Here is a 57,671-nt window from a genome sequence, read left to right on the forward strand (position 1 = left end):
ACCACACCACCTTGGCGAACCGCCCGGCGAGCGTGCGCAGCGCCCACTCGATGTCGGCCATGCGCTCGGCGACGTCCCCGGCGACGATCAGCCAGTCGCCGTCGGTCTCCGGCCGGATGGTCTCGACGTACTTCCTGTTCTCCGCGTACGCGACGTGCAGGTCGCTGATCGCCCACAGCTTCGGAGTCTTCTCGGATGCCATCACCGTGTGAGGCTAACCGAGTTGATCCGTCGGTGTCCGTCAGTGGTGTTCGCCCTCCCCGCGCTGGATGGCCAGGTACTCCTCCGCGGTCGCCTTCGGCACCTGCGCCTTCGGGCCGTACATGGCGCGGGAGAGGCGGGAGCGCAGACGGTCGGAGCGGGAGACCTTGCGGGCCACGCCGTTGGCGTCGACCAGGGGACCGATCTCGTAGGGCCGGTGCTGTTCATGGGCGGTCAGGCGGTACAGCTCCGCCTGCGGCAGGGGCTCGTGGATCTCGACGTACTCGCCGTGCGGCAGGCGTTTGACGGTGCCGGTCTCGCGCCCGTGCAGCACCTTCTCGTGGTCTCTGTGCTGGAGGCCGAGGCAGATGCGGTGGGTGATGACGTACGCGAGGACGGGCGCCACGAAGAAGGAGATGCGTACGAACCACGTGATGGCGTTGATCGAGAGGTGGAAGTGGGTGGCGACGATGTCGTTGCCGCCGCCGATGAGCAGTACGAAGTAGAGCGTGAGCCAGGCGACGCCGAAGCCGGTGCGCACGGGTGTGTTGCGGGGCCGGTCCGCGATGTGGTGTTCCCGCCTGTCGCCCGTGACCCAGGCCTCGACGAAGGGGTAGACCGCGATCGCCATCATGATCAGCGGGAAGAGCGAGAAGGGGATGAAGACGCCGAGGGCGAGCGTGTGCCCCCAGATGTTGATCTCCCAGGCGGGCATCACCCGGATCAGCCCCTCGGAGAAGCCGAGGTACCAGTCGGGTTGGGCCCCGGTGGAGACCATGTCGGGGCGGTACGGGCCGATCGCCCAGACGGGGTTGATGGAGGCGACCGCGCCCATGATCGCGAGCACGCCGAAGACGAGGAAGAAGAAACCGCCCGCCTTGGCGATGTAGATCGGCAGGAACGGCGCCCCCACCACGTTCTTCTCGGTCTTTCCCGGCCCCGCGAACTGGGTGTGCTTGTGGTAGAAGACCAGGATCAGGTGGGCGACGACCAGCCCGAGCATGATGCCCGGCAGCAGCAGGATGTGGATCGGATAGAACCGCGCCACGATGTCCTCGCCCGGGAACTCCCCGCCGAACAGGAACATGGCGAGATACGTCCCGACCACGGGGATCGAGAGGATCGCGCCGTGTGCGAAGCGCACGCCGGTGCCGGAGAGCATGTCGTCGGGGAGCGAGTAACCGGTCAGGCCCGTGATGATGGCGAGCATCAACAGGGTCCAGCCGAAGAGCCAGTTGACCTCACGCGGTTTGCGGAACGCGCCGGTGAAGAACACCCGCATCATGTGGACGAACATGCCGGCGATGAAGACGACCGCCGCCCAGTGGTGTATCTGCCGGATCAGCAGACCGCCGCGCACCTCCAGGCTGATCTCCAGCGTGGACTCGAACGCCCTGGACACCTGGAGGCCCTTGAGCGGCACGTAGGGGCCGTCGTAGGTGACCTCGGCCATGCTCGGCTCGAAGAAGAGGGTCAGATAGGTGCCGGTGAGGATCAGGATCAGGAAGCTGTAGAGGCAGATCTCGCCGAACATGAACGACCAGTGGTCGGGAAAGATCTTGCGCATCTGGCTCTTGGCGAGGGTGTTGATGCCGAGGCGTCCGTCCGCCCAGTCCGCGACCCGCTCGCCTCTGCCGGGCCGCGCGGGCCGCCCGCTTGCCCCGGTGCGCTCGATGCTTCCGCTCATGCGACTCCCCTTCAGGCGGCTACCAGAGTAGGTCGCACCTATGACGGATCCAACAGGTCCGGATGTGACAACCGGCCGCCGACAGGCCCTCGTTCACCTCAGGACATAACGCTCGCACCGCTCGCCGCGGAGCGTCCCCCGCGGGACCTTGCGGCCGTACGCGACGAGCAGCAGGTCCTGCGCGGCGCCGCGCACGGGGGTGCCGCTGCCGTACGACCAGTCGACGTCGTCGGCGTGCAGTGCGACGCCCGCGAGGTCGGCCCCGAAGAACTTGACGCTCTTGGCGTCGACGGCGCCCAGCAGGATGCGTACGCGCTCCAGCGGGACCCGGCGGTCAAGACCGAGGGCAACGGTGACGTCGAGGCCGTGCACCACGTCGTGGCCCAGCGCGGAGGTGTAGCCGCCGACCGGGGGCGTCCAGGGGTGGTGCGCGTTCTCCCTGAGCAGGGCGGCCAGTTCGGATGTCGACGACGCGGCGGCGTCCGCGCGGGCGCAGCGGTCCGTCATGCGGTGCAGGCTGCCGCGCGCCTTGACGAGTTCGAGGAGCGTCCTGGGCAGCGAGTGGCGGAAACCGAGGGACATATGGGCGACGACCTCGCGTACGCGCCAGCCCGCGCAGAGCGAGGAGGTGTCCCACTGGTCGGGGCTCAACGTGTCGAAGAGGTCGGCCAGTTCACATCGCTCGGCGGCGATCTCGGCGCGGACGCGGCTCTGGTTCTCTGTCGCCCTGTCTGCCGTCCTACCTGTCGTCTTCCTCATGACTCCAGGGTGATCAAGGCCCGGCCATAAGTCCAAGAGCTTCCTCTTCTCGCCACTAGCATCGCCGGTTATGGAACTCCGGCAGCTGAAGTACTTCGTCGCCGTGGTCGAGGAGGCCAACTTCACCCGCGCCGCGGCCCGGCTGCACCTGGCGCAGCCCGGCGTGAGCGCGCAGATCCGGCAGCTCGAACGCGAGCTGGGCCACCGGCTCCTCGACCGCTCCGGCCGTACGGTGACGCCGACCGAGGTGGGCCGGGCCGTGCTGCCCTACGCGCGGGCCGCGCTCGCCGCCGTCGAGGGGGCGCGGCGGACCGCGGACGAGTTCACGGGGCTGCTGCGCGGGCAGGTCATGATCGGACTCGTGTCGGGGGCGGCCACCCACGAGTTCGACGTCGTCTCCGTGCTCGCCGACTTCCATGACGCGCACCCCCAGGTCGAGATCGCCCTCACCGAGGACGCCTCCGACCGGATGCTCGCCGCGCTGCGCCGGGGCGAGCTGGACATCGCGCTGCTCGGCCTCACGACGCAGGAGCCGCCCCCGGACGTGGCCCTGGACATCGTGGTCGACGAGCCGCTGGTCGCCGCCGTGGCCCCGGATGATCCGCTCCTGCGCCCCGAGGGCCGTGCCGGCGTCCCGCTGGCCGAGCTCGCCGGGCGCCCGCTGATCACCCTGCCGCGCGGTACCGGTCTGCGCGGGGTCCTCGACGGGGCCTGCGCCGAGGCCGGCTTCCGGCCGCGTATCGCCTTCGAGGCGGCCTCCCCCGACGTCCTGACGCGCCTCGCCGCGCGCGGCCTGGGCGTGGCGGTGCTGCCGGCGCTGCCCGCGGGGACGGCCGCCGAACTGGGCCTGCGGACCCTGCTTCTCACCGACCCGCGGCCGCGCGGCCGCATAGCACTGACCTGGCGAAAGGACGGCCCGGCGAGCCCGGCGGCCCGCGCGCTCCTGACTCGCCTACGGGCGGAGCTGAGCGCCCCGTGAGCCCGCGCTCACCGCGGCGGTGTCAACCGGTGAAGGCGGAGCGCGAGTTGGGTCTCCAGGGTGCGCGCGGGACTGTTCCAGTCGTCGCCGAGGAGCCGAGCGACCCGCTCCAGCCGCTGCACGACCGTGTTGACGTGGACGTGCAGCACGGCCTTCGCCTTGGTGAGGCTGCGGTCCGCACCGAAGTACGCCTCCAGCGTCCGCACCAGCTCCGTGCCGCGCTCGGCGTCGTAGTCGAGGAGGGGGCCGAGCGTGGCCCTGACGTAGCCTCCCAGGTCGGCCTGTTCGCCGATGAGCAGCCCGACGAAGCCGAGGTCGGCGAGAGCGGCGCCGTGACCGATGTGGCCGAGCGCCCGCAGGGCGGAGAGGCAGCGGAGCGCCTCTGCGTGCGCGGCGGGCAGCCCGGCCGGTTCCCGAGCGGGACCGGCGGCGCCGACGGTGACCGGGGCGCCCATGCCTTGGCCCAGCTCGGTGGCGAACGTACGGGCGTCGCCGCCGGGTGTGTCGGTCGGGATCACGAGCACCACGTCGTCGTGGTGGAGCCCGGCCAGGCCGCTGTGGGCGCGGGCGACGCGGTGGGCGGCGGCGAGCAGCCGCGGCCGGGGCGCGCTCTCGCTGTGGGCGACGAACACCGCGTGCGGTCGCCCGAGTTGGACGCCGAGGCGGCGGGCGCGGCTCGCCAGGCTGACCGGGTCGCCGGTGGTGGCGAGCAGGTCGTTCAGGAGCTCGCCGCGCACCCGGTCCTCGGTCTCGGCGACGGACCGGCGCAGCAGGAGGAGCAGCGCGGTGACGACGCCCGCGCGCTCGAACAGCCGCCGGTCGGCGTCGGCGAGTTCGGCGCGTCCGGTCAGGGCGATGCTGCCGAGCAGTTCGGGCCCGGCAAGGACCGCGCAGACCCAGGTGCCGTCCTGCGGTACCGCGCGTCCGCTGGCGCGTGAGGCGGCGACGGCCGGGGCGGGCGGGGGCAGCGGTCCGGCTGCGGTGCGGGCCAGTTCGACGCCGTCCGCGTCGTGGATGAGGACGCCGCCGTCGAGGAGGGCGGCGATGCCGTCGGCCACGTCGCCCGCGTCGCCGCCGCGCAGCACGAGGTCGGTGAGCTGGTCGTGGGCCTGTTCGGCGCGGCGCATGGCCTGGCTGTGCGCGCGGATGGTCTCGGTGGCGGCGTTGAGGTCGACGAGCGCGGCCCGTGTCTCTTCGAGGAGGCGTGCTCCGTCGATGGCGATGGCCGCGTGGTCGGCGAGGGAGGAGAGCAGCACGATCTCCTCCGTCGCGAAGACGCGGGCGGAGCGGTCGGCGGCGTACAGCACCCCGATGACCCGGGGGCCGAGCCGCAGCGGCACACCGAGGATGGCGCGCAGCCCTTCCTGGAGGACGGCGCTGTCGATGGCGTCGGTGTGGTGGAAGCGGGGGTCCTGCTGGTAGTCGCCGGTGACGTAGGGGCGGGCGGTCTGGGCGACGAGGCCGCCGAGGCCCTCGCCCATGCCGAGCCGCAGCTGCTGGAAGGCGGCGGCCACGCTGCCGTCGGTCACCCGCATATAGGTGTCGCCGGCCGCCTCGTCGTTGAGGGAGAGGTACGTGACGTCCGTGCCCAGGAGCAGTTTGGCGCGGCGCACGATGGCGCGCAGCACGGCGTCCGGGTCGCGGAGCGCGGCCAGGTCGCTCGCGGTGTCGAAGAGGGCGGTGAGTTCGGCCTCGCGGCGGCGGTGCGCGCCCAGGGTGCGGTGGACGCGCAGCGCCACGTCGGTGGCCTCGTCGAGCGCCGCGAGGTCGCCGGGCGCGGCACCGGCCTCGCGGGCCCGGGCCGCGGGACGAGCGAAGTCCTCGGCGGGCGCGCCCCGCTCCAGCAGATCGAGCAGGCCGCGCAGACCCGCCTGAGGTTCGGCGCGGCCCGCGCCCTTGATGGTGGGGAGCATGGGGCGATGGTCTCCCGACGGGGTGGGTGCGGTCGATGGCCTGCCCTGGATGGGCGGGGCGGGCGCGATTGCTGGCCCGCCCTGAATCGACGGGGCGGACGCGATTGCTGGCCCGCCCCCGCGCCGACGGAGGCAGGCCGCGGCAAGGCCCTCAGCCGCCGAGCCGTACCGCGCCCTGCTGTTCCGTCGCCGGGGCCGGGGCCGGGGCCGGGGCTTCGGGGTCCGCCGCCTCGTCCTCGGAGAGGTCCCGTCCCCGCGTCTCCCTGGCGAACCATACGGTCACGGCGGTGATGAGGGCCGCGCAGGACATGTAGAGGGCGACGGGGAGCGCCGAGTCGTAGTCCCTGAGGAGTTCCACGGCGATGATCGGCGCGAGCGCCCCGCCGATGATCGAGGCGAGCTGGGAGCCCATCGAGGCGCCCGAGTAGCGGACCTTGGTGTCGAACATCTCGGAGATGAACGCGGCCTGCGGACCGTACATCGCGCCATGGAAGAGCAGCCCGACGGTGACCGCGAGCGCGATGACGGGGAAGGACCGCGAGTCGAGCAGCGCGAAGAACGCGAAGGCCCAGCCGGCCATCCCGAGCGCGCCGATCAGGGTGACCGGACGGCGCCCGACGCGGTCGGAGAGCGCGCCCCACAGAGGGATGGTGACGAAGTGGACGGCGGACCCGATGAGCACCGCGTTGAGCGCGTCGCTCTTGGGAAGTTCCAGGTGCACGGTGACATAGACGAGGACGAAGGCCGTGATGACGTAGTACGAGATGTTCTCGCCGAACCGGGTGCCGATGGCGGTGAGCACCTCCCGCCAGCTCCTGCGGAACACCTCGACCACGGGCGGCTTCTCCTGGACGCCCGCCGCGGCGGCGGCCCGCGCCTTCTTCTGCGCCTCCAGGAAGACGGGCGACTCGGTGACCGAGATGCGGATCCACAGGCCGATCATCACGAGGACCCCGGAGAGCAGGAAGGGCACGCGCCAGCCCCAGGCGAGGAAGGCCTCCTCGGACTGGACGGCGGCCAGCAGAGCGAGCACCCCGGTGGCGAGGAGGTTTCCGCCGGGGGCGCCGGCCTGGGGCCAGGACGCCCAGAAGCCGCGGCTCTTGTCGCCGCCGTGCTCGGAGACCAGGAGCACCGCGCCGCCCCACTCGCCGCCGAGCGCGAAGCCCTGCACGAGCCGCAGCACGGTCAGCAGGATCGGCGCGCCGACGCCGATGCTCGCGTGGGTGGGGAGCAGTCCCATCGCGAACGTGGCGCCGCCCATCAGCAGCAGGCTGATGACGAGCAGCTTCTTGCGGCCCATCCGGTCGCCGTAGTGCCCGAAGACGACGCCGCCGAGGGGCCGGGCGGCGAAGCCCACCGCGTAGGTGAGGAAGGAGAGCAGCGTGCCGACCAGGGGGTCGCTGGACGGGAAGAAGAGGGTGTTGAAGACCAGCGCGGCGGCGGAGCCGTAGAGGAAGAAGTCGTACCACTCGATGGTGGTGCCGACGAGGCTGGCCGCCACGATGCGGCTGATGCCGGCGCGGGTCGGCGGAGCGGTTCCTTGCGAGGCCATGTGCACCACTTCCAGTCATTCCGTCAGGGACGCCGCGGGGACGCTTCCGTACCGGCACAAGGTAGGAAACCGCAGTTCAGTGGCGTATATGGCGGACCACCATGGTTCTGCGGCCCGTGGTGTGACCGGACACCATGAGAGGTGCGGGACCGGACAGAAGTTACTTTTAGGTATGGCGTGACTTCCCATGTGGACGGCAGTAGAACTCGTTTCCATTCCATCGAGAGTGAGGAAAGTCACATGGAGCGCGCACCCTTACCTGGCAACGGGACTGGCGGTCTGTCACGTCGAAAATTCATCACTGGAACAGGTTCCGTTCTCGGGGCCGTCGCGCTCGCGGGCCAGGCAGGCCCGGCCAGGGCGAGAGCCACCGCGGCCGCCCCGCTCGCGGACGGCGCACGCGTCCCCGCCCTCGTGATCGGCACCGGCTACGGCGGCTCCGTCGCCGCCCTGCGGCTCGCCGAGGCGGGCGTCGACGTGCACATGGCCGAGATGGGCATGGCCTGGGACACCCCGGGCTCCGACGGCAAGATCTTCGCCAACACCACGAGTCCGGACATCCGTTCCTACTGGCTGCGCACCAGGACCAAGCAGCCCCTGAGCGACTTCCTCGGCTTCCCGCTCGACAAGGACGTGCCGCGCCACACGGGCATCCTGGACGCCGAGGAGTTCGGCGGCATCACCGTCTACCAGGGCCGGGGCGTCGGCGGCGGCTCGCTGGTCAACGGCGGCATGGCGGTCACGCCGAGGCGCGAGTTCTTCGGCGCCGTGCTGCCCACGGTGGACGCCGGGGAGATGTACGGCACTTACTACCCGCGCGCCAACGCGGGGCTCGGCGTGAGCACCATCGACCCGGCCTGGTTCGAGACGGCCGACTGCTACCAGTACGCCCGCGTCGGCCGCAAGCACGCCCAGCGCTCCGGCTTCCCGTTCGTCTTCGTGCCCGACGTGTACGACTGGGACTACATGAAGCGGGAGCAGGCGGGCACCGCCACCAGATCGGCGCTGGCCGGGGAGATCCTATACGGCAACAACCACGGCAAGAAGTCGCTCCAGCAGACCTATCTCGCCCGCGCCGAAGCGACCGGGCGTGTCACCATCTCGCCGCTGCACAAGGTCACTTCGGTCACCCCGGCGGCCGGCGGCGGCTACACGGTCACGATCGACCAGATCGACACCGGCGGGGGCACCGTCGCCACCAAGGAGGTGACGGCCGACAAGGTGTTCTTCGCCGCGGGCAGCGTCGGCACCAGCAAGCTCCTGGTCGAGCTGAGGGCGACGGGCGCGCTGCCCCGCCTCAACGCCGAGGTCGGCAAGGGCTGGGGCGACAACGGCAACGTCATGTGCGGGCGCGCCAACCACATGTGGGACGCGACCGGCAGGCTCCAGTCGTCCATCCCCACGGCAGGCATCGACAACTGGGCGGCGGGCGGCGCGTTCGCCGAGGTGGCGCCGCTGCCGACCGGGATCGAGACGTACGCCTCGTTCTATCTGTCGATCACCAAGAACCCGCACCGCGCCGAGTTCTCCTGGAACGCGGCGGCGGGCCGGGCGGAGCTGAACTGGCAGACCGCCTGGAAGAAGGCCTCCATCGACGCCGCCAGGACGATCTTCGACAAGATCAACGCCAAGGAGGGCACGATCTACCGCACCGATCTCTTCGGCACGTACAAGATCTGGGGCGACCACCTCACGTACCACCCGCTGGGCGGAGCGGTCCTCGGCAAGGCCACCGACAACTACGGCCGTCTGCATGGCCATCCCGGGCTCTATGTCATCGACGGCGCGCTGATTCCCGGCAACACCGGCGTCAATCCGTTCGTGACCATCACGGCGCTCGCCGAGCGGAACATCGAGCGGATCGCCGCCGCCGACCTGTGAGCGTCATGGCTTGGGCAGTACGCAGACCGTGTCGAGGCCGAGCACATGATTGAGCCGGCCGAACGCCAGCCACGACCCGATGCTCATGCTCAGCTCCACGATCTGGGCCTGGCTGTAGTGCGCGGTCATCCGCGTCCAGAACTCGTCGTCGAGGTGGTGGTGGTCCAGGGCGTACCGCTCGGCGTACTCCGCGGCCAGCCTCGTGCGGTCGTCGAAGGCGTCGGTGGTGCGCCACCGGGTCACCGCGTCGGCGAACCCCTCCTCGACCTTGTCCCCGTCGCGCTCGGTGCGCCAGTCCAGACAGAAGGCGCAGCCGTTGATCTGCGCGACGCGCAGCCGCGCCGCCTCGAACTCGCGCAGGCCCAAGGTCGTATGGGCGTAGACCGCGAGCGAGAAGTTCGACGCGGCCGTGCCGATCTCGGGGACCATCTCGCCCCATACGTACGGGATCGCGTCCTGCCCCTCGGGGATGTCGATGCGCGGGGGTCCACCCATGGGTCACTTCCTTCCGAGGCGGCCCGCCGCCGGGCGCAGCGGGACGTCGAGCGCGTCGTAGAGGCCGGGTCCGGCGTCCACGAGCCAGTCGATGGCGTTGACCAGACGGCCGACGGCGGTGGCGTTGCCGCCCGCCGAGCGGTTCTCGTCCTCGTCCGTGGCCTCGACCGTGACCTCGATACGGGGACGGCCCTCGACGATCACGCGGTGGGCGCCGTCGCCGCCGCCGGGCGGGAGCGGCCAGTCCGGCGCGCAGGACGGGTGGATGCGGGTGACGTGCTCGATGACGATACGGGGTTCGCCCTCGACGATGCCCCGCACCTCGAAGCGGACGGCGCCCTGGGTGCCCCGGGCGAACTCCCCCATCGTCCGGGTGCGCACCGTCGCGTCGAGCGCGCGCCGGTCCGACGTCTCGCGGATCTCGTCCAGTCGCACGCCGAGCGCCCTCGCCATCAGGCGGATCTGGCCGCCCCACACCATCGTCGGGACCGACGGCGCCAGCATCGGCGGCTCGTACTCCAACGGTTGGCCCATGCCGATCAGTTGGCGGACCGAGTTTTCTTGGTCGTACGTGGTGTAGTCGAAGATCTCCTGGCAGCGGATCGCGTCGATGGTGGTGCCGAGTCCGCTGATCAGCAGGGGCAGTACGTCGTTGCCCCAGCCCGGGTCCACGCCCGAGGCGAAGAGTGAGCCGCCGCCCTCCGCGACGGCGGCGAGGACCGGGTCCCTGAACTCCGGCGGCGCGCCGCGCCGGTCGTAGAGCGGGTACAGGGCGGGCGTGACGACCACGGCGCCCGCCCGGACGGCCTTGACGACGTCGTGGAGGGCGTCGTCGGGGCGCAGGTCGCCGGAGGCGGCGTAGACGACGGCCCGTGGCCCGGCGGCGAGGACCGCGTCGACGTCGTCCGTCGCCGCGAGGCCCAACGCCCTCCCGAAGCCCGCGAGTTCCCCCGCGTCACGGCCGACCTTCTCCGGACTGTGCACGAGCACGGCCGTGAGCGTCAGCGCCGGATGGGCCTCGACGGCACGGACGGCCGCGCGGCCGACATTGCCGGTGCCCCAGACCACCGTGGGAATCATGCGCGGAGGGTAGCGGCAGGACCTGACGGAAGACAGAGCCAAGTCCGCGCGGCCTTTGGTGAGTTGGGTCCCGCCTTGAGAGAGATACGTCCCGTTCGGCGCCTCCGCGAAGTCATGTACCGCCGGTACGCTGAACGCATGCTCCTGGGGCGTTCCTTGGAATGCGCACGTCTTCTCGCTCTCATCGACAAGGCACGCGGGGGCGAGAGCGGCGCCCTGCTCATCCGCGGGGAGGCCGGGATCGGCAAGACCAGCCTCCTCACCTACGTGGTCGAGCAGGCCGACGACCTGCTGCGGCTCGGCACGCGCGGCGTCGAGGTCGAGTCGGACCTGCCCTATGTGGGCCTCGCCGATCTGCTGCGGCCCGTGCTGCACTTCCTCGACCGCATCCCGGAGCGCCAGGCCGCCGCCCTCACCGGGGCCCTGGCGCTCGGGCCCGCCGTCGCCCAGGACCGCTTCGCGGTGGCCGCGGGCACGCTCAGCCTGCTCGGCGCGCTCGCCGAGGAGGGCCCGGTCCTGGTCACCGTCGACGACACGCAGTGGCTCGACCCGTACTCCCTGGACGCCCTCGCCTTCGCCACCCGCAGGCTCGGCCGCGAGGGCGTCGTCGTGCTGTTCACCTCGCGCGACGAACTGGAGGAAGCGGCGTCCCGGCTCGCCTCCGTCGAGACCATGACCCTCGGCGGGCTCGACGCCGAGTCCGCGCACCGCCTGATCGCCGAGGAGGGCACCGCCGAACTGACCGAGCGGGAGGCGGCCCGGCTGCTCGCGGAGGCGCGCGGCAACCCCCTCGCGCTCATCGAACTGCCCGCCCTGCTCGCCGGGAGCGGCGCGGGCGGCGACGACGCCGACGCCGGAGCGCCCCTGCCCATCGGGGAGCTGCTCGCGCACACCTTCGGCAGCGCCGTGGCCCGGCTGCCCCAGGAGGCACAGGACGCGATGCTGCTCCTCGCGGTCCTCGGCACCCGGCCGCTGGCGGGCACCGAGGCGGCGCTGCGGGCCCACGGACTCAGCTACGAATCGCTCGAGGCGGCCGAGGCGGCGGGCCTGGTCGTCGAGGAGCAGGACGGGTACGCCTTCCGGCACCCGCTGGTCCGCTCGGCGGTCTACCACGGCGCGACGCCCGTGCGCAGACGGCGGGCCCACCACGCCATCGCCCGCTCCCTCCAAGGCGCCACCGCGCCCGCCCTCGAGCAGTACGCGTGGCATCTGGCCGCCTCCGGCGCGGAGCCGGACGAGCACGTGGCCTCGCTCCTGGAGAACGCCGCGTCCGGCGCGCCCGACACCCTCGCGTACCCCCTGGCCTCCCGGCTGTACGAGCGTGCCGCGCGGTTCACGCCGGCCGGGCAGCGCAAGGCGGAGCGGCTGCTGTGCGCGGCCCGCGCCTCACAGGCCGCGGGGTCCCTCGACGAGGCCGCCGCGATCCTGGACCGTGCCCTGGAGCACGCCGAACAGCTCGGCACGCGGCTCGACATCCGCCAGCTGCGCTGCTACCTCGATGTGCAGCGCGGGCAGCCGACCCGGTCGCGGGAGCTGCTGCGGGCGGCGGTCGACGAGGCGGAGAAGGTCGACCCGGCGCTCGCCGCGGTGATGCATGGAGGCATCGCGCTCACCGAGCTGGCGGTCGGCGACCTCACCGCGGCCCGGGGCAGCTCGGCGGCGGCGATGGAGCTGGCCGACTCCGCCCACCAGACGCTGCTGCCGGTGCGGCTCCTGCGCACCCTGGTGCTGCTGCTCGGCGGCGACGCGGACGCGGGCCGCTCGCTCCTGCGCGAGCTGGCGGGGCCCTTGGCCTCACCCGATCCGGCCTTCCCCTACCCGCTCTCGGGCGTCGGCGGTCTCTGCCATCTCGCGGCGGAGGAACTCGACGAGGCGCATGGGCTGCTCGACCGCGCCGCGTACACCGCGCGCGGCTCCAGCGCGGTGGGGCTCCTCTCCCATCTGCTGTGCACGCTGTCCGTGGTGGAGTTCTGGCGGGGCCGCTGGAGCCCCTCGCTGGCGCACGCCGACGAGGCCGTGCGGCTCGCCGAGGCCACCGGGCGGCTGATCGAGGTGCCGCGCGGCCTGGCCTCCCTGGCAAGGACCGAGGCCGCGCTCAACCGCGAGGCGGACTGCCGGCGGCACGCGGCACAGGCCATGGAGTGGGCCGCCTCCACCGAGCTGCCGATGGACGCGGCGCGGGCGCGCGGCGCGCTCGGCCTCCTGGAGCTGGGCCTCGGCCGCTTCGAGGAGGCGGTGCACCGCCTGGAGGAGGTACGGGCCTTCTCCCGGACGCACGGCAGGGGCGACGGCCTTTATCTGACGTGGGCCGCGGACCTGGCGGACGCGTACGTCCATCTGCACATGACCCCCGAGGCGCGTGAGGTGCTCGACGTTCTGGAGTACGAGGCGGGGCGCGGGCACCGTCCGGTCACCGCGGGGGCCGCGGCGCGCTGCCGGGGCCTGCTCGAACCGGACGACGCCGAGCAGCACATGCGGCGCTCCCTCGCGCTGCTCGCCGAGCGTCCGGTGCCCTTCGAGCGGGGGCGCACCGAGTTCGCGTGGGGCGAGCAGCTGCGCAGACAGGGCAGGCGCAGCGAGGCCCGTCGCCTTCTGGAGCGCGCCCTCGCCACGTTCGAGCGGCTCGGCGCGACGGGGTGGGCGGCGCGGGTGGCCGCCGAGCTGCACGCGGCGGGCGGCACGGAAGTGCGCCCGGAGCGGGCTCCGTTGGAGCGGCTGACGCCGCAGGAGATGCAGGTCGCGCTGGTGGTGGGCCGGGGTCTGACCAACCACGAGGTGGCGGAGCGGCTCTTCCTCAGCGTCAAGACGGTCGAGTTCCATCTGAGCAACATCTACCGCAAGCTCGACGGGGTGCACCGCAGGGCGCAGCTCGTGCGGCTGCTGGCGCAGGCGTCGGAGGCCTCGACGGTCTGACGGTCCGGGCCGGGTCAGGTCGGGTCCTGCCGGGTCGGCCATGCCGCGCGCCCCGAGCGGGGGTGCCTTGCCCGGCACCCCCTCCCCCGCCTCGCGGCGGTCGCCCCCCGTCGCCGGGCGGCCCGTCCAGACGTACACCCCCGTAGTACGTCCGACCACCGGTCCTGCTTCCCCGTAACCGGTGTTCCGGGCCCGCCGCGGCTCCGCGACCGTGGAACCACCATGGCCCCGTACGGGCCAGGGTGCGACCGTGAAAACCCTGGGGTACCGGGGTGGGGTCCGCGGTGGGCGTCGTGGGCCGGCGGGTCGGGCGGGGCGGATGGGGCGTGGATTCACGGACAGGGGCGCGATGAGGCGGTGGTTCCGCCGTTCAACCAACGAGGGCGGGGCCCGGACCCAGGGTTTTCCTCGGGCGGCCCGCGGTGGTCAACTCGCTCCCCAGCCGCCGTCGACGGGAAGCGAGGCGCCGGTGAGGTAGCCGGTGTGCGGCCCGCAGAGCCAGACGGTGACGGCGGCGACCTCGGCGGGTTCGATGAGCCGCTTGATCGCGGAACGGCCGAGCAGGACGTCCGTGACGACGTCCTCGGGCGCGATGCCGTGCAGGGCCGCCTGGTCGGCGATCTGCCCCTCGACCAACGGCGTACGCACATAACCGGGGTTGACGCAGTTGGAGGTCACGCCGTGCGCGGCGCCTTCGAGGGCGGCGACCTTGCTCAGCCCCTCCAGGCCGTGCTTGGCGGCGACGTACGCGGACTTGAAGGGGCTGGCCCGCAGCCCGTGCACGCTGGAGATGTTCACCACGCGGCCCCAGCCCCGCCGGTACATGTGCGGCAGGCAGTGCCTGAGGAGCAGGAAGGGCGCGGTGACCATCAGCCGCTGGATCAGTTCGAAGCGGGCGGGCGGGAAGTCCTCGATGGGCGCGACGTGCTGGGTCCCCGCGCTGTTGACCAGGATGTCGACGGCGGCGGGCAGCGCGCGGAGGGCATCGGCGTCGGTGAGGTCCACGGCGTGCGCCACCCCGCCGATGGCATCCGCGACGGCCTTGGCCGCTTCCGCGTCGACGTCGGCGACATGGACCAGCCCACCCGCGGCGGCGAACGCCTCGGCACAGGCCCGGCCGATACCGCTGCCGCCGCCGGTCACCAGGACGGTGCGTCCGCTGAGGTCCACGGCGCCGGTACGCGAGTGCGGGTGCGGGTGCGCGGCGCGTGCGGCCGGGGAGCCGTCGGGGCCGGGGGGTTCGCTCGTCATGCCTGGAACGCTAGAGAGGCGGGGCGGGGTCCTCCCATGGTCGCGGGCACCACAGTGCGGGGTGTTCGAGTGTGGGCGGCGCCTGTACGGGGGCGCGGGGCGCGCGGGGCAGGGCCGAGGGCCCCGGCGGCGACCTTCGTACCGTTCGACTCGACCACGATGTCAACCAAGGGTTGACGGTCCCCAACTGTCAACCTACGGTTGTCACATGACGAACACAGACGGCAGCACCACACCCCCGCCCACCGTCCGACTCGACGACCTCATCGAAGCCATCAAGAAGGTCCACACGGACGCCCTCGACCAGCTCTCCGACGCGGTCATCGCCGCCGACCACCTCGGCGACGTCGCCGACCACCTCATCGGCCACTTCGTGGACCAGGCACGCCGCTCCGGCGCCTCCTGGACCGACATCGGCAAGAGCATGGGCGTCACCCGGCAGGCCGCCCAGAAGCGGTTCGTGCCCAAGAAGCCGGGCGAGTCGGGCGACCTCGACCCCAGCCAGGGCTTCAGCCGCTTCACGCCGCGCGCCAGGAACGTCGCGATGGCCGCGCACAACGAGGCCAAGGCGGCCCACCACGACGAGATCCGCACCGAGCATCTGATCCTGGGCCTGCTGAGCGAGCCGGACGGCCTCGCCGCCAAGGCGATCACCGCGCAGGGCGTCTCCCTGGAGGACGTCCGCCGGGTGGCCCTGGACGCGCTGCCGGAGACGGCCGCCGCGGTGCCCGAGCTGGTGCCGTACGACGCGGAGGCCCGCAAGGTACTCGAATTGACGTTCCGTGAGGCGCTGCGCCTCGGCCACAACCACGTCGGGACCGAGCACATCCTGTTGGCGCTGATCGAATTCGAGGACGGCCAGGGCCCGCTCACCGGTCTCGGCCTCGACAGGGAAGCCCTTTCGGCCTCCATCGCCGAGTTCCTGACGAATCCGGGCACGGCCTCCGCCTAGCTACCGCGTTGTCCAGACCCGTTGTCTAGACCCATTGACAGCCCCGGTGGCGCTCCCTAATGTCGCAAGGAGTCTCGAACAGCGTAAACGCACACCAAGCATGCGTGGGGGGTTCGTGAACAGCACACCCGGTGCCGGCGACATCAAAATGGCAGCCCCCCAAAACCGCGAAGGACTGCCGATCGTCAGTCTCGATCAGGCGCACTCACCACAGAAGGTCCTCGCCCACGGCGACTTGCTGCGGCGGTTCGTTGCGGACCAGGAGATCAAGCCCGTCCATATGCGGATCGGCATCATGGGCGCCTGCAATATGCGGTGCAATTTCTGCAACTTCCACTCGCCCAACGAAGAGCAGTTCTACGACCTGTTCTCGTTCAAGGACTCGATCGCCACCGACAAGGCGGTCACCCTGCTGCGCGAGTTCGCCGAGAACGACGGCCGTGCCGTGACCTTCTGCGGCAGCGGCGAGTGCACCATCCACCCCGGGTACAGCGACATCTGCCGGGCCGGGCACGCGGCAGGGCTGCGGATCGGGCTGATCACCAACGGTTCGCGGCTCGGCCGCCCGAAGGTCGCCGCCTGCGTCGCCGAGACCCACACCTGGGTCCGCATCGGCCTGAACGCGGGCACGGAGGCGACGTTCGACGACATCACCCGTGACCGCGAGCAGACGTTCTCGCAGTTCATCGGGTCGGTCGGCAGGCTCAGGGAGAACGCCGTCGACCCCGACTTCCGCATCGGCTTCAACTACGTGATCACCCTGCAGAATTACCGGGAGATCATGGAAGCGGCCCATATCGCCCGGGAATCCGGCGCCCATTACGTGCGTTTCGAACCGGAGTTCTACAGCGCACTCGGTCACGAGACCATCGAATCGGTGATGCCGGAGATCTCCGACTCCCTCACCAGGGCCGCCGCACTCTCCACCGACGCCTTCGAAGTGTCGGTGCCCAAGCTGGACCGCGGCCCGATGGACCAGGTCGAGGAGGTCGAGGGCGACTTCGAGCGCTGCCACTACAGCCGTTTCGTCACGGCGGTCGGCGCCGACGGAAATCTCTATCCGTGCCCCCAGGTGCATCTCAACAGCCGCTATCTCATCGGCAATGTCATCGAACAGGGATACGCCGAGGTGCTCGAAGGCGGCCCGCGCGCCGAATGGGAGGCGTCCAACCCGCGCAGGACCGACCTGTGCAAATCATGTTTCTACCGCCCCCAGAACGAACTCCTGGAACTCCTCAAACGCGGCCAGATCAAACTGGACGAGGCCCTGGACGCGTACGCGCTCGAAGTGCCGAGCACTCTGCACGGCGATTTCGTCTGAGCGCGCATGCAGCTCCGTCACGTCCACCGGCTCCTCGCCGCCGAGCCGGCCCAGCGACGCACGACCTTCGACGGCACAGACGCCCACTTGGCCCATTCACAGCACCTGCGCTCCCTCGTCGAGCGGCTGGCCCGTGTCGAGCGAGCGCCTCTCGTCGTCACCGACGCCAGAAAGGCGGTGCGGGACGGGCTGCACCGCGAGCAGCTGGTACTCGACTCGCCCGTACGCGGCTCCTTCCACGGCACCCTGCTCGCACCGCCCGGCGCCGCGCCCGGCCCGGCCGTCCTGGTCCTCGGCGGCAAGAACGCGCGCCTCGGCCAGCTCACCGGCGCCGAACCCCCGGACCACCCCGACCGCAATGTCGCCGAGCAGCTGGCGCGGGCGGGCTTCGTCACGCTCTCCTTCGACCACGGCATCGGCGGCGGCCTCGACGAGGACCGCAGGGCCGGGCGTGACGAAGGGGCTCTGCTGGCCCACGCGTTCGCGCTCACCGGCCGCTCCCTGCTCGGCGCGCTGGTCGGCGACGCCCTGGGCGCGCTCGACGTCCTCGCGGCGCATCCGCTCGTCGACCCCGACCGCGTCGGCCTGTTCGGGCACAGCCTCGGCGCGGCGGTCGCCCTGCACACCGCGCTGCTCGCCCCCCGACCGGGCCTCCCGCTCTGCGCGGCGAGCCACCTCGGCAGCTACCCGGCCCTGTATGAGCGGCTGTTGACGGGCCACGAGGGTGCGGTGCTCCCCGGCATCCTGGAGTACGCCGACCTGGCCGACCTGTACGGGGCACTCGCCCCGGCCCCTCTCCAGCTCCAGTACGGCACGGCCGACTCCTACCTGGAACCGGCCGACGCCCGAGCGGCGGCGGACAGGGTCCGTGCGGCGTACGGGACGGTCGAGCCCCCTCCCGAGCCCTCTTTCGGGCCCTCTTTCAAGTCCTCTTTGGAGATCCACGAGCTGCCCATGGGGCACGGCACGCACGTCGGCCACGCGGCGGACTTCTTCACCCGAGCCCTGTCCGCCAAGCACACCGCTCCCGGTGAAGTCCCGGCCCAGCGCATTCACTTCGAGGTCGCCGACCGGCGCACCGTGCTCGACCGTGTCGATGCCGCGCTCGCCTCGGGCGTCCTCACACAAGGCCCGCAGGTGGCACGCTTCGAGGAGCTCTCCCGCGCCTGGACCGGCACGGAGACGGCCGCCGTCGCGTCCGGTTCGGCGGCCCTGGAGATCGCGCTGCGGATCATCGGCGTGGCGGGCCGCACCGTGCTCGTGCCCGTCAACACGTTCTTCGCTACCGCCGCTGCCGCGGTGCGCGCCCAGGCGACCGTGCGCTTCGTCGACATCGAACTCGACGGGCTCGGCATGGACCCGGACGCCCTGCGTGCGGCCCTGGACCGGTGTCCCGACACGGCCGCCGTGCTGCCGGTGCACATCGGCGGCATCGTGTCGCCAGCGCTGGATGAGGTCCTCGCGCACTGCCGGGAGCGCGGCATCCCCGTGGTGGAGGACGCCGCCCACGCCTTCGGCGCCACGCTCGACGGGCGTCCGGCGGGCGGCTTCGGCCGGTTCGGCGCCTTCTCGTTCTTCCCCACGAAGGTCGCGGTCAGCGCCGAGGGCGGGCTGCTCTCCGCCGCGCTGCCGGACGACCTTGAGCAGGTGCGGCGCTGGCGCGACCACGGCAAGAGCGCCCAGGGTTCCACGCTGCACGACCGCCCCGGCGGCAACTGGCGGATGAGCGAACTCCACGCGGCCGTGGGCACGGTGGACCTGGAGCGCTTCGCGCACACCCTGTCGGTACGCCGTGAACTCGCCACGCGCTACGACGCGTTGCTCGCCGACCTCCCCGGCATACGGCCGCACGCCGTGCCCGCCGGGTCGGACAGCAACTTCTACAAGTACCTCGCCTATCCCGATCCCGAAGGGCCGCTCGACCGCCCGCTCCTGAGGAAGCGGCTGCGGGAGCGGCACGGGGTGGCGCTGGCCGGTGAGGTCTACGACCATCTGCTGTGCGATCACCCGTACTTCATCACCGGCCGTCAACAGGCCCACAGTGATGGCCCATTCGCGCGGGGCCGCTGGTTCGCCCGTCACCATGTCGCCCTGCCGCTGTACCCGTCGCTCACGGAGGCCGAGCAGGTGCGGGTGGTCGCCGCCCTCCGCGGCGAGCTGTCGTGACCGCGGTGGTCGCCTCGTTCCGCAGGGGCGAGTGGCGGACGTCGCTGGACACCGCCGCGCTCCCCGGCGCGGAGTCCGACGCGGAGTCCGGCGCGAGGTCCGCGTACGGCCTGGCGCTGGTCCCGGAGATCGTCGCCCACGCCGACCGCGGGTGGTGGCAGACCACGCGCCCCGGGCTGCCCCCGCTCACCGGACGCCGTGAACTGCTGCTCGCGGCCGTCGACTTGTTCGGCCGGGGCAGCGTCACGGTCGGTGGCCTCGGCGAGCAGGACGCAGACGGCTTCCGCGCGGCACTGTGGGACACGGCCGGACTGCCCGGGCCACTGGTGGACCGGTGGTGCGCGATGCTCGGCGACGGCCTGCGGAAGAGCGCGAGTCCGCTGAAGAGGGGCGAGGCGCCGTCACCCGACGACGACTTGTCCCTCGTAGCGCTGCCCGGCAACACCTTCACCTGCCTCGACTCCGTCCTCGCGGAGGCCGAGCGCTCGGGGGCCGTCTGGGTGCGTCCGAGCCGACGCGAGCCGCTCTCCGCGGCCCGGCTCGTCGCCGCCCTGCTCGCCGTCGGCTGGCCCGCCGCCCGCATCGGCCTCTACCCGACCGACCAGCGCGGGCTGCACGGCCTGTTGAAGCGCGCCGACCGGCGGGTCGTCTACGGCGGCACCGGTCTCGCCGCGTCGGTCCGCGAGGCACCGGCGCTCACCCTGCACGGCCCCGGACGCGGCTGCGCCCTGGTGCCCGCCGGGATGCCGGTCGACGAGGCCGTGGCGTGGCTGCTGCCCCTGGTCGCGGCCGACTCCGGGCGCTTCTGCAGCAACGTACGCACCATCGTCTGCACGGACCGAGCGCAGAGTTCGGCGCTGGCGTCCTCACTCGCCACCGCGCTCGACGCCATCCCTCCGGATCCGACCGACACGGATTGGCCGCTCACGGTCTTCCGCGAGCCGGAAGCGGCACACCGTGCGCTGCGCTCCGTCCACGACGGCGTGCGTCCGGGCGACCGCATGCTCACCCGCCGGGACCCGGTCGCCCTCGTCGACGGAGCCCCCTGCGTACTGCCCCGCCTGGTGCTGCTCCAGGCGTACGAGGGTCATCCCCTGGTCGGTCACGAGGTGCCCTTCCCGTTCGCCGCCGTCCTCCACGCGGCCCCCGACGCCGTGCGGGCCATCACCGCCGATTCCCTGTTCGTGTACCGCCCAGTGAAGTGAGGCCCCGCATGGCGACAGCCTTCGGCACGCTGACCGACACCCTGCGCGAGCGCGTCCCCGAGCTGGGCGTCGACCTCGACACCTGGACGCGCCGGATGATGCGCTGGCACTTCGGCCCGCGGACGGCGAGCCCCTTCTGGGCCGCCCGGCGCGAGGGCCTCGGCTTCGACCCCGTCAAGGACGTGGACGGCTTCGCCGCGCTGGAACTCTTCGGCCTCTTCGACAAGGCGGAACTGCGCGCCACGCACGCCCGCGACCTGCTCCCCCGCGGGTACCACGGCCGGCCCTTCCGCGTCTTCGAGACCGGCGGCACCACCGGCACGCCCTGCCGGATCGTCAACGTCACACGTCTCGCGTACGACGTGGAGATCTACCGCACCGTGCTGGAGGCGCGCGGCGTGGCCGGTGGCGACGTGCTCGCCATGACGCCGAGCGGCCCGCACGCGTACGGGCACTTCGTGGAGGGGCTCGCGGACAGCTGGCGCGGTGCCGTGCACGCCATCGACTTCGACCCGCGCTGGGTGAAGGCGGCGCTGCGCTCGGGCGGCGAGGCGGACGCGTACACGGCGCACCTGATCGACCAGACCCTGACCCTGCTGGCCGTCGAGCGCCCCTCGCTGCTCTTCACCACCTCGCGGCTTCTCCTGGAGCTGGCGATGCGGCTGCCGCGCCCCCTGCACGCGTACGGCATCCGCGCGGTGTGCACGGGCGGGACCTCCTGCACCGCCGCCGAGGCACAGTTCCTGCGGGAGGAGCACCTGGCGGGCGTGCAGTGGATCGACACCTACGGCAACACGCTGGTCGGGCACGCCCTACAGGCCGACGCGGTGGCGGGCGCGGCGGTGGAAGCGGCGCCCGGCGTGCCGGACGGTGCCGGGCACTCGTACCATCTCCCGCCGCCCTTCGCGGTGTTGAAGGTCGTCGACCCCGCCGACCCGTGGCGCGAGGTCGCCGTCGGCCGGCGTGGCCGCGTACGGGTCACGACCCTCCTCGAAGACCTCTTCCTGCCGAACCTCCTGGAGCGGGACAGTGCGGTGAGGACCGGGCCGCACCCGTGGTTCCCCTGGGACGGGGTGGCCGCCGTGCGGCCCTTCCGGGACTCCCCGGAGGACGGCGAGGGCTCCGCCGAGGCGGTGGAAGGCGTCTACTGACCGACCCGAAGGACACACACCGTGAACTCGTACACTGCGCACCCGTACAACGCGAACTCGTCCAGCGGGAACTCGTACAGCGTGAAGTTGTCGTCGAACGGCGTGCCCGTCCCCTTCACCACGAAGCTCTTCTGCCCGCTGCGCCCCAGCGGGGACCTGCTGTCGCCGAGGGACCCGGCCGCGCTGCGCGCACGGCTGCACGCCGACGGCTATCTGTATCTGCCGGGGCTGCTCGACCGGGCGCGGGTGATGCGGCTGCGCGGCCGGTACTTCTCGCTCTTCCCGCCGGGTCTGCTCGCGGCGGGCAGCGATCCCGAGGAGGGAGTCTTCTCCGGTGAGGTGCCCGCCGAGATCCCGGAGTACGGAGTCGCCGGGCATCCCGCGTACGCGTTCGTGCGCTCCGCGCCCTTCGACCGGTTCGTGAGCGACCCGGCGCTGGCCGTGCTCGCCTCCCAACTTCTCGACTCCCCGGCGCGGATGCTGCCGCGCCGCATCCTGCGCCACTTCCACCGGGGCACGCGCCGGGCCTCGCGCGCCCATGTCGACTTCGACTACATGGACCAGGGCTCGCCGAGCGTCGTCACCTTGTGGATACCCGTGGGCGACTGCCCGCCGCCGACCGGCGCGCTCGTGTATCTGGAGGGCTCCCACCGGCTGGCGCCCGAGGAGTACGCGCCGCTGCGCGACGCCACCGACCGGCCCGGCGAGCGCCGCCAGATCTGTCACGACCTGGAGCTGACCGCCCGTACGCTCGGCCGCCGCTGGCTGTGGGCGGACTTCGCGGCGGGCGATGTGATGGTGCACCTGCCGCACATCATCCACGCGTCCCTGGACACCACGACGGACGCGATGCGGCTCTCCGTCGACGCCCGCTTCGTACGTTCCGACGACACGCCCGATCCACGCTGGCTGCGGACCTGGTCGGCGGACGACGGGGCGTGAGGTCCCGTGCGCCTCGGGGTTCAGTCCTGGAGCGGGACCGGCTTGCCGCCCGACGCGTCCGAGCGTTCCGCGGCCACGATCACGTCGTCGACGAGGCGGGCCTCGGCCACCGGGCACACGGGCGTCCCGCCGGTCCTGACGGCCACCGCGAAGTCGGCGAACAGGGGCTGGTGCGGGTTGGCCGCCGGGGGCAGGAGGAGCGACGGCGCCCCGGTCGGCTCGGCGATCCTTCCCGCGTCGAGTGGGTCGAGCGTCACGGCGCGGCCGCCTCCGGTCAGCTCGACGCGGTCCACCGGCGGGCCTTCGCCCCACTCCATGAGGCAGTGCGCCAGGAGCCCGGACCGCCAGCGCAGGGTGAGTTCGGCCGTCCGTTCCGCCCCTTCGGGGAAGCGGCCCCCGAGCCGGGCCGTCATCTCGTACGGGCGTCCGAAGAGGTGGAGCAGCAGGTCGATCCGGTGACTGCCGGCGTCGGCGAGCACTCCGCCGCCCGACACGGCGGGGTCGGTGCGCCATCGCATCGGGTCGTCGGGGCCCGGCTCGAAGGCGCACCGGAACCGCACCTCCACCCGCTCGGGCGTCCACCCGGCGAGCTGCGTGCGCAGGCGTCGTACGGCGGGCGCGAGCCTGCGGTAGTACGCGACGCCGGCGCACCGCCCGGCCGTGTCCAGCGTGCCGCCCGTGCCGAGGCCCCCGGCGAGCGGCTTCTCGACGAGGACCGGGATTCCGGCGTCCAGGACGGCCCGAGCGAGCGGCACATGGCCCGCTACGGGGGTGGCGACGTACACGGCGTCGACGCCCGCGAACAGCGCTCCCGGGTCGGCGCCGGACCGGGCGACGGCGTACTGCCGGGCGACGCGCGCCGCGCGGGCCGGGTCGCGGCCCCAGAGCGCGACCGGTTCCTCGCCGAGCGCGCGCAGGGCGGGCAGCGCGCGGCGCGTCACGATGTCGCCGTATCCGGCGATGCCCCATCTCACGCGGCGCCCGCCCGGCTCGGGCCCATGGAGGGGCTCAGGGGACGATCGCCACCTTCAGCGTCTCGTGCGGCGGCCCGTCGTAGGGGGCGTGCTCGGCGTCCGGGTACAGGGCGCGGCTCGCGGAGAGCTGCTCCATGGCCTTCGGAAGCTCGTCGAGGGGGTAGGTGTGCGTGTGGAGGTCGGGCAGGCGCAGGGCGTCGGTGCGGCGGTGGGCGAGGCGTTCGGCGGTGGCGAGGGCCTCGGCGCGTGCGGTGTCCAGGGGCTCGGCGGAGCTGTGCACCCGCAGGCCCTTGCGCTCCCAGGTGACGAGGTCGACGGTGACGTGGGTGTCGACGTGGTGGGTGCCGAGGAGGACGACGAGGCCGTTCTGGCGTACGAGCCCGACGCAGGCGTTGAGGGTGGTGGGGGTGCCGACAGCGTCCACGGCCACGTCGAAGTCGGCGCCGGTGGACGCTAGTTGCTCCCGGCCGCCGTCCACGCGGCGCACCGCGTCGGCGCCCGCGGCGGACGACCGCTCAAGGCGCCAGTCGTCGAGGTCGACGGCGACGACCTCGGCGGCGCCGCGCGCCACCGCCACGCGCAGCGCCATCTGCCCGACGGGTCCCTGGCCGACGATCGCGACGCGGTCGCCGAGCCGGACGCCGCGGGTGGCGTGCACGGCCAGCGGCAGCAGTTGCAGGATCGCGCCCTGCTCGTAGGGCACGGCGTCGGGCAGCACGCCGACCGCGATCTCGCGGGCCAGCGCGAAGTCGGCGTACCCGGTGGTGAGCGGTGTCCGCACGAAGACTCGCTGCCCGGGGACGACCCGGCTCACGCCGGCGCCGGCCGCCTCGACGACCCCGGCGATCTCGTGACCGAAACAGCCCTGGGAGCAGTGCTCGCGCAGTCCGTGGTAGTGGAAGTAGGCGAGGTCGCTGCGGTTGCAGACCGTGCAGGCACGCACCCGGACGAGGACTTCCAGCGGCCCCGGTTCCGGCACCGCCACATCGGTGACCAGCCTGATGTCGCGCCTGCCGACGAGCTCGTACCTGCGCATGGCCCTCTTCCCTCACCGGTTGCGATCCAGCGATCAGCGATCGAACGGTCAAGTAATCAGCGGAAGTCACCAGGATTCCCCAACTCCACGTAAAGCATGTGGGATTCGCCCGTCTCGGCCGGTTCCGACTCCTTGACAGTCCCGATCGATACGAGCCAATATCCACTATCCGATTGGCCTGGACCAATCAGCAGGAGTCTCGTTCAACACGCTCCGTCCCACGAGTCACGTCCCACGCATCACGCATCACGTACCCGCATCTTCGGAGGTCGCGCCATGGCACCGAGCAGTGACCCGACTCTGGAGCACCTGGCCAACTCCGTGTTGCAGCCCGGCTTCGAGGGCACCACGGCCCCCGACTGGGTGCGCCGCAGGATCTCCGAGGGCCTGGGCTCCGTCGTGCTGTTCGCGCGGAACATCGAGACCCCCGAACAGGTCGCGCGGCTCACCGCCTCCCTGCGCGCGGAGAACCCGGACCTGATCGTCGCCATCGACGAGGAGGCGGGTGACGTGACGCGCCTGGAAGCGTGGACCGGGTCGTCCCGCCCCGGCAACCTCGCCCTCGGCGCGGTCGACGACATCGACCTGACCGAGCGCGTGGCCCACGACATCGGCCGTGACCTGCACGCCGCCGGCATCTCGCTGAACTTCGCGCCCAGCGCCGACGTGAACTCCAACCCCCTCAACCCGGTGATCGGCGTACGCTCCTTCGGCGCCCGCACCGACCTCGTCTCCCGCCACACGGCCGCCTGGATCCGCGGCCTGCAAGGGGCCGGCGTCGCCGCCTGCGCCAAGCACTTCCCCGGCCACGGCGACACGGTCGTCGACTCGCACTACGGTCTGCCGCAGGTGCGGGGCTCCGCGGAGGAGATCGCGCTCACCGCGCTGCCGCCGTTCATCGCGGCGATGGAGGCGGGCGCCCGCGCGGTGATGACCGCCCATCTGCTGGCCCCCGCGTACGACCCCGTTCTGCCCGCGACGCTCAGCCACCCCATCCTGGTGGGCCTGCTCCGCGGGGACCTGGGCTTCGACGGGCTGCTGGTCACCGACGGCATCGAGATGGGCGCCGTCACCGACCGCTACGGCATCGACGGCGCCACCGTCCGCGCGGTCGCGGGCGGTGTGGACGCGGTGTGCGTGGGCGGCGAGAGCGCCGGGGAGGCCACGGTCGACCTGCTCTGCACGGCCCTGGTGAAGGCCGTGCTCGACGGCACGCTCCCCGAGGAGCGCCTGACGGAGGCGAGCACCCGCGTACGTGACTTCGCGGCCTGGTCCGGCGAGCGGTCCCGGGCCGTGGCGCGGGCCGCGCGCGACTCCGACATCGGCCTGGTCGCGGCGCGCCGCGCGGTCCGTGTGCGGCACGGTTCCGGCACGGCGCTCCCGCTCGCCGGGGCGCCGCATGTCGTGGAGCTCTCCCCCACGATGAACCTCGCCGTCGACGGCCGCACCCCCTGGGGCGTCGCCGACCCCCTGCGCGACCTGCGCCCCGGCACGACCTCGGTCCGCCTCACGGAGCCCGAACTGCCCTACTCCGCCGACCTCCTCGACCGCGAGGCCCTGATCCCGGCGGTGGGCCGCGCCCTGGTGGTCGTGGTCCGCGACGCGGCCCGCCACCGCTGGATGAGGGACACCCTGACCCGCCTCCTGCGCAGCCGCCCCGATGCCCTGGTCGTCGAGATGGGCGTCCCCGCGGGTGACACGCTCGGGGCCGCCCATCTGATCACGCACGGCGCGACCCGCGTGTCGGGCATCGCTGCGGCGGAGCTGCTGGTGGGGGCCACCAGCTGACCCTTGTACCACCTGCTCCTTGTCCGTGGCTCAGCCCCTCAGCGGGCCCTCGCAGTCGAAGTCCGCGCTGCCCGCGCGGCCGTTGGGCCAGATGTCCACCTCGCCGAACGAGCAGTTCATGTCGGCCAGGTTGTTGTGGCCCGCCTCGGACCGGTCGAGCAGGTAGTAGTCCACGGTCTCCGACATGTCCTTGAAGACCGCGTCGGGGTCACCGGCCGCGCTCAGGTTGGCGGTGACGCGGCCCGCGCAGATGTAGCGCGGGCGCTCCGCGGCGCCGTTCGAGCGGCATTGGGGCGTGATGCCCGTCGTCGCCTTGAAGGAGTCCCGGACCTGGGTGGCCGAGGTGTCGCGCAACTGGTCGACCGGGACGTACGTCGTGTCGGGGACGAACAGGTCGTCGACGTGCGCGATCTGCTTGTCGAGGAAGGCGTCGTACGCGCTCTGCAGCCCGCCGTCCTTGCCGAGCCGGTCGCGCCAGGCGTCGAAGCCCGCCGGGTCGTCGGCGCGCAGACGGCCGTACATCTCCTTGACCAGCGCCGGGCGTTCGGCCCACAGGAACTCGAAGAACGTGCCCGCGTAGTCATAGAAGCGGAAGCCGTCCCCGTCGTACGTGGCGTGCAGGATCTGGTCGACGCTCATCCTGGGGCCGCCGTTCGCCGTGTCGTCGATGACACCCTGGACCAGCGACTTGCGGACCTTGATGCCGTCGTCGCGGGTGGCGCCGTCGAAGAACTCGGCGGTTCCCTCGTCCATCGCCGTGGTCCGGTCGCCCTCGTACCAGGGGCCCTCTCCGAAGAAGCCGGGCACCGCCCAGCGGCCGTTGAGGTAGTGCGTGTACTCGTGGCGGAATAGCTCCTCCAGCGTCAGCGTCGAATCCTGCGGGACGCGCCGCTGGTAGGTGTAGAAGGTCGCGCCGCGCTCGATGTAGACGCCGCCGTTGTCCGTGTCCATCCCGGTGAGCAGCGGATGGTAGTTCTCGTAGTCGGCGCGTGAGGCGTAAAGAACCGTCGTCAGCCCGGTGTTCGGATCCCCCGCGAGCGGCTCCTGTGTGCCGACGACGCGGTGGAACTGCGCCTTGACCTGCTTGCTCGCGTAGTAGAGCTGGTCGACCGTCTTCCGGTCGAGGGCGGTGCGTACCTTCATCCCGCCCTTGTCGTACGTGAAGGTGCCCGGGAAGAGGCGGCGCTCGATGTCCGCCTTGCAGACCTTGTACGGCGCGCAGGCGTCGAACTCGTTCAGCCAGGTGGCGACCCTGGCCCAAGGGGCGCTGCCCTCACCGAAGTTGGCGACCGTGACGCCGACGAGGCCGCCGAGACCGGCGACGATCTCGCTCCGGAGCCCGTCGATCTGGCCGAACCTGCCGTACTCACCGAGCGCGTCGCGCACCACCCAGACGTTGTCCGTGCCCTTGAGGTGGGTGTGGCCGGCGAAGGCCTTGAAGGCGGCGCGGTAGGAGGCGTCGGCCTTGACCGCCGCGTGGAAGGCTGTGTCCTGGTTGCCGGGGTACACGCCGAGATAGTTCAGGGAGAGCGCGGCGAGCGCGGACCCGGCCCAGGAGGCGTCCTTCGCCGTGTCGGGGTGCGCGGCGTCCATGGTGGTCAGCACGCGCTTGACCAGCGCGATTTGGTGCTGGCGCAGACCGGGGGCGCTGGCCGCGTAGAGGGCTTCGCGCAGGGACTCGGCGTTGGTCCGGGTCGCGTCGAAGGTACGAGGGGCCGTGCCGAAGGCGGCGACGGCGCGGCGCATGGCGTCGACCGTCGGACCGTCGGTGACGTCGATCTCGTCGTGTGAGAAGTCCTGGTAGGCGACGGCGTGGAGATACGTGAGCATCTCCAGGAGGTTGCTGCCGTTCTTGCCGTCGTGGGCGGCGGCGAGCCGGGTGATCCGGCCGGAGACCGCCTGGACGTGGGCGTCCGACATGACGGGGGCGAGCCGTCGGTCCCAGGTCCAGATGAGCGTGCGCAGACAGCCGTCGGCGGTGACGGCCGGATCGGCGAGGAAGTCGGCGAACCGCTCGGGGGCCAGGCCGGTTATGCCGTCGAGGGTGCAGGGGGCGGCCTCGGGGACGGCCGTGGAGTACGCCTTCGGCTTGGGGGTGCGGTTGCGGGCACCCGGGGTGCCGCCTCCTTTGAGTCCGCCGGGCGCCGGGACCTTGTAGGCGCTCGGCTTGGGGGCGTTCGCCCGGCGGTCGACCAGGTCCAAGGGGTTGGGCTCGGCGGGCGCCTTCACCGCGGCGGTGCGGCGATCTGCCGCGGGGGCGGAGGCGGGCTCGGCTGCTTGGACGAGAGGGGCGGCCGTGAGGCAGAGGGTCGCCGCTGTCGCGCCGGCGAGCACGGATCTGCGCAGGGTTCGTGGACGTAGTCGGGACACCGCTGGCTCCTCTGTGGGAGGTGGGGGATTGACGCGTCGACCACCAACTGACTTACGTGAAACGGCACTTGCTTGGACGGCCGGTGCGTCATGTGATGCGTAACGTAGTAATGTGAAATTGCACTGACAACCCCTCAGGAGCCAAGAACCTCCATGGGCTCCCCCGGGCTCAGGGACCCCGGGCTCAGGGACGGGGCAGGGCTTCCGCCCCGGGCTCACGCAAGGCGCGCAGAAGGAGCCAGCCGAGGGCGGGCAGCGCGATCAGCGGCGCCAGGGCGGTCCGCAGGGAGGCGGCGTCGGCGAGGGCGCCGACGAGCGGGCTCGCGAGGCCGCCGACGCTCACCGTCAGGCCCAGCGTGACCCCACTCGCGGTGCCCATGCGATGGGGCAGATAGTCCTGGCCGAGGGTGATGTGCAGGGAGAACGGCACGTACAGGCCGACCGAGGTGAGCGCGACGAAGGCGAGGAGCGTCGGCGCGGGGGCGAGGACGACGCCCGCCACCGCGAGGACCGTCAGGGCGTACGACCACCGCACCACCGGGAGGCGCCCATGGCGGGCGGCGAGCCTTCCGCCCGCCAATGTGCCGACCGCACCGCCGAGGTAGAGCACGAACAGGGCGATGGTCCCCGCGACTTCTCCGCCGCCGGTGCGCTGACGCACGTACAACGCGATGAACGTGCTCAGTCCGGTGAAGACGATCGAGCGGCAGATGATGGCGCCGGACAGTCTCAGGAAGGACGGCCAGTCGTCCTCGGCGGCGACGGGGCTCGAAGCCACGCTCCCGGACGCGGCCTCGGCGGCCTCGGATGCCTCGGCGGCTCTGATGCCCCGCAGCGCGGCCACGCACAGCGCCGCCCCGGCGAGGGCGGGGACCACGAGGAGCGGCGAGGCGCGCAGGCCGCCCGTGGCGACGATGGCGGCGGTCAGCAGGGGCGCGGTCGCGAAGCCGAGATTGCCGCCGAGGGAGAACCAGCTCATGGCGGTGTGGCTGCCGCGGCTCGCCTGCCGTGCCACGCGCGCGGCCTCCGGGTGGTATGCGGCGACGCCGATGCCGGACACGGCGACGACGAGAAGAGTCAGTACGTAGTTGCCGCTGACCCCGGCGAGGGCGACCCCGACCCCGCCCACCAATGTGCTCACCGGCAGCAGCCACGGCATCGCCCACTTGTCGGTGAGCGCCCCGAACAGCGGCTGCACCACGGAGGAGAGCAGGGACGCGGCGAGCACGATGCCGGACGCGGCGGCGTACGTATAGGCACGCTCGGAGACGAAGAAGGGGACGAGTGCGGCGACGGCTCCCTGATAGACGTCGACGCAGGCGTGCCCGAGGGTCAGGAGGGTGAGGGGGCGGCGACGGGGGCGAGGGACAGGTTTTGGGGGTGGGGTCGGGGCAGGGGCGGGCTTCACGGAGGAACTCTGGTCGAAGGGGGTTTCGCCGGAGGCGGTCTCGCGGGAGGCGGTCTCGCCGGAGGAACTCTGCCGCGTACGTGAGGGCTGCTGCTTCGCTGACACCGCCCCATCGTCGCCGCGCCCCCCGTTGGCGCGCTTCCGATAAAGTGCCAATCCATGCCGGATATCCGCCACACCCCCGAGGCACCCACCCGCACCCAGGCCCTGGCCCCCGGCGAGCGCATCGACGCACACCGCCACGACGACCACCAGATCATCTACGCCGGTTCCGGCGTCGTGGCCGTCACCACCGAAGCCGGCACGTGGTTCGCCCCCGGCACCCGCGCCATCTGGGTCCCCGCCGGATGCGTCCACGCCCACCGCGCCCACGGCCACTTGGCCCTGCACCTGCTCGGCCTGCCCGCCGGCACGAACCCGCTCGGACTCGACGTCCCGACCGTCCTCGCCGTAAGCCCGTTGCTGCGCGAACTGATCCTCGCCTGCACGCGGGCGCCGCACGAGCAGACACCTGAGCGGCGGCGTCTGCGCGCGGTGCTGCTCGACCAACTGCGCGCGTCACCGCAGCAGCCCATCCAGTTGCCCACCCCCACGGACCCCCGCCTCGCCGCGGTCTGCGCCCTGCTGCACGCCGACCCGGCGGACCCTCGCGGCCTCGCCGGACTCGCCGCCGTGGCCGGGGCGGCCGAGCGCACCCTCAGCCGCCTCTTCCGCCGCGAACTCGGCATGACCTTCCCCCAGTGGCGCACTCAGCTCCGCCTCTACCACGCCCTGCGCATGCTGGCCGACGGCACGCCGGTCACCACGGTCGCGCACCGCTGCGGATGGTCGTCCACCAGCGCCTTCATCGACGTGTTCCGCCGCGCCTTCGGCTACACCCCCGGCACGCACAACCGCCGCGACTGACCTTCCCTCTCCGCGATCAACTCCCTTTGAGGTTCGGCCCCTTGGCAGCACCAGTGCCATGTGAAATATTACTGCCGTGCTCACGGGACACCCTTCCGGACGACCGGAATTCTCGGATCTCATCATTGTGGGAGCGGGAGTGGTCGGCGCGGCCTGCGCCTACTACGCCTCCCTCTCCGGCCTCCACGTCACCGTCATCGACCGCGGCCCCGTCGCGGGCGGCACCACAGGAGCGGGCGAGGGCAACCTCCTCGTCTCCGACAAGGAACCTGGTCCGGAGCTCGACCTGGCGCTGCTTTCCGCCAAGTTGTGGAAAGACCTGGCCGCCGAACTCCCCTCGCGCATCGAGTACGAGAGGAAAGGCGGCCTGGTCGTCGCCTCCACCGAGGCCGGGCTGACCGCCCTGCGGGACTTCGCGGCGCGGCAGGGGCGCGCGGGCGTCGAGGCGATCGAAGTCCCGGCCGACCGCCTCGCCGACCACGAACCGCATTTGGCGCCGGGCCTCGCGGGCGGCTTCTCCTATCCGCAGGACGCGCAGGTACAGCCGGCGTTGGCCGCAGCGCACTTGCTGCGGGCTGCGGGCAGGGCCGGGGTTGCCGGGGCCGGGGCCGGGGCCGGGGCTGGGGCTGGTGCCGGGGCTGGGGATGAGGCTGGTGATGGGGCTGGCTTCGGTGCCCATGGCGGGCGCCCCGGACACCGCGTATGCCCTGCACACCCTGGACGCCCTGGACGCCCTGGACTTCTTGGGCGCCTGACGCTGCGGCTCGGCGAGGAAGTCACCGCGGTCCTCACCGGCGCGAAGGGCGAGGTGCGCGGCGTACGGACGCCCCTGGGTGAGGTGCGCGCGCCGTACGTGGTCAACGCCACCGGTACCTGGGGCGGTCGACTCGCCCGCCTCGCAGGCGTGGAGCTGCCGGTACTCCCCCGGCGCGGCTTCGTCCTCGTCACCGAACCCCTGCCGCGCGTCGTGCGGCACAAGGTGTACTCCGCCGACTACGTCGCCGACGTCGCGAGCGGATCCGCCGCCTTGCAGACCTCCGCCGTGGTGGAGGGCACCCCGGCGGGCCCGGTGCTGATCGGGGCGAGCCGGGAACGCGTGGGCTTCGACCGCACCCTGTCCGTGGAGGTTCTGCGACGCCTCGCGGCCCAGGCCACCCGCCTCTTCCCCGCCCTCGCCGACGTACGGGCGATACGCGCCTACGCGGGCTTCCGCCCCTACCTCCCCGACCACCTCCCGGCGATCGGCCCCGACCCGCGCGTCCCCGGCCTGCTGCACGCGTGCGGCCACGAAGGCGCGGGCATCGGACTCGCCCCGGCGACGGGCCTGCTCATCGCCACGATGCTGACGGGGCGTGAACCTCCGCTGCCGCCGGGCCCGTTCGCTCCGGAACGCTTCACACGAGAGGCGCCCACGGCTTGAGGTCGCGTGCCGCAACGCCCCTACACGCGAAGGCCCGTTACCCACCTAGGAGCCGGCTCCATGACGCATGACGACCGGACGCCCCCGACGCCCCGGACGCCCGCAGCCCTCGTAGGCGCCGCGCCCGACGCCGCCTTCACGATCACCCTCGACGGACACGAACTGCGCGCTCTGCCCGGTCAGTCCATCGCCGCCGCGCTCTGGTCCGCCGGAATTCTCGCCTGGCGCAGCACCCGGGTCGGCGGACGGCCGCGCGGGGCGTTCTGCGGGATCGGTCAGTGCTACGACTGCCTCGCGACGGTCAACGGCCGCCCCAACCGGCGCGCCTGCCTGGTCATCGCCCGGCCCGGCGACGTGGTGACCACGCAGGAAGGAGACGGCCATGCCGGGCTCGGTGTCTGAGACGTACGACCTCGCGGTACTCGGAGCGGGCCCGGCGGGCCTCGCCGGTGCGGTCACGGCAGGCGAACACGGCCTGTCCGTGGCCCTGTTGGACGCTGCGGGACAACCCGGGGGCCAGTTCTACCGTCACCCCGCGCCGGCCACGGGCGCCACCCGCCCCGAAGCCCTGCACCACGACTGGCCCACCTTCGCCGGCCTGCGCGGCCGCCTGGCGGCGACCGGCGTCACCCAGCTCTTCGGCCACCACGTCTGGACGGTGACGCGCGAGGCAGCCAGGGAGTGGGTCATCCACGCCCTGACCGGCGAGGACGGCGCAGACCCTACGGACGTGCCCGCGTCACGGCAACCCGTGACCATCCGCGCCCGCGCCATCCTCCTCACGACCGGCTCGTACGAACGTCATCTCCCGTTCCCCGGCTGGACGCTGCCCGGTGTCGTGGGCGCGGGCGGCGCCCAGGCCATGCTCAAGTCGGGCCTCGCCCTGCCCGGCAGGCGCGTCGTCGTCGCGGGGAGCGGCCCGCTGCTGCTCGCCGTGACCGCCTCGCTCGCCACGGCGGGGGCCCGGGTCCCGGAGGTGATCGAAGCGTCGGGCTACCTCGGTTACGCCCGCCATCCGAGGGCCCTCGCCACAAATCCGCGAAAGCTCGCGGAGGCCGCGCTCCACGGCAGGGCTCTGCTGCGCCACCGGGTACGTCTGCGCACCCGTAGCGCGGTGACCGAGGCGCACGGCACGGAGCGGGTGGAGGCGGTGACGGTCACCCGCCTGGACCGGGACTGGCGGCCGGTGCCGGGCACGGCCCGCCGCATCGCCTGTGACGCGCTGGCGGTGGGCCACGGCCTGATCCCGCAGATCGACCTGGCGACCGCACTCGGCTGCGCCACCCGCCGCACCGCGGACGGCACGCACGCCCTCGGCCTGAGCCCCCTCCAGGAGACCTCACTCCAAGGCATGTGGGCGGCAGGCGAGACATCGGGCATCGGAGGCGCGCAACTGTCCCTCGCGGAGGGCGAGTTGGCGGCTCTGGCGATCGCCGCCAGGGTGACCGGCAGGCAGCCCTCACCGACCCCCCGGCTGCGCGCGCTGCGCCGCCGCCGCGACCGCATGCGCGCCTTCGCCGAGGCCATGGTCACCACGCACACCCCGGGCCGCGGCTGGACGCGGTGGCTCTCCGACGACACGGACCTGTGCCGCTGCGAGGAGGTGACGGCAGGCCGCGTCCGCGAGGCCGTGGCCGACTACGGCGCCCGTGACACTCGTACCGTCAAGCTCCTCACCCGGGCAGGCATGGGCTGGTGCCAGGGCCGCATGTGCGGAACGGCCGTGACCTGCCTCACCGCGCCGTCCGCCACCGCCCCCGCGCCCCCGGACCGCCGCCCACTGGCCACGCCAGTCCCTCTGGGCACACTCGCCCACCTGCCGGCCGCCGCCACCGACCCCACCGCCCCTGCCAGCCCCACCGCACCCACCACACCCGCTGAAGCCACCGAAGCCACACCACCCACTGAAGCCACAGCACCCGCCGAAGCCCCACCCCAGACAGCCCCCACAGAAGGGCACCCATCATGACCACCGCCACCACCTCCTCCACCACCGCCCCCACGCCCACGCCCACGCAAACCTGGACCTGGGCGCCGGACCGCCCCTGGCGCGGCATCATGGTCGCCACCGCGCTCCCCCTGCACGAAGACCTCTCCGTCGACTACGACTCCTACGCCGAACACGTCCGCCACCTCATCGCGAACGGCTGCGACGGCGTGGTGCCCAACGGCTCCCTGGGCGAGTACCAGACGCTCACCGACGACGAACGCGCCCGCGTCGTACGTACCGCCGTCGAAGCGGCGGGCGACGCGGCCCGCGTGATGCCCGGCGTCTCCGCCTACGGCAGCGCCGAGTCACGCCGCTGGGCCGAGCAGGCGGCGGAGGCGGGCTGCGGCTCCGTGCTCCTCCTGCCGCCGAACGCCTACCGCGCCGACGAGCAGTCCGTGCGCGCCCACTACGCCGAGGTCGCCAAAGCGGGCATCCCAGTGATCGCGTACAACAATCCCCTGGACACAAGGGTCGACCTGACGCCCGGCCTGCTCGCCCAACTCCACGCGGACAGCACGATCATGGCGGTGAAGGAGTTCAGCGGCGACGTGCGCAGAGCCTACGAGATCGCCGAACTCGCCCCCGAACTAGACCTCCTGATAGGCGCGGACGACGTCCTGGTGGAGCTGGCTCTCGCGGGTGCGGTCGGCTGGATCGCCGGATACCCGAACGCCTTCCCCGCCGCCTGCGCGCAGCTCTACCACGCCGCGTGCGCCCGGGACCTGGACGCCGCGCTCCCCCTCTACAGGGCGCTGCACCCGCTCCTGCGCCAGGACTCAAAGACCGAGTTCGTGCAGTCCATCAAGCTGTCGATGGACCTCGTGGGCCACCGCGGCGGTCCGACCCGTCCGCCGCGCACCGCACTGTCCGGCGCCACGGACGCGCTGGTGCGGGCGGCCACCGAAAAGGCGCTGGCGGCCGGCCACCACTAACTCCCTCCCCTTGCCCCGCCCACCGTGTATCCCGTCCTGACGAGAGGAGCCCCATGCGCACCCGTCACGTGTTCCACGCGGTGGACTCGCACACCGAGGGCATGCCCACGCGCGTGATCACCGGCGGCGTGGGGGTGATCCCCGGCGCCACCATGGCCGAACGCAGACTCCACTTCATCGAGCACCTCGACCATCTGCGCACCCTCCTGATGTACGAACCGCGCGGCCACTCCGCGATGAGCGGCGCGATACTCCAGCCCCCGACCCGCCCCGACGCCGACTACGGAGTCCTCTACATCGAGGTGTCCGGGCTGCTGCCGATGTGCGGCCACGGCACCATCGGGGTGGCCACCGTCCTGGTCGAGACGGGCATGGTGCGGGTCACCGAGCCGGTCACGACGGTCCGCCTGGACACCCCGGCGGGCCTGGTCTCCGTCGACGTACATGTGACCGACGGCGCGGCGACATCGGTCACGCTCACCAACGTCCCCGCCTTCTGCGTCGCCCTGGACCGCGAGGTCGAGGTGCCGGGCCACGGCACGGTCACGTACGACCTGGCCTTCGGCGGGAACTTCTACGCGTTCGTCCAGCTGAACGCTCTGGGGCTGCCGTTCGACCGCGCCCGCAAGGACGACCTGCTCGCGGCGGGCCTCGCCATCATGGACGCGATCAACGCCTCGCCGACCCGCCCGACGCACCCCGAGCAACCGGAGATCTCCGGGGTCAAGCACGTCTACCTGGCCGCGCCGGACTCGGACGCGCACCGCTCCCGGCACGCGATGGCGATCCACCCCGGCTGGTTCGACCGCTCCCCGTGCGGGACGGGCACCTCCGCACGGATGGCACAACTGCACGCCCGCGGCGAACTACCCCTGAACCGCGACTTCGTCAACGAATCCTTCATCGGCACGGAATTCACCGGCCGCCTCATCGCACGCACGGAGGTGGCGGGCCTTCCGGCGGTCGTCCCCCGGATCACCGGACGGGCCTGGATCACCGGCACGGCCCAGTACTTCCTGGACCCCGACGACCCATTCCCGGCAGGCTTCACCCTCTGACTCCTGCCGCCGCCCCTGCTCCCGCTCCCCCCAACTAACAACGTGACATTGTACGTTGGTGATCCGCGCGGGCGCAGGACCCACCGGAGGGGAGCACCATGGGGCACCTGAAACAGAAGAACCTCATCACCACCAGGGAACGGCTGCGCGACCAGGTCGCCCACGCCTTGCGGGCCGCCCTGATCTCCGGCGAGCTGCGCCCCGGCGAGATCTACTCCGCACCCGGCCTCGCCGGGGACTTCGGCATCTCGGCGACGCCCGTACGCGAGGCGATGCTGGATCTGGCTCGCGAGGGCCTGGTGGAGCCCGTCCGCAACAAGGGCTTCCGCGTCACGGAGGTCAATGAACGCGACCTCGACCAGTACGCGGAGATCCGCGCCCTCATCGAGGTCCCCATGATCGGCCGGATCACCCGCACCGCGGCCCGCGAGGACCTGGAGGCGCTGCGCCCGATCGCCGATGAGATCGTGCGCGCCGCCCGCGGCCACGACCTCATCGCCTACCTGGAGGCCGACCGCCGCTTCCACCTCTCGCTCCTCGCCCTCTCCGGCAACGACCGCCTGGTCGAAACGGTCGGCGACCTCCGCAAGCGCTCCCGCCTCTACGGCCTCACGGCCCTGGACGAACGCGACCAGCTGACCCCGTCCGCCGAGGAGCACATCGAACTCCTCGACCTGATGCTCGCGGGCGACCCGAAGGCCGCCGAGCGGTGCATGGCGCGGCACCTGGGGCACGTGCGATCACTGTGGGCAACAGTCTGAAACGCAGAAGACCCCAGTTCGATGAACTGGGGTCTTGCTGGTGCTGCCAGCCGCTGCTGGCCTACTGGTGTCCGAGGGGGGACTTGAACCCCCACGCCCGATAAAGGGCACTAGCACCTCAAGCTAGCGCGTCTGCCATTCCGCCACCCGGACTAGGTGTCTGCCGCCGTGCGGTGTGTTCCCCGCGGCGACATGGACAACAATACCAAGGTTTCGGAGTGCCTTTCACCTGCGTATCCGCCCATCGACCACCGGATGCACGGCGAGCCGCCCCACTCCTTCCACGTCATCACCAAGGGCTACGAACCTCTTGCTTTCCGTGCACGGACCAGCAAGGAATCGGCCGAACCCTGCCGGTCCGGGATCTGCCCCGGCCCTACGCCATGAGGTGGTAGCCGGGGAAGTTCCCCGGCGCCCGTCCCCCCGCCGAGCCCTGCGTGACGGCGCGCACCAGCAGCTCTCCGCCGACGAAGGCGCCGCGCCAGGACGCGCCGAAGCCGCCGAAGAGCTACACGCGGTCACCGCGCGAGCGCGGCGTGCCGCGGCCGGTCTTGAAGGCGCGGATCTGGGGCGCGAGGCGTTCATACGTCGCCGGGTCGTCGGTGGAGAGCGTGGCGACGAGCGCGCCGTTCGACGCGTTCATGGCGGCGAGCAGCTCCGCCTCCGTGTCGACCAGGACGATGGTGTCGACCGGACCGAACGGCTCCGCATGGTGCAGTGGGGAGGATGGCGGCGGGTAGAGCAGCGTGACGGGGTGGAGATAGGCGTCCGTGTCCTGGCCGGGCAGGAAGCGGTCCGGTGCTTCGGCGCCGCGGTACAGCGGGACGGCGCCCCGGTCGACGGCCTCGGAGACCTGGTCGGCCAGCTCCTTGGCCTTGGCCGCGTTGATCAGCGGCCCGAAGTCGAGCTCGGGGAAGGGATCTCCCGGGCGCCCGACTGCGAGGGGATGGCCCACGCGTACCGTGCGGACGGCCGGCAGGTATGCGGCGAGGAACTCGTCGAACAGCGCACGCTGCACGACGAAGCGAGGGTAGGCGGTGCAGCGCTGCTTGCCGTAGTCGAAGAGCTTGGGGACGACCGCGCCGAGCGTGTCCCAGTCGCTGTAGTTCCAGATGCCCCAGGTGTTCAGTCCCTCTGTTCAGTCCCTCCTGTTCGAGAATGTGCCGTTTGCCGAGGTCGGCGACTGCCGTGGCCACCGCGGCGCCCGTGTCGCGGCCGCCGACGAAGGAGACGCAGCCGACCTCGGGTGCGCGTACGAGCGCTTCGGACAGCTCGCCTCCGCTGCCGCTGACGAGGGTGACGGGAAGTCCCTCGCGGGCGGCGAGTGCGCAGGCCAGGGTGAGGCAGGCGACGCCGCCGTCGGTCGGGGTCTTGGCGATGACCGCGTTCCCTGCCAGTGCCTGTACCAGCATTGTGTGAACGAGCACGCTCATCGGGTGGTTCCAGCTCGCGATGTTGGAAACGGGCCCGTCCAGCGGGGCCCTGCCCTCGACCATCGGCTCGATGCCGTCGGCGTACCAGCGCACGCCGTCGATGGCCCGGTCCACGTCCGCCCGCGCGAGCCGCCATGACCTGCCGATCTCCCAGACGAGGAGCAGCGCGAGCAGCTCCCGGTGCTGGGTGAGGGCGTCGAGCGTGGCGGCGACGCGGGCGCGCCGCTCGGCGAGGGGTGTGTGGCGCCAGGCGCGGTGCTGGTCGAGTGCGCGCGCACGGCGCGTCGGGCGGTGGTGGCGTCGAGTCGCGGCGGGCCCGCGATGGGGGTGCCGTCGACGGGGCTGGTGGCGGGCAGGGTGCGACCGTCGGCCTGTCAGCTGCCGTTCCAGAGGTTGAGGACGCGGTCGTCGCGGAAGGCCTCGGGGCCTCGGGTGCGACGGCGAGGCAGCGTTGCCAGGCGTCGGACCAGGCCGTGCCGGCTTTGAGGACGAGGGCGCTTGCGGGGGCGGACGTGGGTTCGCCGCGGGATGGGTTTCGGGTTGCCATTCGGTCGTCTCCGCTCACGGTGCACGGTGCACGGTCGGGGCGGGGTGGGGCTGGGCTGACCGGGCGGGCCGGGGCCGGGCTGGGCGGGGCCGAGCCGGCCGGGCGCCGGTTCCCTTCCCGGACGGGCGGGGCTGGAGCCAGGTACCTCGCCCGGCGGGCGGGGCGGCGCGGTAGGGGCCGTCACTTCCGCAAGTGATCGAGCACGAGCCGCGCCGTCTCGGTCGGGGTGTCGCCCACACGTACGCCGACGGCCTCCAGCGCCGCCTTCTTGGCCTGCGCGGTGCCCGACGAGCCGGAGACGATCGCGCCCGCGTGGCCCATCGTCTTGCCCTCGGGGGCGGTGAAGCCGGCGATGTACGCCACGGCGGGCTTGGTGACGGACTTCTCGATGTACGCCGCGGCGCTTTCCTCGGCGTCGCCGCCGATCTCTCCGATGAGGACGACGAGGTCGGTGTCGGCGTCGTCCTCGAAGGCGGCCAGGCAGTCGATGTGCGTGGTGCCGACGACGGGGTCGCCCCCGATGCCGACGCACGTGGAGAAGCCGATGTCGCGCAGCTCGTACATGAGCTGGTAGGTGAGCGTGCCGGACTTCGAGACCAGGCCGACGCGCCCCGGCTTGGTGGTGTCGGCGGGGATGATGCCCGCGTTGGACTGGCCCGGTGTGATCAGGCCGGGACAGTTGGGGCCGATGACGCGGGTGCCGCGCTTCTTCGCGTACGAGAGGAAGCAGACGGAGTCGTGCACGGGGACGCCTTCGGTGATGACGACGGCGAGGCCGATGCCCGCGCCGGCGGCGTCGATGACGGCTGCCTTGGTGAAGACGGGCGGCACGAAGACGACCGTGACGTCGGCGCCCGTGGCGTCCATGCCGTCGCGGACCGAGCCGAAGACGGGCACGGCGCCGTCGTCGAAGTCGACGGTGCGGCCCGCCTTGCGCGGGTTGACGCCGCCGACGACGTCCGTGCGGGCGGCGAGCATGCGGCGGGTGTGCGGCATGCCGACGGCGCCGGTCATGCCCTGGACGAGAACCTTGCTCTCCTTGGTGAGGTGGATCGCCATGCCCCGGCTCCTTAGCGCGCGTTGGCGAGGTCGGCGACGCGGCGTGAGGCGCCGTCCATGGTGGTGGCCTGCTGGACGAGGGGGTGGGCGCGGCCGTCGAGGATCGCGCGCCCGCGCGCGGCGTTGTTGCCGTCGAACCGCACCACCAGGGGCTTGGTCAACCGCACCGTCTCCAGGGCCCGGACGATGCCGTCGGTGACCGTGTCGCAGGCGGTGATGCCACCGAAGACGTTGACGAAGACCGATCGCACCGAGGGGTCGGAGAGGATGATGGATTCGTTACGGCCAGAGGGCCAAGTACGGCGAGGCGCGCGAACGGGTCGGCAACACCCTCGGAGACGTCCCCTACGACAAGTTCGCCCAGATGCTGGGCGGCCACGGCGAAGAGGTCCGCGACCCCGCCGACATCGGCCCCGCCCTCCGGCGCGCCCGCGAGTCCGGCAAACCCTCGCTCATCAACGTCTGGGTCGACCCGGACGCGTACGCCCCCGGAACCATGAACCAGACCATGTACAAGTGAGGAGCCCCGACGGCCATGACCAAGGCTCTTGAAGGCATCCGCGTCCTCGACATGACGCATGTCCAGTCCGGCCCCTCGGCCACCCAGCTGCTCGCCTGGCTCGGCGCGGACGTGGTGAAGCTGGAGGCCCCCTCCGGAGACATCACCCGCAAACAGCTGCGCGACCTTCCCGACGTCGACTCGCTGTACTTCACGATGCTCAACTGCAACAAACGGAGCATCACCCTCAACACCAAGACGGAGCGCGGCAAAGAGCTTCTTACGGAGCTGATCCGGCGTTCCGACGTGATGGTGGAGAACTTCGGCCCGGGCGCCGTGGACCGCATGGGCTTCACCTGGGAACGCATCCAGGAGATCAACCCCCGTATCGTCTACGCCTCGATCAAGGGCTTCGGAGACGGCCCCTACACGAACTTCAAGGCCTACGAAGTCGTCGCCCAGGCCATGGGCGGGTCCATGTCGACCACGGGATTCGAGGACGGCCCTCCGCTCGCCACGGGCGCCCAGATCGGTGACTCCGGGACGGGCGTCCATGCCGTCGCGGGCATTCTCGCCGCCCTCTTCCAGAGGGAGAACACCGGCCGCGGGCAGCGTGTGAACGTGGCGATGCAGCACGCCGTGCTCAACCTGTGCCGGGTCAAGCTGCGCGATCAACAGCGGCTCGCGCACGGCCCGCTCGCGGAGTATCCGAACGACGACTTCGGGGACGAGGTGCCGCGCTCGGGCAACGCGTCCGGTGGCGGACAGCCCGGCTGGGCCGTCAAGTGCGCGCCCGGCGGACCCAACGACTACGTGTACGTCATCGTGCAGCCTGTGGGCTGGCAGCCGCTCACCGAACTCATCGGGCGCCCCGAACTCGCGCGGGACCCGGACTGGGCCACCCCGGAGGCACGGCTTCCCAAGCTCGGCAAGATGTTCCAGCTGATCGAGGAGTGGTCCTCCACGCTGCCCAAGTGGGACGTCCTGGAGCGGCTCAACGCCCACAACATCCCCTGCGGCCCGATCCTGTCCACCAGGGAGATCATCGAGGACGCCTCGCTGGTCGCCAACGAGATGGTCGTCGAGGTCCCGCATCCCGAGCGCGGCCCGTTCACCACGGTCGGCTCCCCGCTGAAGCTTTCGGACTCCCCTGTGGACGTGGTCAGTTCGCCGCTGCTCGGCGAGCACAACGAAGAGGTGTTCATCGGGGAGCTGGGCCTCGGCGATGAGGAACTGCGGCTGCTCAAGTCGAACGGGGTGATCTGAGTGACGGCCGAAGACCGCGCGCTACGGGTGCATACGCTCCTCGACTCGGTGCGCGCCGAGGGCCGCACGGCGCTCACCGCGCCCGAGGGCAAGGTGATCGCGGAGGCCTATGGGATCGCCGTGCCGGGTGAGGAGCTGGCGACCGACGTCGACGAGGCCGTGGCGCACGCCGCCCGCTTCGACGGGCCCGTCGTCATGAAGATCGTCTCCCCGGACATCCCGCACAAGACCGAAGCGGGCGGCGTAGTGGTGGGCGTGGAGGGCCCGGCCGACGTGCGGGCCGCCTTCCGCCGAATCGTCGAGAACGCCCGTGCGTACGCCCCTGAGGCCCGTATCGAGGGCGTACAGGTGCAGGAGCTGCTGCCGGGCGGTCCGTCGGCGCAGGAGGTCATCGTGGGCGCGGTGACCGATCCGACGTTCGGGAAGGTCGTCGCCTTCGGGCTCGGCGGTGTGCTCGTGGAGGTCCTCAAGGACGTCACGTTCCGCCTGGCGCCCGTGGACGCCGACGAGGCCGTCTCGATGCTGGACTCGATCAGGGCGGCGGAGATCCTGCGCGGGGTGCGCGGCGCCCCGCCGGTGGACCGGTGGGCGCTCGCCGAGCAGATCCGCCGGGTCTCCGAACTGGTCACCGACTTCCCGGAGATCGCGGAGGTCGACCTCAACCCGGTCATCGCCACGGCGGACAGCGCGATCGCGGCGGACATCAGAATCATCCTCTCCGAAGGGGCCGCCAAAGTGCGGCGCACCTACACGCGCGAGGAGATGCTCTCCTCGATGCGCCGGCTGATGCAGCCCCGCTCCGTAGCCGTCATCGGCGCCTCCAACGAACAGGGAAAGATCGGCAATTCGGTGATGCGCAACCTCATCGGAGGCGGCTTCTCCGGAGAGATCCATCCGGTGAACCCCAAGGCCGATGACATCTTGGGCCGCAAAGCGTACAGAAGTGTCACCGACGTGCCCGGCGAGGTGGATGTGGCGGTCTTCGCGATCCCCGCCAAGTTCGTGGCGTCCGCCCTGGAGGAAGTGGGGCGCAAGGGCGTCCCCAACGCCGTCCTGATCCCTTCCGGTTTCGCGGAGACGGGTGAGCACGCGCTCCAGGAAGAGATCGTGGCGATCGGCGAGCGGCACGGAGTGCGGCTCCTGGGGCCCAACATCTACGGCTACTACTCGACGTGGCATGACCTGTGCGCCACCTTCTGCACCCCGTACGACGTGAAAGGCGGGGTCGCTCTCACCAGCCAGTCGGGCGGCATCGGCATGGCGATCCTCGGTTTCGCGCGCACTACGAAGACGGGCGTTTCGGCGATCGTGGGGCTCGGCAACAAGTCGGATCTGGACGAGGACGACCTCCTCACGTGGTTCGGTGAGGACCCCCACACCCAGTGCATCGCCATGCACCTGGAGGACCTCAAGGACGGACGTGCCTTCGTGGAGGCCGCGCGGGCGACCGTTCCGAAGAAGCCGGTCGTCGTCCTGAAGGCGGGGCGCACGGCGGCGGGCGCGAAGGCCGCCGGATCGCACACGGGCGCGCTCGCCGGCGACGACGCCGTGTACGACGACATCCTGAAACAGGCCGGTGTCATCAGGGCCCCGGGGCTGAACGACATGCTGGAGTACGCGCGTGCCTTGCCGGTCCTCGCGACACCCAAGGGCGACAACATCGTCATCATCACGGGCGCGGGTGGCTCGGGAGTGCTCCTCTCCGACGCGGTGACCGACCACGGTCTGCGGTTGATGGACATCCCCGAAGACCTGGACGCCGCGTTCCGGGCGTTCATCCCTCCGTTCGGGGCCGCAGGCAATCCGGTGGACATCACGGGTGGCGAGCCCCCTTCGACCTACGAGGCGACGATCAGACTCGGCCTTGAGGACCCCCGCGTCCACGCGTTGATCCTCGGCTACTGGCACACCATCGTGACGCCTCCCATGGTCTTCGCCGAGCTGACGGCCCGTGTCGTCGCGGAGTTCCGCGAGCGGGGCGTCGAGAAGCCCGTGGTGGCCTCTCTGGCGGGCGATGTCGAGGTGGAGGAGGCCTGCCAGTACCTCTTCGAGCGGGGTGTCGTGGCGTACCCCTACACGACCGAGAAGCCGGTCGCCGCACTCGGCGCCAAGTACCGGTGGGCGCGGGCGGCCGGGCTGCTGGGGGGCGGTCGATGAGGTGACCGGTGCGGGGGCCGGCCGGCGGTGCGCGCCGACCGGCCCCGGGGCCCGTGCGCACACGGAAGGGATGGGACAGGGGGCGCCGGCCACGATCTTTCCGACGCAAGGGGTGCTGAGCGACATGACGACAACCGACATACCCACGACCGTCCCGTACCGGGAGGTGACGGACGCCAACGGCCGGATGTACCGCGTCGGCGAGACCGACATCGACATCATGGGCCGCAAACGCAAGTGGATGGTCATCCTGCCGTGGGTGGGCATGATGGGCATCAGCTCTGCCGAGTACGCGTTCGCGTCCGCCGAGGACACCCTGCACACCGCGCATCACTGGAGCAGCCTGCACATTTTCTGGATGCTGGGGGTCTGGGTCTTCTTCCAGGCCGCGGTGGCCTTCCCCGCGGGCAAGCTCCGCGAGAGCGGCAAACTGCCGGCGCGCTGGGCCATGATGTTCGGCGCGCTCGGCACACTCCTGGGCTATCTGTCATTGGCTTTCGCCCCGCATGTGATCGTCGCCTATATCGGATTCGGCATGTTCAGCGGTATGGGCGCCGGCATGGTGTACGCGACCTGCGTGAACATGGTCGGCAAGTGGTATCCGGAACGCAAGGGCGGCAAGACGGGATTCGTCAACGGCGGATTCGCCTACGGCTCGGTGCCGTTCGTCTTCCTCTTCACCGGCTACATGGACCTGACGAATTTCCGCTGGGTGCTGGTGTCCGTCGGTCTCTTCCTCGCGGCGATGGTCGCCGTGGCGGGCCACTTCTTCAAGGATCCGCCGAAGAACTGGTGGCCGGCCGATGTGGACCCACTGCGTCCGCCGGACGACCCGCGCGCGCGGCGCGCACTGCGGATGAATCCGCCCGCCGTACGGCAGTACACCCCCAAGGAGGCATGGCAGACCGGCCGGGTCGCGCTGATGTGGTGCTGCCTGCTGTGCACCTCGGGCGTGAACATCTTCGGAATCGCGTTCCAGGTGGACATCGGGGAGGAGGCCGGATTCGCCGGTGGAATCGTCGCCACGGCCATGTCCTTGAAGGCCATCGTCAACGGCACCGGGCGGGGCGTCATCGGTTGGCTCTCCGACCGCTACGGCCGAAAACGCTGTCTGATCTTCGTCTGTATCGTCCTCGGCCTGTCGCAGTACGGCATTCTGTGGGCCGCCGACATCAAGAGCCTCCCCCTGTTCCTGGTCTTCTCCAGCATTTCCGGATTCGGCGGCGGCGCCATCTTCCCCATGTTCGCCGCCATGACGGCGGACTACTTCGGTGAGAACAACAACGCCTCCAACTACGGCCTCGTCTACAGCTCCAAGCTGGTCTCCGGACTTCTCGGATCCGGCGTGGGAGCCGTGGTGGTGAGCAATTGGGGGCATGCGGGCGCGTTCACCCTGGCCGGGTCGATCTCACTGTTCGCCGGTTTCATCGCGCTGTTCCTGTCCCAGCCCGGCAGGCCCAGGTACAAAAACATCGACCCCAATCCGCAACCCCTCGGTGAGGAGATGGCTTGACATGACGGCGGAGCCCGTCGCCGCACAACACGACGCACACGGGCGCGTCTACCGCGTGGGCGAGAGCGACCGGCAGATCCTCGGCCGCCCCCGCGGGAAGACTGCGCGAGAGGGGCGTCCTGAGCAGCAGGCCTCCGTGTCGTGTCCGGGGTCAGTCCCCGCAGCGGCCCGAGCGCAGGGAGTGCAGGTGCTCGCTGGACTTGCGGGCGAAGGCGTAGGACTCGACCGGGTTGTCGTGTTCGGTCTGCCAGTGGTGGTAGCGCCGGCCGTGGCGGGTGCGCGCGGTCACCTTCGACAGGAACTTCTTGTAGTCGATGTCGCCGTCCCCGACGTCCGCCATGCGGTAGCCGTCACGGGTCGTCTCGTCACGCACCCCGTCCTTGACGTGGAACAGCGGGTACCGGTGGGGCTGCCTGAGTACGTAGTCGACCGGCTCGAAGGGGGCGGGCTTGCCGTCGGGCCGCTTGCTGAACCGGAACTGGGCGCAGTAGGCCCAGTAGATGTCCATCTCCAGATACACGCAGTCAGGGTCGGTCTCGGCGAGCAGCACGTCGTAGAGGCGGACGTTCGGCTTGTCCGTGGCGAAGGAGAACTCCTCGGCGTGGTTGTGCTGGTAGAACTTCATGCCGCGCTTGCGGGCCGCCTCGCCGTACATGTTGAAATCCTCGGCCGCGCGCTTCCAGGCGTCGACGGTCGAGCCGTAGCGGAAGGGGCCCGACGCGGTCCCGATGTGCTTGAGGCCGAGGGCCTGGGCGTCGTCGAGGACCTTGGTCAAGTTCTGCGCGAACGTGTACGCGTTCGGGTTGTTGTTGTCGTAATAGCCGACGTGGGACCCGATGGGATGCAGGCCGTGGTCGTGGGCCAGCGCTTTGAGTTGGGCGAGGGTGATCGCACCCGCCGTGCCCTGGCTGTATCCGGCGAACTCGATCTCGTCGTAGCCGTACTTCGCCAGCTCGGCGAACACCGAGGCGAAACCGAGGGTGGAGACCTTGTCGCGGAGGCTGTAGAGCTGAATGCCGAGGCGCCCGGGTGGCAGCACGGGGCGGCCGCGGCCCTTCTCCCCCGCGACGGCAGGGGTGGCGGCGCCGACGAGGGCCGCGGCGGTGGCGCCCGCGGCGACGCCGAGCATGCCGCGTCGGCTGAGTCTGTGGGCGAGTTCGGGGTCGGCGGGGGTCGGCTTGCGGCTCATGTGGTTCTCCTCGGCTGGATCAAGGTCGGGTCAGGAATGGGTTGGGGATGAGTCAGGGATGAGTCAGGGATGGGTTCGAAATCCGTTTCAGGGATCACTGGGGGTCGGACCCTGATGGCAGGGTTCGAGCCGTCTGGTTCAGTGGAGATCAAGCAGATTCAGCGACGCGGGCAGGCAGAGCTCAGTGCAGGCCCGCGAGGTGGAGCAGGAGCGATTTCACATCGGTGGCCGCGACGCGGCCGCTGACGGCGCGGGGGGTGGAGCACAGGATGAGCGGACTTTCGTCCTCGTCGGTGGGCAGGCGGCCATGGCTGCCTCGAATAGGTGAGGGATCCAGGGGCACGACCGCCATGCGATAGCGCATGCCGAGCTTCTTGCGGACCAGCGCGCCCGCGGCCTTGACGCGGACGTAGGGGTCCTCGGGGTCCATGAAGAGCTCGACGGGGTCGTAGCCGGGTTTGCGGTGGATCTCGACGAGCTGCGCGAAGTCGGGCGCGCGGGCGTCGTCGAGCCAGTAGTAGTACGTGAACCAGGCGTCCGGCTCGGCGACGGCGACCAGCTCGCCCGAGCGCGGATGGTCCAGGTGGTGTGCCTTCTTGCCCTCGTCGTCCAGGAGTTGCTCGATGCCGGGGACGTTCTGGAGGGCGGTGCGGGCGGCGTCGAGGTCTTCCGGGCGGCGCACGTAGACGTGGGCGATCTGGTGGTCGGCGACGGCGAAGGCGCGCGAGGCCATCGGGTCGAGGTACTCCATGCCGTCTTGCGTGTGCACCTCCAGCAGGCCCGCACGGCGCAGGACGCGGTTGATGTCGACCGGCCGGTTGACGCGGGTGATGCCGTACTCGGAGAGCGCGACGACGGTGCGGCCCTCGGTTCTGGCGTCGTCGAGGAGCGGGGTGAGGGTCGCGTCCAGGTCGGCCGCCGCGCGGTGGGAGCGCGGGTCGTCGGGGCCGAAGCGCTGCAGGTCGTAGTCGAGGTGAGGGAGGTAGCACAGGGCTAGGTCGGGGTGGCGGGTGTCGATGATGTGCCGGGTGGCGTCGATGATCCAGCGGCTGGAGACGATGTCGGCGCCGGGACCCCAGAAGTGGAAGAGGGGGAACGTGCCGAGCTTGTTGGTGAGTTCGTCGTGCAGAGCCGGCGGTCGGGTGTAGCAGTCGGGTTCCTTGCGGCCGTCGGCGTAGTAGACGGGGCGGGGGGTGACGGTGAAGTCGGTGTCGGCGCCCATGGCGTACCACCAGCAGATGTTGGCGACGGTGTAGCCGGGGTGCGCGCGACGGGCGGCGTCCCACAGCTTGTCGCCGGCGACGAGGCCGTTGTGCTGGCGCCACAGGAGTACGTCGCCGAGCTCACGGAAGTACCAGCCGTTGCCGACGATGCCGTGCTCGGCGGGGGTGGTGCCGGTGAGGAAGGTGGACTGGGCGGCGCAGGTCACGGCGGGCAGGACGGTGCCGAGCGGCGCCCTGGACCCGGACTGGCCGAGTGACTTGAGGCGCGGCATGTGGTCGAGGAGGCGAGGGGTGAGGCCGACGACGTCGAGGACGAGAAGAGGTGTGGGGCCGCTGTGCGGGTCGCTCGGGGGCTGGGTCATGGGAGTTCCTTCAGGCCGAGGTCCGCGAGGAGGTCGCGGGCGAGAGCGAGTTCGGCGGCGATGCCCTCGGCGAGCTGGGGTCGGCCGCGTGGGCGGAGTTCAAGGGGGAGGGCCTGCCAGGTGTAGGTCTCGACCTCAAGGTGGCGGGTGAGGGGAGCGGGTCCGCCGACGAGTCGGGCCAGGGCGTCCTGGAGCACGGGGAGCGTGGAGGTGAGGGGCGCGGCGGGGGCCGCGTGGAGCGGGACGTGGAAGTGGGCCCGCCAGGGGGCCGTGTCGGGAAGTGCGTTGCCGGTGAGGGCCTCGCCGAGGTCGTCGGTACCGCGCAGCCCGCTGCCGGTCAGAGTGCGGGTCTGGTGGAGGAAGCGGGGCTCGTCGAAGGCGGCGAGGGCCTCACGCACATCGGGGAGGTGGGGATGTTCGGCGTGCAGGGCAGCGGACAGCTGGGTTTTGACGACGGGGATCCCGGCGACGGTGAGGGCGTCGAGGGCGGTCCTCGGGTCCTCGAAGGAGGTGGCGAGGTGGCAGGTGTCGACGCAGACACCGATGCGATGGTGGCCGACTGCGGTGAGCGGGGCGATCGCGTCGGCGGTCGTCTCGACGGTGCAGCCCGGTTCCGGTTCGAGGCCGATGCGGATGGAGCGGCCGGTCAGTTCGTCCAGCGCGTCCAGCCGCTGGGCGAGCGCGGTGAGGGCGGTGCGGGCGTACTCGGCGCGCAGGGAGCCGAAGGGGGTGCGCCAGGCGAGGGGCAGGGTGGAGATGGTGCCTTCGGTGACGTCGTCGGGGAGCAGGGCTGCGAGGAGCCGGGCCAGGTCGGTGGTGTGGGCGAGGCGTTCCGGGTCCGTCCAGTCCGGCTTGTACACGCGGTACTTGACCTGTTCGGCGCCGAAGCCCTCATAGGGGAAGCCGTTGAGGGTGACGACTTCGAGGCCGCGCCGGTCGAGTTCGGTGCGCAGGCCGCGCAGGGCCGCCGGGTCGGTGACGAGGGCGTGGGCGGCGTCCTTGGCGAGCCACAGGCCGATGCCGATCCGGTCCCTGCCGAGTCTCTTGCGCACGGGTTCGCAGTGGTCGCGGAGCTGGGCGAGGACGCCTTCGAGGGTCTCCGCGGGGTGGACGTTCGTGCAGTAGGCGAGGTGGACGGTGGAACCGTCGGGGTGCCTGAAGCGCATGGCTCACGCCCCGCCGCGCAGGATGGAGTTGCCCTCGTGGGTGGCGTCCGTGCCGGTGACATCCAGGGTGAGGCGGCCGCTGAGGCCATACAAGGCGACGGGGTTGCGCCACAGCACCAGGTCGACGTCGTCCTCGCCGTATCCGGCCGCGAGCATGGCCTCGGCCACCTTGCGGGTCTTCAGGGGGTCGCTCTTTCCCCAGTCCGCGGCGGAGTTGACCAGGACCCGCTCGGGCCCGAACTCCCGCAGGATCGCGATCATCCTCCCCTCGTCCATCTTGGTGTCGGGATAGACGGAGAAGCCGAGCCAGCAGCCGCTGTCCTTGGCCTCCTTGACGGTCGTCTCGTTGAGGTGGTCGATCAGTACACGGTCCAGGGGCAGCGCGGACTCGCGGACGACATCGATCGTGCGGCGCAGGCCGGCGAGCTTGTCGCGGTGCGGGGTGTGCACGAGGGCGGGCAGTTCGTGGTCGGCGGCGAGCTGGAGCTGGGTCGCGAGCGCGGCGTCCTCCGCGGGCGTCATGGAGTCGTAGCCGATCTCCCCTACGGCGACGACGTTGTCCTTGACGAGGTAGCGGGGCAGTTCGTCGAGGACGGGCGTGCAGCGGGGGTCGTTCGCCTCCTTGGGGTTGAGGGCGATCGTGCAGTGGTGGGCGATGCCGTACTGGGCGGCGCGGAAGGGTTCCCAGCCGAGGAGGGAGTCGAAGTAGTCGAAGAAGGAGGCGGGCGAGGTGCGGGGCTGGCCGAGCCAGAACGCCGGCTCCACGACGGCGCGGACACCCGCCGCGTACATCGCCTGGTAGTCGTCGGTGGTGCGGGAGGTCATGTGGATATGGGGATCGAAGATGCGCATCGGGACTCCTACTCCTCGCCGGTCGAAGGGGCCGCGGGGCCCGAGGGAGCCTTGGGAGGCGAGATGGCCCCCGGGTCGGTCAGGGCCAGGACGCGATGCAGGTCGCCGGGGACGGCGCGGCCCGCCGCGGTGCGTTCGCCGGCGTAGTCGCCGAGCATGCGGGCGAGTTCGCCGTCGCCTCGGGCACGCCTCGGCAGGTCGGCGACAGCGTCCACGGGGACGCCGGTGAACAGGCACTTGAGGACGGCGTGACGCCAGTCGTGCGGCGTGAGGTGCGCGGCGGCGTACGGGCCGACGGCCGCGGCGACGAGGCGGGTGTCGTTGGTGCGCAGGGCGTCTTCGACCAGCGGCAGCGCCTCCGGGCCCGGCACCAGATGCGGCAGGGCGTGCAGGACGGCGCGGCGCTCGGGGGCGGTGCCCTGGGCGTAGACACGGCTGAGGGTGGCCGGGTCCGCGGCTGCCGCGTGCAGGAGCAGGACGCGGGCGGCATCGGCGTGGTCGGGGCCGCAGCGGCGCCCTGCCTCCGCGATCCTCAACTCCCATGTGGGGGTCGTCCCTTGCGTCCGCTGCTGCTCCCGTCGCTCGGCGTGGGCCGCGGCCTCGGCTGTGGCCTGGTCGAGCCAGGCACGGGCGGCTCCGCCGAGCTCGGCCTCGAGACGGGCACGGAGGGCGGCGATGCCGGGGGTGTCGGTCACGGTGTTCCTCCCTTGGCGGCGGGGGCGGGAGCGGTGACGGGGGCGGGCCCGGAGGCGGGACCCATCGGGGTCAGGGCCACCCCGCCGGTTGCGGCGGCTGCGGCGGACGCGGTAGATGCCGTAGATGCGGCGCTCCCGGCGGCTACCGCGGCCTTGCGGAGGAAGCCGATCGACTGTGCGGCGAGTTGGGGGCCCGCGTGGGAGTGGCGGGGCAGTTCGACGACGGTCAGCCCTTGGTAACCGGTGGCGGCCAGCGCTTCGAGGACGGGCGGGAAGTCGATCTCCCCGTCCCCGAAGGGCAGGTGCTCGTGGACGCCGCGCCGCATGTCCTCGATCTGGACGTGCCGCAGCCAGGGGGCGGCGGCGCGCACGCAGTCGGCCGGAGGGAGCGGTTCGAGGCACTGGCAGTGGCCGATGTCGAGGGTGAGGCCGAGGAGTTCGGGAGCGGGATCACCCAGCTCCCGGCGCAGACGGTGGAAGTCGGCGAGCGACGAGAGGAGGTGACCGGGCTCGGGTTCGACGGCGAGCGGGACGCCGGCGCCGGACGCGGCGTCGAGGACGGGGCCGAGGGCGTCGGCGAACCGCTTCCAGGCGATGTCATCGGGGGTGCCCTCCGGGAGGACACCGCTGAAGCAGTGCGCGGCGTGGGCGCCTAGGTCGGCGGCGACGTGGACGGCGCGGACCAGCAGGCGGGCGCGGTCGGCCCGCCGGTGCGGATCTGGATCGAGGAGGGAGGGGCCGTGCTTACGGCGCGGGTCGAGGACATAGCGGGCGCCGGTCTCGACAGTGGCGGTCAGGCCGAGGCGGTCGAGCCTGCGGGCCACGTGGCGGGTGCGGGTGACGAGATCGGGGGCGAGGGGGTCGAGGTGCATGTGGTCGAGGGTCAGGCCGACGCCGGAGTAGCCGAGGTCGGCGAGGAGACCGAGGGCGTCGTCGAGACGGAGGTCGGTGAGGCCGTTGGTGCCGTAGCCAAAACGGAGGGTGTCGATCGGGTGTCCGGTGGGGCGTCTGGTCGGGGCTCCGGTAAGGCATCCGGTCGGGCGCGGGTCCTCAGGGGTGGTGCCGCTCATGTGACGCTCACCTTCCGTGCGAACTTACGGGCGGCCGGGGCGAGGGCGGCGGTCAACAGAGCGGTTCCCGCTGCGCCCGCCCGGGCGGCGAGCGCTGCCTGCAACGGGATCATGGCGCGGATACCGCCGCCGACTGCGCGTTGGGTGAGGGGAGGTGAGGGGTTGAGAGCGGCGTGGAGAAGGGGCTTGGCGGCGGTCCCGACATAGGCGAGAGCGAGGGCGCCGCGCAGGGCCTGGCGGGCGGCAACGGCAGAGGGCAGGGCCCGGGTCCCGGACTCCGTCGCGCCCGACCGCCGTCCGGACCTGACGCCCGCACCAGGTCCACCGGCGCCCCCACCATCGGCCCCACTGTCCGCACCAACCCCACTAACCAGAGCCACCCCAGCAGCCACTCCAGCCACTTCAGAAACCACGCCAGCAGTCGCACCACCAGCACCACCCGAACCGTCAGGACCACCTACACCACCAGGACCATCGGGACCACCTGCACCACCAAGGCCACCAGGACCACCAGGCGCACTCGCACCACGGGTGCCCGATCCCCCGCCCACAAGCCGTGCCAGCAGCGTCACCCCCGCGAGCGCCGCCAAGGGGGTCGCCGAGGAGCCGCCCTGCGCTTCGTGGCGGGAGACTGCGGTGACGGCCAGGGTGTGGGTGGCGAGGGTGGCGGCGGACGGCAGGGCCTGTTTGGCGAGAGGGGCGGCGCCCGGGCCCGCCGTGGCGGTCGCGCCGAGGAGCAGGTCGAGGCCTCGTGCCGCGGCCATGGCTGCGGGGCCCGCGGGGGTGTGTTTCAGGCGCAGGTCGTAGGCCCACACCGTGCCTGCCAGGGTGGCTGCCACCACCAGGGCGGGACGGCCGGCGCGGGAGGCGAGGATCAGGCCCGTCGCGGTGAGGGCGGCCGCTGCCGCGAGGGCCGCGGGTGGGGCGATGCGGCCCGAGGGCAGGGGGCGCTCGGGACGTTCGACGGCGTCCTCGGCTCGGTCGGCCCAGTCGTTGAGGGCCATGCCCGCTTCGTACAGGCAGAGGGAGGAGGTGATGGCGAGGAGGGTGCGGCGGTTGGGGCGCAGGCCGGTCGTGGCCGCCCCGGCGAGCGCGTCGCCGGGGACGGTGAACAGGGCGGGGACGCGCAGCAGTTCGGCCCAGTCGCGCGCCGCGCTCACCGGGGATCCCGCAGCCGGTCGGCGAGGCCGAGCAGGGCTCGGTACTGGTCCCCCAGTGCGGCGGCGGCGCCGTCGTCCGGGTCCTTGAAGTAGAAGGCGAGTTCCGGCAGGGGGCCGGAGAGGCCGCGTTCGTGGGCTCGGGAGGTCAGGCGTGCCAGGTCGAGGATCAAGGGGGCAGCGAGGGAGGAGTCGCAGCCCTGCCAGGTGGTCTGCAGGACCATGCGGGTGCCGAGGAAGCCGTCGAAGGCGATGTGGTCCCAGGCCGTCTTCCAGTCGCCGAGGGAGGGGACGTCGTCGATGTGGACCTCGCCCTCGGGGGCGGTGCCGAGGGTGTCGGCGAGGACGCGCTCCTTGCCGGCGTTCTTGGCCGCCGCGGCGGCGGGGTCGGCGAGGGCCGCGCCGTCACCGCCGCCCAGGAGGTTGGTGCCGGACCAGGCCCGTACGGCGAGCGCCCGCTGGGCGAACATAGGGCCGAGCACCGAGCGCAGAAGGGTCTGGCCGGTCTTGCCGTCCCGGCCCGCGTAGGGGAGCCCGGAGGCGAGCGCCGCCTCGGCGAGGTGGGGATGGTGCAGGCCCGTCGAGGGGGTGAAGTTCACGTAGGGGCACCCGGCCCGCAGCGCCGCCGCGGCGTAGAGGGAACTGGCGGGCATCCGAGCGGGGTCCCCCGAGGCGACGCCGCCCCGCGCCACAACGGGCGGCCTCGCTGAAGCCACACCAGGGCCCGCCCAGCTCCCCGAAGCAGCCCCCACCGAAGCCGCCCGCTCACCAGCCGAAGCCCTGTCGCCACCCGGGGCGTCCCAGTCCCCCACCCCACCACTCCCCCGAACCGGCTCCGTCGAGGCGACGTTCACCACCACCGCGCCGGTAAGGCCCCGGCGGCGCACGAAGTCGCGTAGGTCGGCGGCGAAGGCGGCGATGAGCTGCTCGTCGGTGCGGGTGTCGCCCGGTAGGGGGCCGCCCGGGCGGATCTCGGCGTCCGCCGCGGCGAGTTCGGCGTGGACCGCCGAGGGGAGGCCGTGGGGGAGGACGCCCCCGGCGGCGAGTTCCTCTGCCCGTTTGGGCAGGGGGCAGTTCGCGGTGTCGTGGCCACCGAAGACGAGCGACGACAACGTTGGCAGGCCGCAGTCGGTGAAGGGGGGCGTCTCGGTGACCATGCCGGTGGGCGGTCGCAGTCCGGCCGCCACGGCCGCGCACCCCGCGACGGCGGTGGTCGCGACGGAACCTCGCGCGCCGACCAGCCAGACCCCGACAGAGGAATTGGAGAACTCGGAATTGGAGATCTCGGTTGTGGAAAGCGGCGATGTGGAAAGCAGGGATGTGGAAAGCGCGGATGTGGACACGGCTGCCTCCTGCGTGACTCAGGAAATCAAGCTCATGAAATCAAAGCTCAAGAATCAAGGCTCAAGAAACGTGGGTGCGAGTGCGGTGCGAGACGGCGGGCGGAGGTCCGGCGTCCTCCGCCCGCCGCCGTCTAACGGCCCCCGCCCGGACGAGACGTCGCGGACGAGGGAGAGCCCCCTCCGGGCGAGTCACCCACCCCAGGCAGATCCCTCACCCGGATGTCCCGGAAGGAGACCTCATCGGCGTCGCCGTGGTTCTGGATGCCGATGTGCCCTTGGCGCAGGCTCCGCGCCGGGTCGGTGTTGGTGAAATCGTTGATCTTCACGCCGTTGAGACAGACGCGAAGGCGTTCGCCCTCGACGCGGATCTCGTACGTGTTCCACTCCCCCGGTGGGTTCAGCGCCTTGTCGCGCTTCTTCAGGTCGGCGGACTTGAAGCCGTAGACGGAGCCCGTGGTCTTCTCGGGGATGTCCGTGGCGTCGATCTGGATCTCGTAGCCCTTGTTCACGGCCGACCAGGGGTCGTCGGAGGCGGGGAAGCCCACGAAGATCCCGGAGTTGTCGTCGCCGCGCATCCGCCAGTCGAGTTTGAGCGAGTACGAGCCGAGTTCGCGCCGCTCGTACCAGAGCATGCCCATGCCGCCGACGGTCGTGAGCGTCCCGTCGTCCTCGTTGAGGGAGAAGGAGCCCGGGCCTGCCTGTTTCCAGTCCGCGAGCGAGGCCGCCTTGCCGTCGAAGACCGGCGTGTAGCCCTTCTCGGGGCGGCAGTCGGCCTGGGCCGCGCCGACGGCCCAGCGGATACCGCCCAGCAGGTGCTGCCGGAAGGCGGGTTCGGCGTATGACTCCTTGGTGTGGCCGCCGCCGGTGTAGAAGGACCGGCCGCCCTGGTAGTCGCTCTGGCACCAGGCGATGGGGTGGTCGCCCGACATCGTGCCGCCCGTGTACGACGACTCGTCGAGCGAGGCCAGGACGCGCGCCCGCTCGCGCGGGTTGGTGCGGTAGTTGTACCACTCGTCGGAGCGCTCCCAGGCCCCGGCGCCCAGGTGGGACGTCGCCGGGTGCGCGTGGTCCTCCACATGGACCCGCGCCCGCTGTATCGCGGGGTGCGACTGGAAGTACGCGCCCGCGAGCCCGCCGTAGAAGGGCCAGTCGTACTCGGTGTCGGCGGCGGCGTGCACGCCGACATAGGCGCCGCCGCCCCGGATGTAGTCCTCGAAGGCCCGCTGCTGCGCGGCGTTCAGGGCGTCGCCGGTGGTCGAGAGCCAGACGACGGCGTCGTACCGGCGCAGGTTCTTGGCCGTGAAGGCCCCCGCGTCCTCGGTCGCGTCGACGGTGAAGCCGGCGTCGGCGCCGAGTTCCTTGACGGTCGCGACCCCGGTGGGGATCGAGTCGTGCCGGAAGCCCGCCGTCTTGGAGAAGACCAGGACGCGCCCGGCATCCTCGCCCAGGGCCGGTACCGGTACCGGCCCTGGGCCCGGCTCCGAGGCCGCCGGACCCGACACGCATCCGATGAGCAGAGCGGCCGCCGCCGTGGCGGTCAGGAGCCGCGCTCGACTGCGCATTGCGGTCACATCCCCTCCCTCACCGGTGTGCGGCCGACGTCGTGAACGTGAAGTCGTCCACGTCGTAGAGCGCTCCCGCGCCCTTGCCCTTGAAGACCAGATACAGCGTCGTGGTCTTCGACGGCGCCCGCGTGATGGCCGTGCTGACGTCCTTGTACGTCTCCCACGAGCCGGTCGGTTCCACCTTCGCCGTGCCGAGCAGCCTGCCGCCGGCCGATCCGCTGCGGATTTCCAGGGTGCCGCCGGATCCGGCGGATGCGACCCGCGCGGTCAGCTTGGTGGCGTTGGAGAGGATGTACGGCTTGAAGGAGATCCAGTCGCCGTTGTGGATGTCGCCGACGGTCTTGCCGCCGTGCGCCGGGGTGTGGTTGATCACGGACACGCCCTTGGAGTCGCCGTAGTGCTCGCCCTGGCGGTGCTTGGGCTGGACGACGTTCTGGTCGTGGGTGGTCAGCGCGGGCTGGCCGTTCGCGCCCTTGTCGGTGTACTCGGCGTCGAAGACCCCAAAGATGTTGGCGTTCGGGTCGTGCTCGCCGTCCGCCGACGTCTGGATGGTGCCGGAGCAGCCGTTGGCCGAGGTGACCGGGTGGCCGTGGCTGTCATGGCCGAGGATGTGGGTGACCTTGACCTTCGTGCAGTCGATCGGGCCGGTGGCGCCGTCCTCCGGGTCGGTCACCTTCACCTTGAAGGGCACCTTGTCGCCGAAGGTGAACAGCTGCCCGTCACCGGGGAGCTCCAGGGTGACCTTGGGCGCGGTGTTGCCGACGGTGATGTGCGCGCTGGCGGAACCGGTGCGGCCGGTGGAGTCCTTGACGGTCACGGTCGCCGTGTAGACGCCGTTCTTCTTGTACGTGTAGGTGGGGTTCTGCTGGGTGGACTTGCCGCCGTCGCCGAAGTCCCAGGAGTAGGTGAGCGTTCCGCCGTCGGCGTCCGTGGCCTTCGCGGTGAACCTGGTGCGCAGCGGGGCCTGGCCGCTGGTCACCGACGCGCTCGCCTCGGCGACCGGGGAGTGTCCTGTCGTGGCGTTCTCGATGCGGAAGAGGCCGGAGTTCTCGTCGCCGCCGAACCAGGCCGTGCCGTAGTCCAGGACGTAGAGCGCGCCGTCGGGGCCGAACTCCATGTCCATCACCTGGGTACCCGTCCAGGGGAAGGGGTTGATGGACTGCACGGCGCCGTCCGCGCCGTGCTCGATGCGCTTGATCCAGCGTCGGCCGAACTCGCCCGCGAAGAAGTCGCCGTCGTACGCCTCGGGGAACTTCACGGGGGAGGTGTTCGCCGCGTCGTAGCGGTAGACGGGCCCCGCCATCGGGGACTCGGAGCCGGAGCCGAACTCGGGGACGGAGCCGCCGTCGTACGGAATCCAGGCCTCCTCAGCAGGCGGCAGGTCGGTCAGTCCGGTGTTGTACGGCGAGTCGTTCTTCGGCGCCGCGCAGTCGAAGGCCGCACCCGAGGCGCCGGTGGCGAAGTCGTAGTCGACGTAGGCGTCG

At 71.7% G+C, this 57,671-nt stretch carries 43 protein-coding genes, 1 tRNA gene and 3 pseudogenes (2 of these 47 only partly in view); 21 read left to right on the plus strand and 26 right to left on the minus strand.

Translation table 11 applies throughout. The annotated features are described in order from the left end of the window. The 3 genes from ACWDZ7_RS04265 to ACWDZ7_RS04275 all read right to left on the minus strand — a co-directional run. A protein-coding gene (locus ACWDZ7_RS04265; protein WP_451794658.1) for a metallophosphoesterase family protein crosses the window boundary here: on the minus strand, positions 1-202 show its beginning. The gene continues 650 nt to the left of window position 1, outside the view; the window shows 202 of its 852 coding nt (coding positions 1-202); the start codon lies at positions 200-202; its stop codon lies beyond the left edge, outside the window. Between the two features lie 39 nt (positions 203-241). After that, positions 242-1,888: a cytochrome bc1 complex cytochrome b subunit gene (gene qcrB, locus ACWDZ7_RS04270; RefSeq protein WP_451794659.1), complete on the minus strand. Its 1,647-nt coding sequence runs from the start codon at positions 1,886-1,888 to the stop codon at positions 242-244. 93 nt (positions 1,889-1,981) lie between these two features. Further along, complete coding sequence (locus ACWDZ7_RS04275; protein WP_451794660.1) at positions 1,982-2,647, minus strand: maleylpyruvate isomerase family mycothiol-dependent enzyme; 666 nt, start codon at positions 2,645-2,647, stop codon at positions 1,982-1,984. Between the two features lie 70 nt (positions 2,648-2,717). Between ACWDZ7_RS04275 and ACWDZ7_RS04280 the strand changes: the two genes are divergently transcribed. Next, entirely contained in the window at positions 2,718-3,626 is a 909-nt protein-coding gene (locus ACWDZ7_RS04280) for a LysR family transcriptional regulator (protein ID WP_451794661.1), read from the plus strand. Positions 3,627-3,634: 8 nt separating this feature from the next. On the opposite strand, the gene ACWDZ7_RS04285 is transcribed toward ACWDZ7_RS04280, so the two are convergent. Next, complete coding sequence (locus tag ACWDZ7_RS04285; protein WP_451794663.1) at positions 3,635-5,539, minus strand: helix-turn-helix domain-containing protein; 1,905 nt, start codon at positions 5,537-5,539, stop codon at positions 3,635-3,637. Between the two features lie 151 nt (positions 5,540-5,690). Further along, positions 5,691-7,091, minus strand: coding sequence for an MFS transporter (locus ACWDZ7_RS04290; protein WP_451794664.1), 1,401 nt, complete (start codon positions 7,089-7,091; stop codon positions 5,691-5,693). A gap of 240 nt (positions 7,092-7,331) precedes the next feature. Here ACWDZ7_RS04290 and ACWDZ7_RS04295 point away from each other — a divergent pair, with 240 nt between their 5' ends. Beyond that, the gene (locus ACWDZ7_RS04295) at positions 7,332-8,972 is read left to right on the plus strand and encodes a GMC oxidoreductase (RefSeq protein ID WP_451794665.1); all 1,641 of its coding nucleotides are present in this window, start codon (positions 7,332-7,334) and stop codon (positions 8,970-8,972) included. A gap of 3 nt (positions 8,973-8,975) precedes the next feature. Here ACWDZ7_RS04295 and ACWDZ7_RS04300 read toward each other — a convergent pair whose 3' ends face one another. Together ACWDZ7_RS04300 and ACWDZ7_RS04305 are read right to left on the minus strand one after the other, a co-directional pair. Further along, complete coding sequence (locus ACWDZ7_RS04300; RefSeq protein ID WP_451794667.1) at positions 8,976-9,467, minus strand: carboxymuconolactone decarboxylase family protein; 492 nt, start codon at positions 9,465-9,467, stop codon at positions 8,976-8,978. 3 nt (positions 9,468-9,470) lie between these two features. Beyond that, positions 9,471-10,547, minus strand: coding sequence for an NAD(P)H-dependent amine dehydrogenase family protein (locus tag ACWDZ7_RS04305; protein WP_451794669.1), 1,077 nt, complete (start codon positions 10,545-10,547; stop codon positions 9,471-9,473). Positions 10,548-10,685: 138 nt separating this feature from the next. Between ACWDZ7_RS04305 and ACWDZ7_RS04310 the strand changes: the two genes are divergently transcribed. Next, positions 10,686-13,460: a helix-turn-helix transcriptional regulator gene (locus ACWDZ7_RS04310; protein ID WP_451794670.1), complete on the plus strand. Its 2,775-nt coding sequence runs from the start codon at positions 10,686-10,688 to the stop codon at positions 13,458-13,460. Between the two features lie 426 nt (positions 13,461-13,886). Here ACWDZ7_RS04310 and ACWDZ7_RS04315 read toward each other — a convergent pair whose 3' ends face one another. Continuing rightward, the gene (locus tag ACWDZ7_RS04315; protein ID WP_451794786.1) at positions 13,887-14,630 is read right to left on the minus strand and encodes a 3-hydroxybutyrate dehydrogenase; all 744 of its coding nucleotides are present in this window, start codon (positions 14,628-14,630) and stop codon (positions 13,887-13,889) included. A 289-nt stretch (positions 14,631-14,919) separates the two neighbouring features. Here ACWDZ7_RS04315 and ACWDZ7_RS04320 point away from each other — a divergent pair, with 289 nt between their 5' ends. From ACWDZ7_RS04320 to ACWDZ7_RS04345, 6 genes are all read left to right on the plus strand, one after another. Then, positions 14,920-15,663: a Clp protease N-terminal domain-containing protein gene (locus ACWDZ7_RS04320; RefSeq protein WP_451794672.1), complete on the plus strand. Its 744-nt coding sequence runs from the start codon at positions 14,920-14,922 to the stop codon at positions 15,661-15,663. Positions 15,664-15,778: 115 nt separating this feature from the next. Next, positions 15,779-16,984 (plus strand): radical SAM protein, encoded by a 1,206-nt coding sequence (locus ACWDZ7_RS04325; protein ID WP_451794674.1) that lies wholly within the window; start codon positions 15,779-15,781, stop codon positions 16,982-16,984. Between the two features lie 6 nt (positions 16,985-16,990). Continuing rightward, positions 16,991-19,150, plus strand: coding sequence for a DegT/DnrJ/EryC1/StrS family aminotransferase (locus tag ACWDZ7_RS04330; protein WP_451794676.1), 2,160 nt, complete (start codon positions 16,991-16,993; stop codon positions 19,148-19,150). Further along, positions 19,147-20,355, plus strand: a complete 1,209-nt coding sequence (locus ACWDZ7_RS04335) for a hypothetical protein (RefSeq protein WP_451794678.1) — start codon at positions 19,147-19,149, stop codon at positions 20,353-20,355. Before ACWDZ7_RS04330 ends, ACWDZ7_RS04335 begins: the two co-directional genes overlap by 4 nt. 8 nt (positions 20,356-20,363) lie before the next feature. Then, positions 20,364-21,506 (plus strand): hypothetical protein, encoded by a 1,143-nt coding sequence (locus tag ACWDZ7_RS04340; protein ID WP_451794680.1) that lies wholly within the window; start codon positions 20,364-20,366, stop codon positions 21,504-21,506. Positions 21,507-21,527: 21 nt separating this feature from the next. Next, the gene (locus ACWDZ7_RS04345) at positions 21,528-22,448 is read left to right on the plus strand and encodes a phytanoyl-CoA dioxygenase family protein (protein WP_451794681.1); all 921 of its coding nucleotides are present in this window, start codon (positions 21,528-21,530) and stop codon (positions 22,446-22,448) included. 20 nt (positions 22,449-22,468) lie between these two features. Here ACWDZ7_RS04345 and ACWDZ7_RS04350 read toward each other — a convergent pair whose 3' ends face one another. Both ACWDZ7_RS04350 and ACWDZ7_RS04355 read right to left on the minus strand, forming a co-directional pair. Continuing rightward, positions 22,469-23,422, minus strand: coding sequence for a Gfo/Idh/MocA family protein (locus ACWDZ7_RS04350; protein ID WP_451794683.1), 954 nt, complete (start codon positions 23,420-23,422; stop codon positions 22,469-22,471). A 34-nt stretch (positions 23,423-23,456) separates the two neighbouring features. Continuing rightward, entirely contained in the window at positions 23,457-24,458 is a 1,002-nt protein-coding gene (locus ACWDZ7_RS04355; protein ID WP_451794685.1) for a zinc-dependent alcohol dehydrogenase, read from the minus strand. A gap of 276 nt (positions 24,459-24,734) precedes the next feature. Between ACWDZ7_RS04355 and ACWDZ7_RS04360 the strand changes: the two genes are divergently transcribed. Then, positions 24,735-26,246 carry a glycoside hydrolase family 3 protein gene (locus tag ACWDZ7_RS04360; protein ID WP_451794687.1) on the plus strand — a complete coding sequence of 504 codons (1,512 nt, stop codon included), beginning with the start codon at positions 24,735-24,737 and terminating at the stop codon, positions 26,244-26,246. Between the two features lie 30 nt (positions 26,247-26,276). Here ACWDZ7_RS04360 and ACWDZ7_RS04365 read toward each other — a convergent pair whose 3' ends face one another. Together ACWDZ7_RS04365 and ACWDZ7_RS04370 are read right to left on the minus strand one after the other, a co-directional pair. Then, a complete protein-coding gene (locus ACWDZ7_RS04365; protein WP_451794688.1) occupies positions 26,277-28,616 on the minus strand; it encodes a collagenase in 2,340 nt (779 codons plus the stop codon). Positions 28,617-28,800: 184 nt separating this feature from the next. After that, positions 28,801-29,952 carry an MFS transporter gene (locus ACWDZ7_RS04370; protein WP_451794788.1) on the minus strand — a complete coding sequence of 384 codons (1,152 nt, stop codon included), beginning with the start codon at positions 29,950-29,952 and terminating at the stop codon, positions 28,801-28,803. A gap of 231 nt (positions 29,953-30,183) precedes the next feature. Here ACWDZ7_RS04370 and ACWDZ7_RS04375 point away from each other — a divergent pair, with 231 nt between their 5' ends. The 7 genes from ACWDZ7_RS04375 to ACWDZ7_RS04405 all read left to right on the plus strand — a co-directional run bounded on the left by ACWDZ7_RS04375 (position 30,184) and on the right by ACWDZ7_RS04405 (position 37,091). Beyond that, positions 30,184-30,930, plus strand: a complete 747-nt coding sequence (locus ACWDZ7_RS04375) for an AraC family transcriptional regulator (RefSeq protein WP_451794690.1) — start codon at positions 30,184-30,186, stop codon at positions 30,928-30,930. A gap of 121 nt (positions 30,931-31,051) precedes the next feature. After that, positions 31,052-32,350 carry an NAD(P)/FAD-dependent oxidoreductase gene (locus tag ACWDZ7_RS04380; RefSeq protein ID WP_451794790.1) on the plus strand — a complete coding sequence of 433 codons (1,299 nt, stop codon included), beginning with the start codon at positions 31,052-31,054 and terminating at the stop codon, positions 32,348-32,350. A 60-nt stretch (positions 32,351-32,410) separates the two neighbouring features. Further along, on the plus strand, positions 32,411-32,752 hold the full coding sequence (locus ACWDZ7_RS04385) for a (2Fe-2S)-binding protein (protein ID WP_451794691.1): 342 nt from the start codon (positions 32,411-32,413) through the stop codon (positions 32,750-32,752). Beyond that, positions 32,733-34,319: an FAD/NAD(P)-dependent oxidoreductase gene (locus ACWDZ7_RS04390; RefSeq protein WP_451794692.1), complete on the plus strand. Its 1,587-nt coding sequence runs from the start codon at positions 32,733-32,735 to the stop codon at positions 34,317-34,319. The genes ACWDZ7_RS04385 and ACWDZ7_RS04390 overlap by 20 nt, the downstream gene beginning before the upstream one ends. Continuing rightward, entirely contained in the window at positions 34,316-35,272 is a 957-nt protein-coding gene (locus tag ACWDZ7_RS04395; protein WP_451794693.1) for a dihydrodipicolinate synthase family protein, read from the plus strand. The genes ACWDZ7_RS04390 and ACWDZ7_RS04395 overlap by 4 nt, the downstream gene beginning before the upstream one ends. A gap of 53 nt (positions 35,273-35,325) precedes the next feature. After that, entirely contained in the window at positions 35,326-36,330 is a 1,005-nt protein-coding gene (locus ACWDZ7_RS04400) for a proline racemase family protein (protein ID WP_451794695.1), read from the plus strand. 98 nt (positions 36,331-36,428) lie between these two features. After that, positions 36,429-37,091 carry a GntR family transcriptional regulator gene (locus ACWDZ7_RS04405; protein ID WP_451794696.1) on the plus strand — a complete coding sequence of 221 codons (663 nt, stop codon included), beginning with the start codon at positions 36,429-36,431 and terminating at the stop codon, positions 37,089-37,091. A gap of 65 nt (positions 37,092-37,156) precedes the next feature. On the opposite strand, the gene ACWDZ7_RS04410 is transcribed toward ACWDZ7_RS04405, so the two are convergent. The 4 genes and pseudogenes from ACWDZ7_RS04410 to ACWDZ7_RS04425 all read right to left on the minus strand — a co-directional run. Further along, positions 37,157-37,244: transfer RNA gene (locus ACWDZ7_RS04410), tRNA-Leu, on the minus strand. Between the two features lie 223 nt (positions 37,245-37,467). Then, positions 37,468-39,071, minus strand: a pseudogene (locus tag ACWDZ7_RS04415) (aldehyde dehydrogenase family protein). 180 nt (positions 39,072-39,251) lie between these two features. Beyond that, positions 39,252-40,130 (minus strand): succinate--CoA ligase subunit alpha, encoded by an 879-nt coding sequence (gene sucD, locus ACWDZ7_RS04420; protein ID WP_451794697.1) that lies wholly within the window; start codon positions 40,128-40,130, stop codon positions 39,252-39,254. A gap of 11 nt (positions 40,131-40,141) precedes the next feature. After that, positions 40,142-40,405 (minus strand): annotated as a pseudogene (locus tag ACWDZ7_RS04425) (ADP-forming succinate--CoA ligase subunit beta); the annotation flags it as partial. Between ACWDZ7_RS04425 and ACWDZ7_RS04430 the strand changes: the two are divergent. The 4 genes and pseudogenes from ACWDZ7_RS04430 to ACWDZ7_RS04445 form a co-directional block, all read left to right on the plus strand. Then, positions 40,405-40,650: pseudogene (locus tag ACWDZ7_RS04430) on the plus strand (thiamine pyrophosphate-dependent enzyme); the annotation flags it as partial. The pseudogenes ACWDZ7_RS04425 and ACWDZ7_RS04430 overlap by 1 nt on opposite strands. 15 nt (positions 40,651-40,665) lie before the next feature. Beyond that, on the plus strand, positions 40,666-41,895 hold the full coding sequence (gene frc, locus ACWDZ7_RS04435; protein WP_451794698.1) for a formyl-CoA transferase: 1,230 nt from the start codon (positions 40,666-40,668) through the stop codon (positions 41,893-41,895). After that, a complete protein-coding gene (locus ACWDZ7_RS04440) occupies positions 41,896-44,052 on the plus strand; it encodes an acetate--CoA ligase family protein (protein WP_451794700.1) in 2,157 nt (718 codons plus the stop codon). It abuts the gene before it with no gap. 124 nt (positions 44,053-44,176) lie between these two features. Then, positions 44,177-45,565 carry an OFA family MFS transporter gene (locus ACWDZ7_RS04445; RefSeq protein WP_451794702.1) on the plus strand — a complete coding sequence of 463 codons (1,389 nt, stop codon included), beginning with the start codon at positions 44,177-44,179 and terminating at the stop codon, positions 45,563-45,565. A 151-nt stretch (positions 45,566-45,716) separates the two neighbouring features. Here ACWDZ7_RS04445 and ACWDZ7_RS04450 read toward each other — a convergent pair whose 3' ends face one another. The 10 genes from ACWDZ7_RS04450 to ACWDZ7_RS04495 all read right to left on the minus strand — a co-directional run. After that, complete coding sequence (locus ACWDZ7_RS04450) at positions 45,717-46,754, minus strand: sugar phosphate isomerase/epimerase family protein (RefSeq protein WP_451794703.1); 1,038 nt, start codon at positions 46,752-46,754, stop codon at positions 45,717-45,719. A gap of 181 nt (positions 46,755-46,935) precedes the next feature. Beyond that, complete coding sequence (locus ACWDZ7_RS04455; protein ID WP_451794705.1) at positions 46,936-48,339, minus strand: alkaline phosphatase family protein; 1,404 nt, start codon at positions 48,337-48,339, stop codon at positions 46,936-46,938. Further along, a complete protein-coding gene (gene eboE / locus ACWDZ7_RS04460; RefSeq protein ID WP_451794707.1) occupies positions 48,336-49,505 on the minus strand; it encodes a metabolite traffic protein EboE in 1,170 nt (389 codons plus the stop codon). The genes ACWDZ7_RS04455 and eboE overlap by 4 nt, the downstream gene beginning before the upstream one ends. A gap of 3 nt (positions 49,506-49,508) precedes the next feature. Further along, the gene (locus ACWDZ7_RS04465) at positions 49,509-50,357 is read right to left on the minus strand and encodes a TatD family hydrolase (protein WP_451794709.1); all 849 of its coding nucleotides are present in this window, start codon (positions 50,355-50,357) and stop codon (positions 49,509-49,511) included. Positions 50,358-50,365: 8 nt separating this feature from the next. Continuing rightward, positions 50,366-51,052, minus strand: a complete 687-nt coding sequence (locus ACWDZ7_RS04470) for an EboA domain-containing protein (protein WP_451794711.1) — start codon at positions 51,050-51,052, stop codon at positions 50,366-50,368. Next, positions 51,049-52,122 (minus strand): sugar phosphate isomerase/epimerase family protein, encoded by a 1,074-nt coding sequence (locus ACWDZ7_RS04475; RefSeq protein WP_451794713.1) that lies wholly within the window; start codon positions 52,120-52,122, stop codon positions 51,049-51,051. The genes ACWDZ7_RS04470 and ACWDZ7_RS04475 overlap by 4 nt, the downstream gene beginning before the upstream one ends. Next, entirely contained in the window at positions 52,119-53,282 is a 1,164-nt protein-coding gene (locus tag ACWDZ7_RS04480; RefSeq protein ID WP_451794714.1) for an SCO3242 family prenyltransferase, read from the minus strand. Before ACWDZ7_RS04480 ends, ACWDZ7_RS04475 begins: the two co-directional genes overlap by 4 nt. Continuing rightward, positions 53,279-54,562 (minus strand): inositol-3-phosphate synthase, encoded by a 1,284-nt coding sequence (locus ACWDZ7_RS04485; protein WP_451794792.1) that lies wholly within the window; start codon positions 54,560-54,562, stop codon positions 53,279-53,281. The genes ACWDZ7_RS04480 and ACWDZ7_RS04485 overlap by 4 nt, the downstream gene beginning before the upstream one ends. Positions 54,563-54,753: 191 nt before the next feature. Continuing rightward, positions 54,754-56,184, minus strand: coding sequence for a ThuA domain-containing protein (locus ACWDZ7_RS04490; protein WP_451794716.1), 1,431 nt, complete (start codon positions 56,182-56,184; stop codon positions 54,754-54,756). A gap of 19 nt (positions 56,185-56,203) precedes the next feature. After that, positions 56,204-57,671, minus strand: the 3' portion of a protein-coding gene (locus tag ACWDZ7_RS04495) for a PQQ-dependent sugar dehydrogenase (protein ID WP_451794717.1). 1,019 nt of this gene lie beyond the right edge of the window; 1,468 of the gene's 2,487 nt are visible here — the last part of the coding sequence; its start codon lies beyond the right edge, outside the window — the gene reads right to left on this strand; it ends in the stop codon at positions 56,204-56,206.

It is taken from the genome of Streptomyces sp. NPDC003032 (assembly GCF_053591415.1).

Excerpts from the sequence above, each read along its gene's own strand:
- ACWDZ7_RS04375 (WP_451794690.1), top strand. The coding sequence starts at position 30,184 with ATGCCGGATATCCGCCACACCCCCGAGGCACCCACCCGCACCCAGGCC.
- ACWDZ7_RS04455 (WP_451794705.1), bottom strand. The coding sequence starts at position 48,339 with ATGACCCAGCCCCCGAGCGACCCGCACAGCGGCCCCACACCTCTTCTC.
- ACWDZ7_RS04395 (WP_451794693.1), top strand. The coding sequence starts at position 34,316 with ATGACCACCGCCACCACCTCCTCCACCACCGCCCCCACGCCCACGCCC.
- sucD (WP_451794697.1), bottom strand. The coding sequence starts at position 40,130 with ATGGCGATCCACCTCACCAAGGAGAGCAAGGTTCTCGTCCAGGGCATG.
- frc (WP_451794698.1), top strand. The coding sequence starts at position 40,666 with ATGACCAAGGCTCTTGAAGGCATCCGCGTCCTCGACATGACGCATGTC.
- ACWDZ7_RS04290 (WP_451794664.1), bottom strand. The coding sequence starts at position 7,091 with ATGGCCTCGCAAGGAACCGCTCCGCCGACCCGCGCCGGCATCAGCCGC.
- eboE (WP_451794707.1), bottom strand. The coding sequence starts at position 49,505 with ATGCGCTTCAGGCACCCCGACGGTTCCACCGTCCACCTCGCCTACTGC.
- ACWDZ7_RS04450 (WP_451794703.1), bottom strand. The coding sequence starts at position 46,754 with ATGAGCCGCAAGCCGACCCCCGCCGACCCCGAACTCGCCCACAGACTC.
- ACWDZ7_RS04275 (WP_451794660.1), bottom strand. The coding sequence starts at position 2,647 with ATGAGGAAGACGACAGGTAGGACGGCAGACAGGGCGACAGAGAACCAG.
- ACWDZ7_RS04295 (WP_451794665.1), top strand. The coding sequence starts at position 7,332 with ATGGAGCGCGCACCCTTACCTGGCAACGGGACTGGCGGTCTGTCACGT.
- ACWDZ7_RS04355 (WP_451794685.1), bottom strand. The coding sequence starts at position 24,458 with ATGCGCAGGTACGAGCTCGTCGGCAGGCGCGACATCAGGCTGGTCACC.
- ACWDZ7_RS04405 (WP_451794696.1), top strand. The coding sequence starts at position 36,429 with ATGGGGCACCTGAAACAGAAGAACCTCATCACCACCAGGGAACGGCTG.
- ACWDZ7_RS04320 (WP_451794672.1), top strand. The coding sequence starts at position 14,920 with ATGACGAACACAGACGGCAGCACCACACCCCCGCCCACCGTCCGACTC.
- ACWDZ7_RS04390 (WP_451794692.1), top strand. The coding sequence starts at position 32,733 with ATGCCGGGCTCGGTGTCTGAGACGTACGACCTCGCGGTACTCGGAGCG.
- ACWDZ7_RS04465 (WP_451794709.1), bottom strand. The coding sequence starts at position 50,357 with ATGCGCATCTTCGATCCCCATATCCACATGACCTCCCGCACCACCGAC.
- ACWDZ7_RS04360 (WP_451794687.1), top strand. The coding sequence starts at position 24,735 with ATGGCACCGAGCAGTGACCCGACTCTGGAGCACCTGGCCAACTCCGTG.
- ACWDZ7_RS04475 (WP_451794713.1), bottom strand. The coding sequence starts at position 52,122 with ATGAGCGGCACCACCCCTGAGGACCCGCGCCCGACCGGATGCCTTACC.
- ACWDZ7_RS04340 (WP_451794680.1), top strand. The coding sequence starts at position 20,364 with ATGGCGACAGCCTTCGGCACGCTGACCGACACCCTGCGCGAGCGCGTC.
- ACWDZ7_RS04385 (WP_451794691.1), top strand. The coding sequence starts at position 32,411 with ATGACGCATGACGACCGGACGCCCCCGACGCCCCGGACGCCCGCAGCC.
- ACWDZ7_RS04280 (WP_451794661.1), top strand. The coding sequence starts at position 2,718 with ATGGAACTCCGGCAGCTGAAGTACTTCGTCGCCGTGGTCGAGGAGGCC.
- ACWDZ7_RS04285 (WP_451794663.1), bottom strand. The coding sequence starts at position 5,539 with ATGCTCCCCACCATCAAGGGCGCGGGCCGCGCCGAACCTCAGGCGGGT.
- ACWDZ7_RS04305 (WP_451794669.1), bottom strand. The coding sequence starts at position 10,547 with ATGATTCCCACGGTGGTCTGGGGCACCGGCAATGTCGGCCGCGCGGCC.
- ACWDZ7_RS04445 (WP_451794702.1), top strand. The coding sequence starts at position 44,177 with ATGACGACAACCGACATACCCACGACCGTCCCGTACCGGGAGGTGACG.
- ACWDZ7_RS04310 (WP_451794670.1), top strand. The coding sequence starts at position 10,686 with ATGCTCCTGGGGCGTTCCTTGGAATGCGCACGTCTTCTCGCTCTCATC.
- ACWDZ7_RS04490 (WP_451794716.1), bottom strand. The coding sequence starts at position 56,184 with ATGCGCAGTCGAGCGCGGCTCCTGACCGCCACGGCGGCGGCCGCTCTG.
- ACWDZ7_RS04300 (WP_451794667.1), bottom strand. The coding sequence starts at position 9,467 with ATGGGTGGACCCCCGCGCATCGACATCCCCGAGGGGCAGGACGCGATC.
- qcrB (WP_451794659.1), bottom strand. The coding sequence starts at position 1,888 with ATGAGCGGAAGCATCGAGCGCACCGGGGCAAGCGGGCGGCCCGCGCGG.
- ACWDZ7_RS04330 (WP_451794676.1), top strand. The coding sequence starts at position 16,991 with ATGCAGCTCCGTCACGTCCACCGGCTCCTCGCCGCCGAGCCGGCCCAG.
- ACWDZ7_RS04400 (WP_451794695.1), top strand. The coding sequence starts at position 35,326 with ATGCGCACCCGTCACGTGTTCCACGCGGTGGACTCGCACACCGAGGGC.